The sequence below is a fragment of the Pseudomonas sp. W15Feb34 genome, assembly GCF_023127765.1.
Classification (GTDB): Bacteria; Pseudomonadota; Gammaproteobacteria; order Pseudomonadales; family Pseudomonadaceae; genus Aquipseudomonas; species Aquipseudomonas synxantha_A.
This window is the reverse complement of sequence record NZ_SPKN01000026.1, coordinates 1-57671: the sequence shown is the minus strand read 5'-3', so window position 1 is coordinate 57671 and position 57671 is coordinate 1. Positions and strand designations below refer to the sequence as shown.

At 60.0% G+C, this 57671-nt stretch carries 42 protein-coding genes and 1 pseudogene (1 of these 43 running past the window's edge); 18 read left to right on the top strand and 25 right to left on the bottom strand.

Translation table 11 applies throughout. The features are described 5' to 3' along the window. The 5 genes from E4O97_RS12830 to E4O97_RS12810 form a co-directional block, all read right to left on the bottom strand. Window positions 1–854: the 5' portion of a sugar ABC transporter substrate-binding protein gene (locus E4O97_RS12830; protein ID WP_005788580.1), read on the bottom strand. 469 nt of this gene lie to the left of the window's left edge; the window shows 854 of its 1323 coding nt (coding positions 1–854); the start codon lies at window positions 852–854; its stop codon lies off the left edge, out of view. A 199-nt stretch (window positions 855–1053) separates the two neighbouring features. After that, window positions 1054–1302 carry a DUF6124 family protein gene (locus E4O97_RS12825; protein ID WP_216091514.1) on the bottom strand — a complete coding sequence of 83 codons (249 nt, stop codon included), beginning with the start codon at window positions 1300–1302 and terminating at the stop codon, window positions 1054–1056. Window positions 1303–1750: 448 nt separating this feature from the next. Next, the gene (locus E4O97_RS12820) at window positions 1751–6856 is read right to left on the bottom strand and encodes a hypothetical protein (protein WP_248161453.1); all 5106 of its coding nucleotides are present in this window, start codon (window positions 6854–6856) and stop codon (window positions 1751–1753) included. Window positions 6857–7005: 149 nt separating this feature from the next. Further along, window positions 7006–7911 carry an AraC family transcriptional regulator gene (locus tag E4O97_RS12815; protein ID WP_032875768.1) on the bottom strand — a complete coding sequence of 302 codons (906 nt, stop codon included), beginning with the start codon at window positions 7909–7911 and terminating at the stop codon, window positions 7006–7008. 72 nt (window positions 7912–7983) lie between these two features. After that, the gene (locus E4O97_RS12810) at window positions 7984–9273 is read right to left on the bottom strand and encodes a glycosyltransferase (RefSeq protein ID WP_032875765.1); all 1290 of its coding nucleotides are present in this window, start codon (window positions 9271–9273) and stop codon (window positions 7984–7986) included. A gap of 159 nt (window positions 9274–9432) precedes the next feature. Between E4O97_RS12810 and tpx the strand changes: the two genes are divergently transcribed. From tpx to E4O97_RS12775, 7 genes are all read left to right on the top strand, one after another. Continuing rightward, window positions 9433–9933, top strand: coding sequence for a thiol peroxidase (gene tpx / locus E4O97_RS12805; protein ID WP_032875762.1), 501 nt, complete (start codon window positions 9433–9435; stop codon window positions 9931–9933). A gap of 231 nt (window positions 9934–10164) precedes the next feature. Continuing rightward, window positions 10165–11463, top strand: coding sequence for an MdtA/MuxA family multidrug efflux RND transporter periplasmic adaptor subunit (locus E4O97_RS12800; RefSeq protein WP_078821464.1), 1299 nt, complete (start codon window positions 10165–10167; stop codon window positions 11461–11463). Beyond that, complete coding sequence (locus E4O97_RS12795) at window positions 11460–14561, top strand: MdtB/MuxB family multidrug efflux RND transporter permease subunit (RefSeq protein ID WP_194438387.1); 3102 nt, start codon at window positions 11460–11462, stop codon at window positions 14559–14561. Before E4O97_RS12800 ends, E4O97_RS12795 begins: the two co-directional genes overlap by 4 nt. Continuing rightward, the gene (locus tag E4O97_RS12790; protein WP_078821462.1) at window positions 14558–17665 is read left to right on the top strand and encodes an efflux RND transporter permease subunit; all 3108 of its coding nucleotides are present in this window, start codon (window positions 14558–14560) and stop codon (window positions 17663–17665) included. Before E4O97_RS12795 ends, E4O97_RS12790 begins: the two co-directional genes overlap by 4 nt. Further along, on the top strand, window positions 17662–19149 hold the full coding sequence (locus E4O97_RS12785; RefSeq protein WP_282445330.1) for an efflux transporter outer membrane subunit: 1488 nt from the start codon (window positions 17662–17664) through the stop codon (window positions 19147–19149). Before E4O97_RS12790 ends, E4O97_RS12785 begins: the two co-directional genes overlap by 4 nt. Window positions 19150–19447: 298 nt before the next feature. Further along, window positions 19448–21544, top strand: coding sequence for an EAL domain-containing protein (locus E4O97_RS12780; protein WP_248161450.1), 2097 nt, complete (start codon window positions 19448–19450; stop codon window positions 21542–21544). A 55-nt stretch (window positions 21545–21599) separates the two neighbouring features. Then, complete coding sequence (locus E4O97_RS12775) at window positions 21600–22346, top strand: SDR family oxidoreductase (RefSeq protein ID WP_032875743.1); 747 nt, start codon at window positions 21600–21602, stop codon at window positions 22344–22346. Window positions 22347–22354: 8 nt separating this feature from the next. Here the strand turns inward: E4O97_RS12775 and E4O97_RS12770 are convergent, their stop codons facing one another. The 4 genes from E4O97_RS12770 to E4O97_RS12755 all read right to left on the bottom strand — a co-directional run bounded on the left by E4O97_RS12770 (window position 22355) and on the right by E4O97_RS12755 (window position 26658). Further along, window positions 22355–22810 carry a hypothetical protein gene (locus E4O97_RS12770; RefSeq protein WP_248161449.1) on the bottom strand — a complete coding sequence of 152 codons (456 nt, stop codon included), beginning with the start codon at window positions 22808–22810 and terminating at the stop codon, window positions 22355–22357. Window positions 22811–22887: 77 nt separating this feature from the next. Continuing rightward, entirely contained in the window at window positions 22888–24297 is a 1410-nt protein-coding gene (gene mapR, locus E4O97_RS12765; RefSeq protein ID WP_005788562.1) for a GntR family transcriptional regulator MpaR, read from the bottom strand. Between the two features lie 527 nt (window positions 24298–24824). Next, window positions 24825–26234, bottom strand: coding sequence for a cytochrome c oxidase accessory protein CcoG (ccoG, locus tag E4O97_RS12760; RefSeq protein WP_032875737.1), 1410 nt, complete (start codon window positions 26232–26234; stop codon window positions 24825–24827). A gap of 184 nt (window positions 26235–26418) precedes the next feature. Further along, the gene (locus E4O97_RS12755; protein ID WP_248161448.1) at window positions 26419–26658 is read right to left on the bottom strand and encodes a DUF3203 family protein; all 240 of its coding nucleotides are present in this window, start codon (window positions 26656–26658) and stop codon (window positions 26419–26421) included. A gap of 118 nt (window positions 26659–26776) precedes the next feature. Between E4O97_RS12755 and E4O97_RS12750 the strand changes: the two genes are divergently transcribed. After that, entirely contained in the window at window positions 26777–27268 is a 492-nt protein-coding gene (locus tag E4O97_RS12750; protein ID WP_005788557.1) for an MgtC/SapB family protein, read from the top strand. 10 nt (window positions 27269–27278) lie between these two features. On the opposite strand, the gene E4O97_RS12745 is transcribed toward E4O97_RS12750, so the two are convergent. Together E4O97_RS12745 and E4O97_RS12740 are read right to left on the bottom strand one after the other, a co-directional pair. Further along, a complete protein-coding gene (locus E4O97_RS12745) occupies window positions 27279–28286 on the bottom strand; it encodes a M10 family metallopeptidase C-terminal domain-containing protein (protein ID WP_248161447.1) in 1008 nt (335 codons plus the stop codon). Window positions 28287–28475: 189 nt separating this feature from the next. Beyond that, window positions 28476–28634, bottom strand: coding sequence for a hypothetical protein (locus E4O97_RS12740; protein WP_164699486.1), 159 nt, complete (start codon window positions 28632–28634; stop codon window positions 28476–28478). Between the two features lie 204 nt (window positions 28635–28838). Between E4O97_RS12740 and E4O97_RS12735 the strand changes: the two genes are divergently transcribed. The 4 genes and pseudogenes from E4O97_RS12735 to E4O97_RS12720 form a co-directional block, all read left to right on the top strand. Next, window positions 28839–30833, top strand: a complete 1995-nt coding sequence (locus E4O97_RS12735) for an alpha-1,4-glucan--maltose-1-phosphate maltosyltransferase (RefSeq protein ID WP_248161446.1) — start codon at window positions 28839–28841, stop codon at window positions 30831–30833. Between the two features lie 148 nt (window positions 30834–30981). Then, window positions 30982–34329, top strand: coding sequence for a maltose alpha-D-glucosyltransferase (treS, locus tag E4O97_RS12730; protein ID WP_248161445.1), 3348 nt, complete (start codon window positions 30982–30984; stop codon window positions 34327–34329). Further along, the gene (gene glgB, locus E4O97_RS12725; RefSeq protein ID WP_248161444.1) at window positions 34326–36563 is read left to right on the top strand and encodes a 1,4-alpha-glucan branching protein GlgB; all 2238 of its coding nucleotides are present in this window, start codon (window positions 34326–34328) and stop codon (window positions 36561–36563) included. Before treS ends, glgB begins: the two co-directional genes overlap by 4 nt. A 51-nt stretch (window positions 36564–36614) precedes the next feature. Further along, window positions 36615–37313, top strand: a pseudogene (locus E4O97_RS12720) (GGDEF domain-containing protein); the annotation flags it as partial. A 45-nt stretch (window positions 37314–37358) separates the two neighbouring features. On the opposite strand, the gene E4O97_RS12715 reads toward E4O97_RS12720, so the two are convergent. From E4O97_RS12715 to E4O97_RS12695, 5 genes are all read right to left on the bottom strand, one after another. Continuing rightward, window positions 37359–39563 carry a GAF domain-containing protein gene (locus E4O97_RS12715; RefSeq protein ID WP_216091294.1) on the bottom strand — a complete coding sequence of 735 codons (2205 nt, stop codon included), beginning with the start codon at window positions 39561–39563 and terminating at the stop codon, window positions 37359–37361. A gap of 103 nt (window positions 39564–39666) precedes the next feature. Further along, window positions 39667–40518: a CAP domain-containing protein gene (locus E4O97_RS12710; RefSeq protein ID WP_005788547.1), complete on the bottom strand. Its 852-nt coding sequence runs from the start codon at window positions 40516–40518 to the stop codon at window positions 39667–39669. A gap of 81 nt (window positions 40519–40599) precedes the next feature. Next, window positions 40600–41925, bottom strand: coding sequence for an MFS transporter (locus tag E4O97_RS12705; protein WP_228309825.1), 1326 nt, complete (start codon window positions 41923–41925; stop codon window positions 40600–40602). Window positions 41926–41981: 56 nt separating this feature from the next. Then, window positions 41982–43175 carry an L-2-hydroxyglutarate oxidase gene (gene lhgO / locus E4O97_RS12700; protein WP_216091296.1) on the bottom strand — a complete coding sequence of 398 codons (1194 nt, stop codon included), beginning with the start codon at window positions 43173–43175 and terminating at the stop codon, window positions 41982–41984. 106 nt (window positions 43176–43281) lie between these two features. Next, window positions 43282–43992: a FadR/GntR family transcriptional regulator gene (locus tag E4O97_RS12695; RefSeq protein ID WP_078821451.1), complete on the bottom strand. Its 711-nt coding sequence runs from the start codon at window positions 43990–43992 to the stop codon at window positions 43282–43284. Window positions 43993–44180: 188 nt separating this feature from the next. Between E4O97_RS12695 and E4O97_RS12690 the strand changes: the two genes are divergently transcribed. Further along, window positions 44181–44858 carry a GNAT family N-acetyltransferase gene (locus E4O97_RS12690; protein WP_103734275.1) on the top strand — a complete coding sequence of 226 codons (678 nt, stop codon included), beginning with the start codon at window positions 44181–44183 and terminating at the stop codon, window positions 44856–44858. Here E4O97_RS12690 and E4O97_RS12685 read toward each other — a convergent pair. Continuing rightward, complete coding sequence (locus tag E4O97_RS12685) at window positions 44848–45450, bottom strand: TetR/AcrR family transcriptional regulator (RefSeq protein WP_223018923.1); 603 nt, start codon at window positions 45448–45450, stop codon at window positions 44848–44850. The two genes, E4O97_RS12690 and E4O97_RS12685, sit on opposite strands and share 11 nt — an antisense overlap. A gap of 72 nt (window positions 45451–45522) precedes the next feature. On the opposite strand from E4O97_RS12685, the gene E4O97_RS12680 reads away from it, so the two are divergent. Then, window positions 45523–46122 carry an NAD(P)H-dependent oxidoreductase gene (locus E4O97_RS12680; RefSeq protein ID WP_005788541.1) on the top strand — a complete coding sequence of 200 codons (600 nt, stop codon included), beginning with the start codon at window positions 45523–45525 and terminating at the stop codon, window positions 46120–46122. 1 nt (window position 46123) lies between these two features. Here E4O97_RS12680 and E4O97_RS12675 read toward each other — a convergent pair whose 3' ends face one another. The 3 genes from E4O97_RS12675 to E4O97_RS12665 all read right to left on the bottom strand — a co-directional run bounded on the left by E4O97_RS12675 (window position 46124) and on the right by E4O97_RS12665 (window position 48524). Continuing rightward, on the bottom strand, window positions 46124–46513 hold the full coding sequence (locus E4O97_RS12675; RefSeq protein ID WP_005788540.1) for a hypothetical protein: 390 nt from the start codon (window positions 46511–46513) through the stop codon (window positions 46124–46126). A 33-nt stretch (window positions 46514–46546) separates the two neighbouring features. Continuing rightward, window positions 46547–47803, bottom strand: coding sequence for a 3-phosphoshikimate 1-carboxyvinyltransferase (locus E4O97_RS12670; RefSeq protein WP_228309827.1), 1257 nt, complete (start codon window positions 47801–47803; stop codon window positions 46547–46549). 166 nt (window positions 47804–47969) lie between these two features. Next, window positions 47970–48524: a UPF0149 family protein gene (locus E4O97_RS12665; RefSeq protein ID WP_216091300.1), complete on the bottom strand. Its 555-nt coding sequence runs from the start codon at window positions 48522–48524 to the stop codon at window positions 47970–47972. A 185-nt stretch (window positions 48525–48709) separates the two neighbouring features. Here E4O97_RS12665 and E4O97_RS12660 point away from each other — a divergent pair, with 185 nt between their 5' ends. Further along, complete coding sequence (locus E4O97_RS12660; protein WP_032875698.1) at window positions 48710–49522, top strand: crotonase/enoyl-CoA hydratase family protein; 813 nt, start codon at window positions 48710–48712, stop codon at window positions 49520–49522. A gap of 5 nt (window positions 49523–49527) precedes the next feature. After that, window positions 49528–50361, top strand: coding sequence for an NAD(+) diphosphatase (nudC, locus tag E4O97_RS12655; RefSeq protein WP_248161442.1), 834 nt, complete (start codon window positions 49528–49530; stop codon window positions 50359–50361). Here nudC and E4O97_RS12650 read toward each other — a convergent pair. From E4O97_RS12650 to E4O97_RS12640, 3 genes are all read right to left on the bottom strand, one after another. Continuing rightward, window positions 50329–51108, bottom strand: a complete 780-nt coding sequence (locus E4O97_RS12650) for a TSUP family transporter (RefSeq protein WP_005788530.1) — start codon at window positions 51106–51108, stop codon at window positions 50329–50331. The two genes, nudC and E4O97_RS12650, sit on opposite strands and share 33 nt — an antisense overlap. Window positions 51109–51278: 170 nt before the next feature. Continuing rightward, window positions 51279–51995 (bottom strand): phosphatidylcholine synthase, encoded by a 717-nt coding sequence (gene pcsA / locus E4O97_RS12645; protein WP_248161439.1) that lies wholly within the window; start codon window positions 51993–51995, stop codon window positions 51279–51281. Window positions 51996–52143: 148 nt separating this feature from the next. Further along, complete coding sequence (locus E4O97_RS12640; protein WP_078821446.1) at window positions 52144–53064, bottom strand: class I SAM-dependent methyltransferase; 921 nt, start codon at window positions 53062–53064, stop codon at window positions 52144–52146. A gap of 191 nt (window positions 53065–53255) precedes the next feature. On the opposite strand from E4O97_RS12640, the gene mdeB reads away from it, so the two are divergent. Further along, a complete protein-coding gene (gene mdeB, locus E4O97_RS12635; protein WP_248161438.1) occupies window positions 53256–55934 on the top strand; it encodes an alpha-ketoglutarate dehydrogenase in 2679 nt (892 codons plus the stop codon). A 109-nt stretch (window positions 55935–56043) separates the two neighbouring features. Here mdeB and E4O97_RS12630 read toward each other — a convergent pair whose 3' ends face one another. Continuing rightward, the gene (locus tag E4O97_RS12630) at window positions 56044–56529 is read right to left on the bottom strand and encodes a DUF1289 domain-containing protein (protein WP_078821444.1); all 486 of its coding nucleotides are present in this window, start codon (window positions 56527–56529) and stop codon (window positions 56044–56046) included. Window positions 56530–56714: 185 nt separating this feature from the next. On the opposite strand from E4O97_RS12630, the gene E4O97_RS12625 reads away from it, so the two are divergent. Beyond that, window positions 56715–57014 carry a putative quinol monooxygenase gene (locus tag E4O97_RS12625; RefSeq protein WP_032875681.1) on the top strand — a complete coding sequence of 100 codons (300 nt, stop codon included), beginning with the start codon at window positions 56715–56717 and terminating at the stop codon, window positions 57012–57014. A gap of 46 nt (window positions 57015–57060) precedes the next feature. On the opposite strand, the gene E4O97_RS12620 is transcribed toward E4O97_RS12625, so the two are convergent. After that, the coding region (locus E4O97_RS12620; RefSeq protein WP_248130164.1) for a ribonucleotide-diphosphate reductase subunit beta at window positions 57061–57671 on the bottom strand (611 nt) is incomplete at its 5' end.

The window sequence follows — 57671 nt, the reverse complement described above, 5'->3', positions numbered from 1 at the left end:
ACATGCTCGGCGACCTTGCTCTGGCTCTTGTCGGTGACAAACGAACCGGCGACGCTGGCGTCTACCCAGATCGCGCATTTGCCGCTGTTGAACAGCGCCAGGTTCTCGTTGAAACCGTTGCTGGACGCACCCGGCGGGCCGGATTTCTTCATGTTGTCGACGTAGAAGTTCAGCGCGTCCTTCCACTCGGGGCCATTGAATTGCGGTTGCCACTTCTCATCGAACCAGCGCGCACCGAAGCCGTTGGCCAGGGTGGTGATCAGCGCCATGTTCTCACCCCAACCGGCTTTGCCGCGCAGGCACAGGCCGTATTGCTCTTTGGACTTATCAGTAAGTTTGGCCGCGTATTCGCCGATCTGGCTCCAGGTCGGGTGCTCGGGCATGGTCAGCCCGGCGTCCTTGAACAGGTCGGTGCGGTAATAGGTGATCGAGCTTTCGGCGTAGAACGGCAGGGCGTACAGCGAACCCTTGACGGACAAGCCATCACGTACCGAAGGGAACACATCATCAAGGTCGTAGGAGGCCGGCAGGTCCTTCATCGGCTCCAGCCAACCCTTGGCGCCCCACAGTGCGGCTTCGTACATGCCGATGGTCAGCACGTCGAACTGCCCGCCCTGGGTGGCGATGTCGGTGGTGAGGCGTTGGCGCAGCACGTTTTCTTCGAGCACCACCCAGTTCAACTTGATCTCCGGGTGCTCGGCCTCGAAGGTTTTCGAGAGCTTCTGCATACGGATCATGTCGCTGTTGTTGACGGTGGCAATGGTCAGGGTTTGCGCGCCAAGGCTGACGGCGCTGAGGGTCATGCATGCAGTCATGCAGGAACAGGCAAGCAGAGCTTTTGCTGTGAACTTCATCGCGCACTCCATTTCCGCGCCCAGGGGGCTACAGAAGGACGGTTATTGTTGTTGTGTCTTCCTACAGGTAGCCAGGAAGAGTGTGCGTCGATTACAGCCTTGAAATGGGGTTGTGACAAATCCTTGGGCGCACGCGCACTGATACTTTTTTGCACTCGATGATCGTCCCCGTGGTGCGTGGGGACGATCGATGCCGTATTTAACGCTCGATATCAGCCAGTACCCGCTCAGCCAGCAAGCGAGACACCTCGATCAACTGGGCAATACCCAGGCCACCTTCGCGCCGCGAGCCGTCGAGATCAAAGGCGAAATCGCAGGTGAGGGCGTGGGCAGAAGCGAGTGACTCGCTGAGGTTGACCAGTAGGTCATGCGTGGAGATGCCGTCTTTTACGGTGAACAGCACGCTGGGTGCTGGATCGATTGGGGGATTTGGGGTGGGTTTGATCATGGTGGAACTCCTGATTCAAGTGGAGCTACCACTGATCGCCGCGACGCGATCGGGTGGTAGCTGTACGCAGGTTCGCGGACCGGAATCAGGAAACCGGCATACCCGAAGGTATCCCGCGCACAGCCACCATAAGGGCGCACAGTAGACGATAAAAAGACGTCAACTGAAAGCGGAAATGGCACTTTGCGTCTGATTAAACCGGGCCGCGACGCCCGACCGCTGAGTGTGCAGCGGTGTACAGAGACCAGAGATTGAGTGTCCTAGGGACAACCTCAAAACCTTGTAAGACGTTTCTGCTTTCCCGACACCCAGCCGAACGGTCAACCTTAAGCCAAATTCTGGTCCGTCAACCGCTGCACCGCCAACCGCCGGTAGTGGGAACGATGCGTGATTGATAACAAGGGCGTTGGCACCGCTGCATAACACAGCGGTGCTCGGTCATTAGGCGTTACGCCGGAATGTTTTCTTTCGGGGGGCCGAACCGGATCGGTCGGTAGTCGACAGGAACCGTCATGTATACCGGTTTTTTGAGGGTGCCTATATTGACGTCAATCATAGTGCCCACGTCTTTTCTAAGCGTAAACTTACTATCTGCAGGCTTGTAGGCCTGATTAAACTTGATTTCTGCCAGTTCCAAAATGTTTTCTTCTCGCTCACGTGGGAACCGTTTTTTAAGTGAGGATAATATTTCGTTAAACTTTTCTTTCAGATCAGCTTGTTCCCACTCAGTAATAACTGGGCCTTCAAAGCCTTTTACCGGTTTGCCGGTCAGTTTATGCAGCTCGGCAGCGAATGAGTGCTCGCCGCCGCTTGCGGAGTAGCAAACTATGGTACGGACATTATCGAAATTACGAATATCTACCCCTCGGTCAAGGAGTTTCTGATTTATTTCAGCGGCGGAATATTCTGCCCCATTGTCACCGACGATTTTGGTCGGTCCTCCCGCTATCTCAGGTTCTCCGGCGTGCCCCATGATGTTGAGTCGGGGTTTTCCATTGTAAGTGTCTATAAATGTCTGGATCTCGCCATCGAGCGGCATGACAGATTCCAAAGGCCCGCCCAGCCTTATTCGACCAATCCGGTCGCTGCCCTCGGGTACCACCCACTCCAGAGCAGGGCCCTCAGCCTCAAGGGTCTTGGGGTTGTAAGCGTATCGTTCGCCATTTTTGCTGGCGGTGGTGGCCAGGATCCGTTCTCCGGTGTCAGGTCGAAGCACCGTGCGATCAGCGATTCCCTTGGCCTGCAGCGTTTCGTTACTGGCAGCAGCACCCAACTGACGACCCTGCAGTCGGCTCAATGAGTTGAGCGATTGCGAGGTATTGGCGAGGGTCATGTCCGTGAGCACGCTACTTTCGGCTTCTTTAGCCCCAAATTTCTCGATAAACCCTGCAGAAATCTTGGCTGCCGCCCAAGAAGCGCCGGATTTCGCCAGCGTCCATAGCTTGCCGGCGCCCTCGGTGGCTAACACAATCGCGGCATCAATGGCGAGATCTACACCCGCCTTGAAGAATTCACCGTGATAAAGGTCTTCCAGGCTGCTGGTGCCCGGTAGGGCGTGCCAGATAGCTTTGAAGAAATCACTGGGTTCTGTCGCGGTTTCAAGTGTATTGCTCGACCAATTGCGGTGCAGGTTAAGAAACTGCGTTTTGTTCAGGTAGGTGGAGTCGACCATGACGTTTGCCAGCTTGGATAGTCGCCCTCTGGCGTAGTTAGGGGAAAATCGGTCATTGGCACTATGGGCTGGGAAGGCGACTTCCAAAGGCCATGGCTCATCGTTGTCATCAAGCAGGTGTTGGTCAGTAACCCTCAGTACAACGTCGGATTTAACCCCGGGTTTCGGGAATGTGCCATTTTTGAAGGCCTCGGCGTCGATCTCCAGACTGACTTTTTGCCCCATAGGGGTTGATGGGTCAATGTCGGCAATTCTTACGATCAGACCACTTGCCGGGTACACCGCAAAATCCCTTCTGACGCCGTTATAGACAGACGTCATCACCATACCGCTGCCAGCACCCTCAACGTTCAAAAACTCTACATCGCCATAGAGCAGGCTTTTGTGCTCCTCCACTGGCAACTTTCTGAGCATGTTTTCGAACAGCGTTACGGTGTGGCGTCTGCGCAGGTGGAAGTCTTGTTTGATGGCCTTGTCGAATTGATCATTGATAACCGGGAAATCCGGTTCATTCGCTCTTTTACGCAGGCGTTCGAAGTCCACATGTTTGCCTTCCTGAAGCCAGTTTTCACCCAGTCTGCCTGTTTCATAGATTTCGGCGAGGCTGTAGTGACGGCCGCTGTTTATTCCGAAGCCTTCGTCCTCTATCATGTAGCGGCTTTCATAATCAATGTCGGGGCCGAACTCCTTTCTTAATATTTCAAGCGTCATGGCCCTTCTATTCGGAGGGTCGGACTTGCTCAACCAACTGATACTTTCTGCGGTCTTCTTCGTTTGAGCCTGAAGTTTGACCTCGCTGTCTTTGAGCTGTTCCAGTGTGTAGTTGTCTTTATTGACGTTGTTATTGAGGGCTGCCCAATCAAGCAATGGGTTCATCTGCGCATAGTTCTGGATCTGCGCTTCCAATGCTGAAATGGGTTTGATGTTGTTGTAATTCATGACCTGCTGGTAAGTCATGCCTTGAGTAGCGCCGGGGGCGGTCCACTCAATCCGGTTCACTGCGGTCGTAAAGTTGACCCATTCCGGGGAACCGAGTGTTACATACTGGGGTACCTCTTTTACCAGTAGTTGTGGCGCCATCCCCGACATCATCAACCGCGCGATTGCAGGCGCAAGATTGGCGGGGATGCCTTTTTTAGCGGCCAAGTCTCGGCCGAACTGCTCACGGATAGACTCGACGCTGTGCCCTGAATAAGCAGCCCCCATCACGTCAATACCGGCGACAGTCTTGTGTTGAGCGCCGGCTGTTCGATCAATCTCCAGCACCAGCGCGGTCAACAACCATTGTTTCCGGCTGGTCGCGGTGGGAGCGCCCTTCATCTGGCTTTCCAGCTTGGTGGCGAGTTCAAGCGCTGCGTCGCTGGAGACGAGTTGATCCAACGCTTGTTCGGGGTCGGTACTAAGGTCGGTAACGTTGGCGCTCAGATAACTGAGAAGGCTGTCATGCGCGCCAATGGACGTTTTTACGAATTCGCCCACCGTCCCACGTTGCTCTGCACTCAGCGATAGCTGCGAGGACAGAAACCCCCAGCGATTGCCCAGGGGAGGGGACTGGGGGGCGGGGGTTTGCATGGCAGCGAGCAAGTTATCGTTGTCTGCTTTGGTGACCGTTGGGTTCCAGTCTTTGCGGGCAAGGAATGCTGCAACCGTGGTCACGCCTTTAGGCTGGTGGGAGGAGGCCGGGTCGACAATAAAGCGTCTTGAGCCGCTGTCGGAATTCCAGTTTTTCAACTGATCAATCAACGAGTACCGGTCGTTGCTGTCGCCCAGTTCTGTTTTTTTTTGGTTCAGCCAGGTCACGACTTTTTGTGGATCGGCGGAGGGTCGTGGGAACTGTTGAGTGCGTCCCAGCAGCGAAGTCTGTTGTTCGAACGTCGGGCCGCTGGGGTCGTCATTGATACCATAAAAGTTGGCCACACACTGGTATGGCACGTTGCTATTGCCCACCTGCGCCAGTGAGATCTGTTGTCCATGGGCGGCAAATTCCTGAGCGGCCGTCAACACAGGCTCGAGAACGGCAAAAAAAGCGGGATATTTTTGCGCGAAGTCGGCGGCGGTGTAGCGCTGTTCAACGCCATTGACTTTGGCTATCAGCGCATGGCCTGTGCGGTCATAGCGCAGCGACGCCAGATCAATATTGTGTTGGCTGGCCCATTCAATAAAACCATGTCCCTTGAGCGCTTTGCCCAGGTAATCCCACCATTGGCCAAACAGGCTGTTGGGCGGGATCGGTTGTATGGTTTTTGAGGCGGCCAGGGTCGGGTTGGTTTTTAGCTCAAGCATTGTGCGGTGCATTGTGGTTGCCAGTTCACTGTCGCCTGTTGCCAAGAGGTCTGTGCGCGTCTCTTCGGTTTCCACTGGCGTGTGGATGTTTGTTTTGACGGCGGCGGCCAGGGTTTCAAGCGGTGAGGGCGCAAGTGGTACGTCTGTAAGTTGTTGTATCACTGACTGTTGGCGTTGCTGTACGGCAATGTGTGCGGGGTCGCTGGGGGATGCGTTGGTCAACGCCTTGAAACCTTTGTTTTGGTTTATTTCATCTATGCGGCCCAGCGTGGCTGCAAGCTGGCGCTGCTCCCAGCCTTTTTGTTGAGTGTCCTCTTGGTGAGGAGGCGGTTCGTTGTAAAACGCCATGACGTCGTACAGGCGTGCAGAGTTGTTGGCGGGGTAGACAACGTCATCGTCAGAATTGGTGGCCATCTGTTGCACTGCATCTTTTATCTCGTCCCAGACGTCGGTCCAACCGGAGACATCGTTCAAGGTGAACGTGGTGTTGATACCATTCACTTTGCCCGTGAGGACGCCACTGACTGGGTTGATGCGCACGCTGGCGGGGTCAAGGTTGTTATCTTGGGCAAAGGCGGTAAAAGTGCTGCCGGTCAGGGCGGTCAACAGGTTTTTGCGTACCAGGTTGAAGGTTGAGTACTCCGGGATGTCCTGCAGAGAGATCGAAGTCTCGTAGTCACTCGTTTCTGGTAGCAGTTTCATCATTGCGCGGCTGACCAGCTGCGACAGTGCCTGGTCGGCTTCCTTGACTTTTTGAGCCGCCGTAGGCGGCGAAAACTGTGCAAGTCGTTGGTTGAGCTGATGCGGTGGCAGCTCCTCGATATGCTGACGGGTTTCTTTTTGTCGTTGTTTGATGGCAGCGTAGCGCGGCTCGCTGCTGTCCAGCGTGCTGAACTTTCCCTCGCGCAACAGTTGCCCGATGAGGGACAGTTGGTCGTTACTTGCGCTGTTGCCTGGATGCAGACCGTAGAACCGCGCCACTGTAGTGGGTAATGCGCGATCCGGGCCCAAGTACACAACCGCGGCAGTAATGCTATCCACTTTTTTTGCAGCTGCCAGGACCGCAGCAGACGCGGCGGCCCACTCAGGGTCCTTGTCGAGGTCGAAATCGACCGGTTTGTTATCTTTTATCCCGCTGAGTCTTCCACTGTGGTTGATCACTAGCTTAAGAGGATCAATGTTTTTTGCGTATGCAAATGATCTGAAAGGCTCTGAGTTTATGGCATCGGCCAGCTCGCCCCAGGTCTTGCCGAAGGTCGAGGCCGGTGGCACGTCAATCGTGTCTAGACGGACTGAGCCGTTTTTACTGTCGTCGAGCCGGTCGCGGATCAAACCCATACCGACATTAACAGCTAATTGCCTGTCGCTCTGCTCCACCAAAGCCTCGGCGAACTGGCGGACCGACGGGTTGGATGAGGCTGATGGGTTGGCAGGATTTTGCAAGTCCCGGCGTGAGCGTGACAGGACGGGACGAAAACTCGATTTGTCGTGCGACAAGCTTTCTGGGGGTTGCGCGTCGGTTTTGTGCGACGAGGCTGTGCTTGTCTGCGCGGCTCCCATGAGCGCGGTGTGAATGAGGGATGGCTGAACGTTGATCATGGAGTTGCCCTTTCGCCTGCGTGTAAGAAAAAGCTTCACCCGACGCCTGAAAAAGAGAGGGTGATGCGTACGCTGAGTGACAGAAGGGGCGACGAGGTTCCTTTCGTTTTGGCTGAATGTGTTTTTCACCATGTGTCGCTGCACATCGCTCAAGCCAGGTTTTGCTCAGTAAGGCGTTGTACGGCCAGGCGCCGATAGTGGGACGGCGTCATCCCCTTAAGCTGCTGAAACCGCCGGTTGAAGTTGGAAATATTATTGAACCCCGACTCAAAGCACACATCCGTCACCGCCTTGTCGCCATCGGCCAGCAACTCGCAGGACTTGCTGATGCGCAGTCGATTGACGAATTCAATAAAAGTCCGCCCGGTGGCCTGCTTGAATACTCGAGAAAAATACGTCGGTTTCATCCCCAGGTACTCCGCGACTTCTTCCAGCGGCAGCTCGCGGGCGTAGTGGGCAAAGATGTAGTCCACCGCACGGTTGGTGCGGTCGATGCTGTGTTCGTCGGCTTGCTGCGGGGTGGTCACGCCGGACAGCAGCTGGTAGTCCTCACAGGCGCTCAATACCTCCAGCAGGATAAAGAAATGCCCCAGGCGCGCCATGCCGTGGGCGTCTTCAATGTGCTGCATGAGGGTCATGGCGTGGGCAATGGTCTTTTTGCAGCGGAATTCGATGCCGTACTGCGCGCGTTCGAGCAGCGGCGCCAGGCGTTTGAGTTCGGTGAAGATGTGGCTGCCGTGTTCGAACAACTCGTCGGTGAAGTTCACCAGCATGTCGCGCTTGGGGACCACTTCGCCTTCTTCCACCTGGCTGATCCAGTTGTGGGGCAGGTTGGGGCCGGTGAGGAACAGGCTTTGCGGGTAGAAGTTGCCGATGTAGTCACCGATAAACACCTTGCCGGAGCTGGCGACGATCAGGTGCAGCTCGTATTCCTTGTGGAAGTGCCAGCGCACCAGCGGGCAGGGGAAGCCGTGCTGGCGATAGATGATGGACAGACCGTTGTGATCGTCCATCAGCTCGTAGGAGGGATCGGTGATGCGCGTTGCTCGGGTCATGCTGCCGTCGCTTTATTGTGGTCGCTGCGTAGGATAATGCCCCGTCGCGCACGACCTCGCCAGCAGCAGTGTTTACAGGTTGCGGTTTTTTGCCTCGATCCACTGGGACATGTACTGGGTACTCTTGTGCGCGTGATGGCGCAGCATACTGCCGGTGAAGTTGTCCCGGCGATGGGCGGCGAGGTTGCGGCGGCATTGCTCCAGGCAGTCCACCAAGGCTGGCCCGTGCAGAGTCTGGTCATAGCGCCGGGCCAGCAGTTGGCGCCCGTGTTCCTGGGCCTGGGTCCAGCGCTCGTGGTCCTGGTAGAGGGCCACAGCAGCGGCGGCCAGGGCCGGGGCGTCGTGTTCGATCACGCCGGGCCAGGGTTGATCATCGCCCATGGCCTCGGCGCCGATCGGGGTGGTGACATTGGGGGTGCCGCAGAGCATGGCGTCGATCAACTTGCCCTTGATGCCCGCGCCAAAGCGCAACGGTGCCAGGCAGATGCGTGCGGCGGTCATGACTTGCAGCGCGTCTTCGGCCCAGTTCATCACATGAAAACCCTGTGCCGGGTTGTGCAGGGCGGTGGCCTTGGGTGGGGTGTAGGCGCCATAGATATGCAGCTGCGCGCCCGGCAACTGTTGGCGAATCAGCGGCCACAGACTTTGCTTCATCCACAGCACCGCATCCCAGTTGGGCGCGTGGCGGAAGTTGCCGATGCTGAGAAAGTGCGCACGGTCTTCAAACGGCGCAAACGCGGCGGTGGGCGGTTGCAACATCAACGGGCACCAATGGAGCAGAGCGGCGGGCACCTTGAACTGCTCGGTGAGCAGGCGGATTTCCACGTCGGAGATCATCAAGCTGATGTCACAGCGGTAAATCGCGGCGATTTCGCGCTTGGCCAGGTCGGTATCGGCCATGCGCTGGAACTCGTCTTGAAGCGCAGGCGCGAACAGGGCGCTGAAGTCGTCGCTGTCGGGGTTGGCTTTCACCTGCTCCTTGAAACGCTGGTGGCGGGCATCGCGCAGGCTTTGCAGGTCGGAGGTTTCCAGCACGCGCAGGGCGTTGGGGCAGCATTGCTCCACGCGCCAGCCGAATTGCTCCTCCATCATGAAACGGTCGAACAGTACGATATCCGGGGCCAGTTCGCGGATAAAGTCATCGAAACTGCTGTTATTCAGTTCGATGGCGCATTCGGCGATGCCAAGTGCCGGCAAGTCGGCCTTGTGTTCGCCGATGGTCGCAGGGCTGCTGAAGGTAATGTCCCAACCTTGCGTAAGAAAACTCTCAAGGATCTGCATCATATGCCCCCCCGCAGCCGAGGAGCGGGGCTCTGGCCAGACGTAACCAATGACCAGAACTTTGGTGGCAGGCTGATTCATCGACGACGGTTTCCTTGAAGGGCAGGCGAAAAGCGCGCAATTAAACCACAACCTGGCGACATGACAATTTGTGTCTGGCGGTAGGTAGCATCGGCACTTTGTGGTTAACTTCGGCCTCTCGAATTCGTTTAACCAAAAACCAGCATAAGGATTCCGTTCATGGCTCAAGTCACCCTCAAAGGCAACACGGTCCAGGTTGAAGGCGAACTGCCGAAAGTCGGCGCCAAAGCCGCAGATTTCACCCTGACCGCCGGCGACCTGTCCGACGCCACCCTGGCCACCTTTGCCGGCAAGCGCAAAGTGCTGAACATCTTCCCAAGCGTTGATACCCCAACCTGCGCCACTTCCGTGCGCAAGTTCAATGCCCAGGCCAACGATGTGGCCAACACCGTGGTGCTGTGCATCTCCACCGACCTGCCATTCGCCCAAGCGCGCTTCTGTGGTTCCGAAGGCCTGGAAAACGTTAAGAACCTGTCGGACTTCCGTGATTCGGATTTCGCCGTTGATTATGGTGTGGCGATTGCCGACGGCCCGCTCAAAGGCCTGACCGCTCGCGCTGTCGTGGTACTGGACGAAAACGACAATGTGCTGCACAGCGAGTTGGTCAAGGAAATCGCTGAAGAGCCAAACTACGATGCGGCCCTGGCTGTATTGAAGTAACTGTTTCTGCGCGTAACTGTCGTTTGGCAGTAACACGTATGATGCATGATTGCGGCCTGGCCTAGTCCAGGCCGTTTTTATTTGAGTGTCAGCGGTTTAGCGAAATAGCTGGCGGACTAAGATCAGACGTTAAAAGTTGTAAGCCCAAGGTAAATAGCCGGTAAAGGTGCTTTTCTAAACGCCCCCCAGTGCTTATCTTTCAGCCTCCCGAAGAAGAAGCTCTCATCCCCAATGGTTGATCACTCCATGCAATCCTCCTCCCGCAACTCCCGCCGCTGGCTGTTTGGCCTGCTTGTGCTGCTGGTTATCGCCGGCCTGTGCTGGAAATTCTGGCCCGGCGGCGCGGCTCACAAGGACGCTCCTGCGGGGCACACCGGCAAGACCGGCATGGCGCGCCCGGGCTTCGGCGGTTCCACCGGCCCGGTGCCGGTGCGCGTGGCGCCGGTGGTGCAGGGGGAGTTTGCGGTGTACTACAAGGCGCTGGGCACGGTCACCGCGCTCAACACCATTAATGTGCGCAGCCGGGTGGGCGGTGAGCTGGTGAAGATCGCCTTTGAAGAAGGCCAGATGGTCAAGGCCGGCGACCTGCTGGCAGAAATCGACCCGCGCAGCTACCAGAACGCCTTGCTCCAGGCCCAGGGCACATTGCTGCAGAACCAGGCGCAGTTGAAAAACGCCCAGGTCGATGTGGAGCGTTATCGCGGCCTGTACGCCCAGGACAGTATCGCCAAGCAGACCCTGGACACCGCCGAAGCGCTGGTCCTGCAATACCAGGGCACGGTCAAGACCAACCAGGGCGCGGTCGACGATGCCAAGCTCAACCTTGAATTCACCAGGATCCGTGCGCCGATCAGCGGCCGCGTTGGCCTGCGCCAGCTCGATGTCGGCAACCTGGTCGCAGCCAATGACACCACCGCCCTGGCGGTCATCACCCAGACCCAGCCGATCAGCGTGGCGTTCACCCTGCCGGAAAATACCCTGGAAACCGTACTCGCCCGGTATCACGCCGGCAACAAACTGCCCGTGGAAGCCTGGGACCGTAGCGACGTGAAAAAACAGGCGGTCGGCGTGTTGCAGAGCCTGGACAACCAGATCGACGTCACCACCGGTACTTTGAAGTTCAAGGCGCGCTTTGATAACAAGGACCAGGCGTTGTTTCCCAACCAGTTCGTCAATGTGCACTTGCTTGCCGACACCTTGCATAACGTGGTGTTGGCGCCGTCGGCGGCGGTCCAGTTCGGCAACACCGGCACCTTTGTCTACAAGCTTGACGGTGACAACAAGGTCAAGGTCCAGCCCCTGGTGCTGGGTGACACAGACGGTGAGAACACCGTGGTCAAGGAGGGCCTGGTCGCAGGCGATCGCGTGGTGCTGGAAGGCACTGACCGTCTCAAGGACGGCAGCGAAATCGAAGTGGTCAACGAAAGCAAGGAAGTGCCGACCACGCCGACCGAACACCTGCAAGGCAAGCCCGCGGCAAAAGGGGAGACCGGCGCTGACGCCGGCAAGGCGCAAAAGGTCGGTTCATGAACCTGTCACGCCTGTTTATCCTGCGCCCGGTCGCCACCACGCTGAGTATGCTGGCGATTGTATTGGCCGGGATCATTTCGTACCGCTTGTTGCCGGTATCGGCCTTGCCCCAGGTGGACTACCCGACGATCCGGGTGATGACCCTGTACCCCGGCGCCAGCCCAGACGTGATGACCAGTGCGGTCACTGCGCCGCTGGAGCGTCAGTTCGGGCAGATGCCCGGGCTGACCCAAATGGCGTCCACCAGCTCGGGCGGTGCGTCGGTGCTGACCCTGCGTTTCAACCTCGACGTCAATATGGATGTCGCCGAGCAACAGGTGCAGGCCGCAATCAACGCCGCCACCAACCTGTTGCCCAAGGATTTGCCGGCGCCGCCGGTGTACAACAAGGTCAACCCGGCCGACACCCCGGTGCTGACCCTGGCGATTACTTCCAAGACCATGCTGCTGCCCAAGCTCAATGACCTGGTCGATACGCGCATGGCGCAGAAAATCGCCCAGATCAGCGGCGTCGGCATGGTCAGCATCGCCGGTGGCCAGCGCCAGGCCGTGCGCATCAAGGTCAACCCGCAAGCCCTGGCGGCCAATGGTTTGAACCTGTCGGACGTGCGTGCGCTGATCGCCGCCTCCAACGTCAACCAGCCCAAGGGCAACTTCGACGGCCCCACCCGCGTGTCGATGCTCGATGCCAACGACCAGTTGGTCTCACCCCAGCAATATGCCGAGCTGATCCTGGCCTACAACAATGGCGCACCGTTGCGCCTCAAGGATGTAGCGCAAATCGTCGACGGCGCCGAAAACGAGCGCCTCGCGGCCTGGGCCAACGAGAACCAGGCGGTACTGCTCAACATCCAGCGCCAGCCGGGCGCCAACGTGATCGAGGTAGTCGACCGTATCAAGGCGCTGCTGCCGAGCATCACCGACAACCTGCCGGCCGGCCTGGACGTGACGGTGCTTACCGACCGTACCCAGACCATCCGCGCCTCGGTGAAAGACGTACAACACGAGCTTCTGATTGCCATCGCCCTGGTGGTGATGGTGACGTTCCTGTTCCTGCGTCGGGTCAGCGCCACGATCATTCCGTCCATCGCCGTGCCGCTGTCTCTGGTGGGTACCTTTGGCGTGATGTACCTGGCGGGGTTCTCCATCAATAACCTGACGCTGATGGCCCTGACCATCGCCACGGGGTTCGTGGTGGATGACGCCATCGTTATGCTGGAGAACATTTCTCGCTATATCGAGGAGGGCGAGACGCCGATGGCGGCGGCGCTCAAGGGCGCCAAGCAGATCGGCTTCACCCTGATTTCCCTGACCTTGTCGCTGATTGCGGTACTGATCCCACTGCTGTTCATGGCTGACGTGGTCGGGCGGCTGTTCCGCGAGTTCGCCATCACCCTGGCGGTGGCGATCCTGATTTCGCTGGTTGTGTCCCTGACCCTTACGCCGATGATGTGCGCGCGCTTGCTCAAGCGCGAACCGAAGGAAGAAGAGCAGGGACGTTTCTACAAGGCCAGCGGCGCCTGGATCGATTGGCTGATCCAGGCCTATGGCCGCAAGTTGCAGTGGGTGCTCAAGCACCAGCCGCTGACCCTGCTGGTGGCCATCGCTACCCTGGGGCTTACGGTGGTGCTGTACCTGGTGGTGCCCAAGGGCTTTTTTCCGGTGCAGGACACCGGGGTGATCCAGGGTATTTCCGAAGCGCCGCAGTCGATTTCCTTTGCGGCGATGAGCCAGCGTCAGCAGGAACTGGCGAAGATCATCCTTGCTGATCCCGCGGTCCAGAGCCTGTCGTCCTACATCGGTGTGGACGGCGATAACGCCACCCTCAATAGTGGCCGCTTGCTGATCAACCTCAAGGCCCACGGCCAGCGCGACTTGAGCGCAGCCGAGGTGATCACCCGCTTGCAACCGCAAATCGACAAGCTGGTGGGCATCCGCCTGTTCATGCAGCCGGTGCAGGACCTCACCATCGAGGACCGCGTCAGCCGTACCCAGTACCAGTTCAGCATGTCGTCGCCGGACGCCGAGTTGCTGGCACTGTGGAGTGGCAAGCTGGTGCACGCCCTCAGTCAACAGCCGGAACTCACCGACGTTGCCAGCGACTTGCAGGACAAAGGCTTGCAGGTGTACCTGGTGATCGACCGCGACGCGGCCTCGCGCCTGGGTGTGAGTGTCTCGACCATTACCGACGCGTTGTATGACGCCTTTGGCCAACGGCAGATCTCTACCATCTATACCCAGGCCAGCCAATATCGCGTGGTGCTGCAGGCTCAGTCCGGCGAAACCCTCGGCCCGGCCGCGCTCAACCAGATCCATGTGAAGACCACCGACGGCGGCCAGGTGCGGCTGTCGAGCCTGGCCCATGTCGAGCAGCGCCAGGCGCAGTTGGCGATTGCCCATATCGGCCAGTTCCCGGCGGTGATGATGTCGTTCAACCTGGCCCCCGGCGTCGCCCTGGGCAAGGGTGTGGAGCTGATCAACCAGACCCAGAAGGACATTGGCATGCCGGTGGGCGTGCAAACCCAGTTCCAGGGTGCCGCCCAGGCGTTCGAGGCGTCCCTGTCGAGCACCTTGCTGCTGATCCTGGCCGCGGTGGTCACCATGTACATCGTGCTGGGCGTGCTTTACGAGAGCTATATCCACCCGATCACTATCCTTTCGACCTTGCCGTCGGCGGCGGTGGGGGCCTTGCTGGCCCTGCTGCTCAGTGGCAATGACCTGGGCATGATCGCGATCATCGGCATCATCCTGCTGATCGGTATCGTGAAGAAGAACGCGATCATGATGATCGACTTCGCCCTCGACGCCGAGCGTAATCAGGGCCTGGACCCACAGACGGCGATTTACCAGGCGGCGCTGTTGCGTTTCCGGCCGATCCTGATGACTACCCTGGCCGCGTTGTTCGGTGCGGTACCGCTGATGCTTGCCAGCGGTTCCGGCGCGGAGTTGCGCCAACCGCTGGGTTTGGTGATGGTCGGTGGCTTGCTGGTGAGCCAGGTGTTGACGCTGTTCACCACGCCGGTGATCTACCTGTACTTCGATCGCCTTGGCCGGCGCTGGCGCAAAGAGCCGCAACGCCTGGAGCCGGTTGAGCCATGAACCTGTCCGGACCTTTCATTCGCCGGCCGGTAGCGACCATGCTGCTGAGCCTGGCGATCATGCTGCTCGGTGGCGTCAGCTTCAACCTGTTGCCGGTGTCGCCGCTGCCGCAGATCGACTTTCCGGTGATCGTGGTGTCGGCCAGCCTGCCCGGCGCCAGCCCCGAGGTGATGGCGTCCAGCGTGGCGACGCCATTGGAGCGTTCATTCGGTTCGATTGCCGGTATCACCACCATGAGCAGTTCGTCGAGCCAGGGCTCGACTCGGGTGATCCTGGCCTTTGATTCCGACCGCGATATCAACGGTGCGGCGCGGGAAGTGCAGGCGGCGATCAATGCCTCGCGCAACCTGTTGCCCAGCGGTATGCGCAGCATGCCCACCTACAAGAAGATCAACCCGTCCCAGGCACCGATCATGGTGTTGTCGCTGACCTCCGACGTGCTGCAGAAGGGCCAGCTGTATGACCTGGCGTCGACCATCCTGTCCCAGAGCCTGTCCCAGGTGCCAGGCGTGGGTGAAGTGCAGATCGGCGGCAGCTCCCTGCCGGCAGTGCGCATCGAGTTGGAACCCAAGGCCCTCGACCAGTACGGCGTGGCCCTGGACGATGTGCGCAATACCATCGCCAATGCCAACCAGCGCCGGCCCAAGGGCTCCCTGGAAGACGCTGAGCGCAATTGGCAGATCCAGGCCAACGACCAGCTGGAAAAAGCCAAGGACTACGCGCCGCTATTGATCCGCTACCAGGACGGTGCGGCCCTGCGCCTGGGGGATGTGGCGAAGATCACCGATGGTGTGGAAGACCGCTACAACAGTGGCTTCTTCAATAATGATTCGGCGGTGCTGCTGGTGATCAACCGCCAGTCCGGCGCCAACATCATTGAAACGGTCAGGCAGATCAAGGCCCAGTTGCCGGCGTTGCAGGCAGTGCTGCCGTCCAGCGTCAAGCTCAGCCTGGCCATGGACCGCTCGCCAGTGATCACTGCCACCCTGCATGAAGCGGAAATGACCCTGCTGATTGCCGTGGGCCTGGTGATCCTGGTGGTGTACCTGTTCCTGGGCAACTTCCGCGCTTCGCTGATCCCGACCCTGGCGGTGCCGGTGTCGCTGGTGGGCACCTTTGCGGTGATGTACCTGTACGGGTTTTCGCTGAACAACTTTTCGTTGATGGCGCTGATCCTGGCCACCGGGCTGGTGGTGGACGATGCCATCGTGGTGCTGGAGAACATTTCCCGGCACATCGACGAGGGTGTGCCGCCGATGAAGGCGGCGTACCTGGGTGCCGAAGAAGTCGGCTTTACCTTGTTGTCGATGAACGTGTCGCTGGTGGCGGTGTTCCTGTCGATCCTGTTCATGGGCGGGATTGTCACCAACCTGTTTCGCGAGTTTTCCATCACCTTGTCGGCGGCGATCATCGTCTCGCTGATTGTCTCGCTGACCTTGACGCCGATGCTCTGCGCCCGCTGGCTCAAGCCTCATGACAAGACCCGGCAGACCGGTTTGCAGCGCTGGAGCCAGAAGGTCAACGACCGCATGGTCGCCGGCTACGCCACCAGCCTGGACTGGGTGTTGCGCCACCGGCGCCTGACCCTGCTCAGCCTGTTGATTACCGTGGGGGTGAATGTCGCGCTGTATGTGGTGGTGCCAAAAACCTTCATGCCTCAGCAGGACACCGGCCAATTGATCGGGTTTGTGCGCGGTGACGATGGCCTGTCGTTCAGCGTGATGCAGCCGAAGATGGAAGTCTTCCGCCAAGCGGTGCTCAAGGACCCGGCGGTGCTCAGCGTGGCCGGCTTTATCGGTGGCAACCAAGGCACTAACAACGCAGTGATGCTGGTGCGCCTCAAACCCATCAGTGAACGCAAGATCTCTGCCCAGGCGGTGATCGAGCGTCTGCGCAAAGAGGTGCCGTTGGTACCGGGCGGGCGCCTGTTCCTGATGGCCGACCAGGACCTGCAGTTCGGCGGCGGCCGCGACCAGACCAGCGCGCAATATTCCTACATCCTGCAAAGCGGCGACCTGGCCGCGTTGCGCCTGTGGTACCCGAAAGTGGTCGCGGCGATGCGTGAGTTGCCCGAGCTGACTGCCATCGACGCTCGCGAAGGCCGGGGCGCGGCGCAGGTCACGCTGATCGTCGATCGGGACCAGGCCAAGCGTCTGGGCATCGACATGGACATGGTCACGTCGGTACTCAACAACGCCTACAGCCAGCGGCAGATTTCCACCATCTACGACAGCCTCAACCAGTATCAGGTGGTGATGGAGGTCAACCCCAAGTATGCCCAGGACCCGATCACCCTGAACCAGGTCCAGGTGATTACTGCCGATGGTGCGCGGGTGCCGTTGTCGACCATTGCCCATTACGAGAACAGCCTGGCCGACGATCGCGTCAGCCATGAAGGCCAGTTCGCTTCCGAAAACATCGCCTTCGATATGGCGCCCGGGGTGACGGTAGAGCAGGGCACCGCGGCCATCGAGCGAGCGATTGCCAAGGTTGGCCTGCCCGAAGATGTGATCGCCAAGATGGCCGGCACCGCCGACGCCTTTGCGGCCACGCAGAAGGGCCAGCCGTTCATGATTCTCGGTGCGCTGGTGGCGGTGTACCTGGTGCTGGGCATTCTGTATGAAAGCTATATCCATCCGCTGACCATTCTGTCGACCCTGCCGTCGGCGGGTGTTGGCGCGTTGCTGGCGATCTACCTGCTGGGCGGCGAGTTCAGTCTGATTTCGTTGCTGGGCTTGTTCCTGCTGATCGGTGTGGTGAAGAAAAACGCGATCCTGATGATCGACCTGGCGCTGCAACTGGAGCGCAACGACGGCATGAGCCCGCTGGAATCGATCCGCAGCGCCTGTCTGCTGCGCCTGCGACCCATTTTGATGACCACCCTGGCCGCCATCCTCGGCGCCTTGCCGTTGCTGCTCGGCACCGGCGATGGCGCGGAAATGCGCCATCCGTTGGGCCTGACCATTATTGGTGGCCTGGTCTTCAGCCAGATCCTGACCCTTTACACCACCCCGGTGGTCTACCTCTATCTCGACCGCGCGCGCCACCGCTTCAATGCCTGGCGCGGCGTGCGTACCGATGCTGCCCTGGACACTGCGCTATGACCGATTCAACCAAATTATTGTGGCGAGGGAGCAAGCTCTCTCGCCACAACAACACAATGAAGTTATTGGCCGTGATGATGTGTGGGGTGTTGCTCAGCGCCTGCGCCATTGGCCCTGACTACAAGCGCCCGGAGGTCATCGAACCGGTGCAGTTCAAAGAAGCCCAGGGCTGGCGCCAGGCCAACCCCAGCGATTCCCTGGCCCGTGGCGCCTGGTGGGAGCTGTATGGCGACCGCCAACTCAATGAGCTGGTAGAGCGCCTCAACACGTCCAACCAGACCGTTGCCCAGGCCGAAGCGCGCTTTCGCCAGGCCCAGGCGCTGGTGCGCAGTTCCCGCGGGGCGTTTTACCCCAGCGTCGACCTGAGCGTGGGTAAAACCCGCGCCAGCCAGGGTACCGGCAGCAGCAGCGCCAGCCTCAGCAGTTCCAGCAGTGGTATCCGCGACACCCTCAATGCGCAGTTGGGCGTGAGTTGGGAAGCCGATATCTGGGGCAAGTTGCGCCGTGGACTAGAGGCCAATGAAGCCAGCGCCGAGGCCAGCTCGGCAGACCTGGCCGCGATGCGCCTGAGCCAACAGTCGGAACTGGTGCAGAGCTACCTGCAACTGCGGGTCATGGATGAACAGACGCGCCTGTTGCAAGCCACCCTGGACACCTACCAGCGTTCATTGAAAATGACCGAAAACCAGTACCGCGCCGGGGTGGCCGGCAAGGATGCCATCGCCCAGGCGCAAACTCAGCTCAAGACCACCCAGGCCAGCCTGATCGACCTGATCTGGCAGCGGGCCCAGCTGGAAAACGCCATTGCCGTGCTGATCGGCGAAGCCCCGGCCAACTTCAACCTGGCGGTGAGCAAAGACATTCCGGCGCTGCCGCAAATACCGGTGAGCCTGCCGTCCCAGTTGCTGGAACGTCGCCCCGATATTGCCTCGGCCGAACGCTCGGTGATCGCCGCCAACGCCAACATCGGCGTGGCCAAGGCGGCCTATTACCCGGATCTCAGCCTGAGCTTGCAGGGCGGCTACTCCAGCAGCACCTATGAAGATTGGATCAGCCTGCCGAACCGCTTCTGGTCGGTGGGGCCGAAACTGGCGATGACCCTGTTCGATGGCGGCCAGCGCTCGGCGGAAGTCGACCGCACCGTGGCCAGCTATGACGAGACCGTGGCCAAGTACCGCCAGACCGTACTGGATGGGTTCCGTGAAGTGGAAAACTACATGGTGCAACTCAAGGTGCTGGCGGACGAAGCTGTGGTCAGCAATGAAGCGCTGGAATCGGCGCGTGAGTCGTTGCGCTTGACCGAGAACCAGTACAAGGCGGGTCTGATCGCTTACCTGGATGTGGTGACTGTGCAGGCGACGGCCTTGAGCAACGAGCGAACCGTGTTGACCTTGTTGCAGTCGCGGCTGGTGGCGAGTGTGCAGTTGATTGCGGCGTTGGGTGGTGGCTGGGACGGCCAGACGTCTCTGGCCGAGAAAGAGTGAGCGAATACCTGCGCATCCTGCAGGCGCGAGCTTGCTCGCGAAAAACGTCAACGATAACGCGTGTTTCATGAATACACGCGGCGCCTATGATTTTTCGCAAGCAAACTCGCTCCTACAGTGGGGAGGCCCCCTCCCATAGGTATTGAAAAATACCCGCATGAAGCCAGCAGATTGACGCCAAAAAATGACTAATGGCTATCTGCTTAATTAATCACCTGCCCCAGAATCATTCTCGCTACAATCGCCCGCTTTGCCACCCGGCATGGGCTTTTACGCCCTGTTGCCTGCGAGAAGCCCCATGTTGATCGGTAGCTATTCAACCTCCCTGGTCGTGATTTCCCTGTGCGTTGCAATGCTGGCGTCCTACACCGCGTTGGACCTGGCCGGGCGTATCGCTACGACGAAGGGGCGTGCCGTTTACTTATGGATTACCGGCGGCGCAGCAGCCATGGGCGTGGGCATCTGGTCCATGCACTTTATCGGCATGTTGGCCCTGCGCCTGCCGTTTGCCCTCGGGTTTGACCTGGGCATCACTGCGCTGTCGCTGTTGATCGCTGTGTTATCCAGTGGCTTCGCCTTATGGCTGGTCAGCCAGCCACGTCTGCCGGCCTGGCAACTGGCGTTCGGTGCGCTGGTGATGGGTGCCGGTATCGCCAGCATGCACTACACCGGCATGGCAGCGATGCGCATGACCCCGGGTATCGACTACGACCCGACCTTGTTCGGCGCTTCGTTGTTGATCGCGGTAATGGCCTCCGGCGCCGCGCTGTGGATCGCCTTCAACCTGCGTCGCAATACGCCTTACGTGCGCCTGGCGCGGGGTGCGGCGGCGGTGGTGATGGGCGTGGCCATTGTCGGCATGCACTACACCGGGATGGCCGCGGCGCAGTTTGCCGATGATAGTTTCTGCGGTGCCGCGCTAACGGGCTTGAGCGGCAAGGGCCTGGATAACCTGGTCTTGGTGACCTCCCTTGCGGTGTTGGTCATAGCGTTGTTGACCTCCTTGCTGGATGCCCGCCTGGAGGCGCGCACCGCTGTACTCGCCGATTCCTTGACCCTGGCCAACCAGGAACTGACCCACCTGGCACTGCACGACATGCTCACCGGCTTGCCCAATCGCACACTGCTGGCGGATCGCATTCAACAAGGCATTCAGGCGGTGTACGAGCAGGGCGGTTGCTTTGCGCTGATGTTTATCGACCTGGACGGCTTCAAGCCGGTCAACGATGCCTTCGGTCATCACATGGGCGATCAACTGCTGCGCGAGGTTGGCCTGCGTCTGCGCGAGGACTTGCGCAGCCAGGACACCCTGGCCCGTATTGGCGGTGACGAGTTCGTGTTGCTGGTGCAATTGACCCAACCGGACGATGCCATGGGCCTGGCCGAGCGTCAGGTCGGTCTGATCAACCGCGCTTTCACGGTGGCCGAGCATGAGCTGAAAATCTCCGCGAGTATCGGTATCGCCATGTTCCCGGGCAACGGTAATAACCCCCAGGAGCTGTTGATGAACGCCGACGCGGCGATGTATCACGCCAAGGGCATGGGCAAGAACGGCTACAGCTTCTTCGATGTGTCAATGAACACCAATGCGCGCAAGCAACTGCAATTGTTGCAGGACCTGCGCAATGCCCTTGAACACGGCGAGTTTCGCTTGTATTACCAACCCAAGTTCGATGCGGTGAGCGGTATTGCCGTGGGGGCCGAGGCGTTGTTGCGCTGGGAGCATCCGCAACAGGGCTTGTTGCTGCCGGCAGCTTTTATCGCGCTGGCGGAGAAAACCGGGCTGATCATTGCCATCGGTGAATGGGTACTCGACGAAGCCTGCCGCCAGATGAGCCTGTGGTACGCACAGGGTTATCAGCGCTGGCGCATCGCCGTGAATCTTTCGGCGCTGCAGTTCTGTCATGCCGGGTTGGTCAACAGTGTTGCGGCTGCTCTGGAGCGCCACCAATTACCCGCCAACAGCCTCACGCTGGAGATCACCGAGACCACTGCCATGAGCGATGCCGATGCGAGCATGACGGTATTGCAGCAGCTCTCGGACATGGGTGTGGACCTGTCCATCGATGACTTTGGCACCGGTTACTCCAGCCTGATGTACCTCAAGCGCCTGCCGGCCAACGAGTTGAAGATCGACCGCGGCTTTGTACGCGACCTGGAGCACGACAGCGACGACGCCGCCATCGTCTCGGCCATTGTCGCCCTCGGCCAGGCCCTGGACTTGCGGATCGTTGCCGAAGGCGTGGAAACCGATGCGCAGCAAAATTTCCTTACCCGCCTGGGGTGTGATTCCTTGCAAGGCTATTTGTTGGGGCATCCATTGCCGGCCGACAATTTCATGGCAAACATCCTCGCCGGCGAAGATGCGCCAGCGCCTGACAAAAGCCATCAGTGACGGGTATTCTTGGATCCAACCCTAACCATCAAGGTTGAATCAGGAGACCGTAGCCATGGACAAAGTCGTCATCATCACCGGAGGCAGCCGCGGGATTGGCGCCGAGACGGCCTTGCTGGCTGCTCGCGAAGGTTATCGCATCTGCATTAACTATCAGTCGGACGAGAAGGCTGCCCATGCCGTGCTTGAACAAGTGCGCGGCCTCGGCGCCCAGGCCATTGCGGTGCGCGCTGATGTCAGCATCGAAGATGAAGTGATAGCGCTGTTCAATCGCGTGGATGCCGAATTGGGGCGTGTCACGGCGCTGGTCAACAACGCCGGTACTGTGGGGCAAAAGTCGCGGGTCGACGAGATGTCCGAGTTTCGTATCCTGAAGATCATGAAGACCAACGTGCTGGGCCCGATCCTGTGCGCCAAGCACGCGGTGCTGCGTATGTCGCCTCGGCATGGCGGGCAGGGTGGCAGTATCGTCAACGTGTCCTCGGTGGCGGCGCGGCTGGGGTCGCCAGGTGAGTATGTGGACTACGCTGCGTCCAAGGGCGCTCTGGATACCTTCACCCTCGGTCTGTCCAAAGAAGTCGCAGGTGAAGGCATTCGAGTCAACGCGGTACGCCCTGGTTATATCTTTACCGATTTCCACGCCCTGAGCGGCGACCCGGACCGCGTCAGCAAGTTGGAGTCCGGTATCCCCATGGCGCGTGGCGGGCGTCCGGATGAAGTGGCTGAGGCGATTATCTGGTTGCTGTCGGACAAGGCTTCATACGCCACCGGCACCTTTTTAGACCTAGGGGGCGGACGCTGAAAAGCAGCTTACTGCCCGAGGTTTTGCAGCACGTCGTAGCCGTTTTCCGCGAATGCTACAAGTAGACGGGCTTCTGAGTTCTTTCGGGTGGAATAGCCGGCGTTGTGAAAGCCATTGATCTTGCCGTCGTGTCGTTCGCTGTTACCGACGCGGCGATCATTCACATTGTCGAGGACGTTAATCACCCTCGCCAGGTTATAGGCCGCGTGGGCCCTGGCCTTGGCATCAGGGTTGGCGAATGTCCAGTCCCCCAGTCGGCGCTTGAGCAAGTCTGTCACCGGGTAGCTATCGCGGCGCTTGAACAGGTGCTTGAGCGCAGGATTGGCGTTGATGATCTGCCGGGTGGTACGACGGTCACCGACGGGAGGTTCTTCGAGCGCAGTCGGCGCAATAAGCCAGTTATTTTCAGGGCGACCTTCGCCAAGCCGATAGGCGGTCGATGCCGCAAGAGGGTTGATGCGCATGACGATCTCGACATGAGGATAGGCATAGCTAGGTGGTTCCTGATGGCACACGGTTCCACGGGCTGTGTTTCGCGCCGTTAAAAAGACCGCACTATCCGCCCCAGCGTCTCCATGGCCTTTTCCGAGGCTTCGTTCCATGGGCTGCCATAGTTCAAGCGTATGCAGTTTCTGAAGCGCTGGGTCGCTGAAAAAATCGGCCCCGGTGCGATGCTGATGCCTTGGGCCAGGGCCATCTGGAACAATTTCAGCGAGTCGGTTTGCTCCGGCAATTCCAACCACAGAAAATAACCGCCCGCCGGCTGGCTGACCCGTGTCTGGGCCGGGAAGTAGCGGGCGATGGCCGCCAGCATGGCGCTTTGCTGTTCTTCCAGGGCATAGCGCAATTTGCGCAGATGCCGGTCATAGCCGCCGTGTTGCAGGTAGTCGGCAATCGCCGCCTGGGCCGGCATCGACGGGCACAGCGAGGTCATCAGTTTCAGGCGCTCGACCTTCTGCGCAAAGCGCCCGGCCGCGACCCAGCCGACGCGGTAGCCCGGTGCCAGGCTCTTGGCAAAGGAACCGCAGTGCATCACCAGCCCTTCGGTATCAAACGCCTTGGCCGGTTTTGGCGCGTGTTGCCCGTAGTACAACTCGGCATAGACATCATCTTCGATCAACGGCACCTGATGGCTGCGCAACAGCTCTACCAGCGCCTGTTTTTTTGCTTCGGGCAGGGTGGCGCCCATGGGGTTCTGGAAGCTGGTCATGGTCCAGCAGGCCTTGATTGGGTAGCGCTCAAGACTTTGTGCCAAGGCGTTCAGGTCAATACCATCGCGCGGGTGCACCGGGATTTCCACGGCCTTGAGTTTCAGGCGCTCCAGCACTTGCAGGCAGGCGTAGAACGCTGGTGCCTCGATCGCAACCAGGTCGCCCGGTTCAGTCACGGCTTGCAGGCACAGGTTCAGCGCTTCGAGGGCACCGTTGGTAATCAGCAGCTCCTCCATGGGCAGCATCAGGCCGCCGACCATGTAGCGCAGGGCAATCTGCCGGCGCAGTTGCGGGTTGCCCGGCGACATGTCGGTGACCACCAGGCGCGGGTCCATTTCGCGGCTGGCGCTGGCCAGGGAGCGGGCCAGGCGCGGCAACGGGAACAGCATCGGGCTGGGGAAGGCCGAGCCGAAGGGCACTGTATTGGGGTCTTTGATGGAATCGAGTACCGAAAACACCAATTCACTGACGTCCACATGGGTGGACTCATGCACCTGCTCGCTCACCACTGGCTCGGAAAACGGGCTCGGCGCATGGGTGTTGACGAAGTAGCCCGAACGCGGCCGCGCGCGAATCAGGCCACGGCGTTCCAGCAAGTAATACGCTTGGAACACGGTAGACGGGCTGACGCCGTAGGTCTGGCTGGCATAGCGCACCGACGGTACGCGCTGACCTGGGCCAAGGACGCCGGAGCGGATCAGTTCTGCGATGTCATCGGCGAATTTTTCGTAGCGTTTCATGGCAGCCTTAAACAGTTTTCAATCTGTACGCCGGGTAAGTGTGTGTGGGAGCTTGCCCACGATTAGCATAGGTATCTACACATTTTTGGTACGGCGCTGTACCTGTGGCGAGGGAGCTTGCTCCCGTGACGACCAGTCAGCCAGCGCATATCTATCTGATGCTCGGAGATCCAAATGTGGGAGCGGGCTTGCTCGCGAAGGCGGCCAGGCAGCCGACACAGTTATACCGAGTACATATCCATTGCTGCGGTAACGGCCACTTATGGTTCCGCTCTTACAGCGGGTCACTTTCGAAAAGCCGGAATGCCGGCCCAGAATCCCTGTCGAATTCCGGCCAGCGTGGTTTGACGGGGCGCTTAAGATCAAAAACAGATCAAGAGCGGCTCGCTTCGCATCGTAGTTACCGTCGGCTTCTACAACCTAAAAAATTGTGTAGATACCTATGTCCCGATGAGGGGGTGTCAGTAACCAAAACTGTTCTGACCCACCGCTATCGGGAGCAAGCCCCCTCCCACATTGGCGGATTGTCAGCGGTTCAACGGCGCGACGAAGCGACTGTCTGCGGCGCTGTAGATCCAGGGCTCATCCACATCTGTCACCTTGAAGCGCAGGCTCTGCGAGCTGCTCGCCGGCTTCTCGGCCAGCAGTGCCACTGACACCGGCATATCGACGATTTCTCCGGGCGCCAGGCTGATCCGGGTCTTGCCTTGCAACTGGAACCCGTCGGCATCCACCAGTTCCACCCGGTAGTCCTGGCGTTGCTGGGTCTTGTTGATGACCTTGAGGCTGTAGATGTTCTCGATCAAACCCTGGCTGTTTTCGCGAAACATGCCGCGGTCCTTGGTGACATCCAGCGACACCATCGGCCGTTCAATCAAGGCCACCACCAACGCGGCAATCATTACCAGCAGTACGGCACTGTAGCCGATCAGGCGTGGCCTGAGCAGATGAGTCTTGCCACCCTGCAGTTGGTGTTCACTGGTGTAGCTCACCAAACCCCGGGCATAGCCCATTTTGTCCATGATCGAGTCGCAGGCATCAATGCAGGCCGCGCAGCCGATACATTCCATTTGCAGGCCGTCGCGGATATCGATGCCGGTAGGGCAAACCTGCACGCACAGCTGGCAATCAATGCAATCACCAAGCCCTGCATCGGCTGGCTGCACTTCGCGTTTGCGCGGGCCACGGCGTTCGCCGCGGGCGGTATCGTAGGAAATGGTCAGGGTGTCTTTATCAAACATTACGCTTTGGAATCGCGCATACGGGCACATATGCATGCACACCGCTTCGCGTAACCAGCCGGCATTGATGTAGGTAGCGCCCGTGAAAAACAGCACCCAGAACAAGCTCACCCCGCCGATTTGCCAGGTCAGCAGTTCGACGGCGAGAGGGCGGATGGGCGTGAAGTAGCCGACAAAGGTCAGCCCGGTCAGCACGCTGATGCCCAGCCACAGCGTATGTTTGGCTGAGCGTCGCGCGAGTTTGTTCAGGCTCCACGGGGCCGCCTGCAGCTTGATACGCTGGTTGCGCTCGCCCTCGGTGATCTTTTCACACCACATGAACAGCCACGTGAACGAGCTTTGCGGGCAGGTATAACCGCACCAGACGCGGCCGGCAAACACCGTGATCGCAAACAGGCCGAAGGCACAGATGATCAGCAGCGCCGAGAGCAGGATAAAGTCCTGCGGCCAGAAGGTGGCGCCGAAAATGTGGAACTTGCTGTGCGCCAGGTCCCACAGCACGGCCTGGCGCCCACCCCAGTTCAGCCATACGGTGCCGAAAAAGGCCAGGAACAGCAAAGCCGCTCCACTGACACGCAAGGTGCGGAACAGGCCGGTAAAGCTGCGGGTATGGATCAGGTTATCGCTGGATTTGGCCTTCACCTTCTTTGGGTGTATGGGCTCAAAGGTTTCCACGGTTGGGATTCGTTCGCTCATGGTCGTTCGCTCATCAGCCTCCATCAGGCCAATGCACTATGGGCGACAGGCTGTTTGCATAACAGACTCAGGTATGGCGATATAAAGCGGATCAGATGGGCTGGATGTACCCATCTGCGTCAATGTGCTGCACCCCAGCGTCAATAAGGTGCAGCGATCGATCGAAGGGGCTGACGCAGATCAATTAAATCACCGAACCCGGTTCGTCGGCCCTCACATGCTGACGGCCATCGGTGGCGCCTTCAACCGTCAGGGCGTCCGCCTCGGCTTCGGTGATGTAGATGCGAGAACCCGCCAATTCCAGATAAGACATGGCTTTGTCGTGATCGGTAAGGATGGTCACCCGGGTGGCGGGCAGGCTTTGTTCCTGGCCGTTTTCGTCGAGCGTGAAGTAGCACAGATGATTTTCGATGCGTACGGTCATGACGATCTCCGTTTTGTGAACTGTGCAGCGTTAGGCGACTGCCATGCGCACGGGTTCCGGGCAACTGACTGGCGGTCTGTGCGGTCTATTCTTTACTCATAATAAAAGGAGCGCATCCGTGGACGTCTGGTGGCAACAAGTGTGGCAAACCCTGCAAGCCGAGTTCGCCGACATCGCCGATGCCCGGCAACTCACTCAAGTGACTGTGCGCCTGCTGATCGCTGCGATCCTGGGTGGCATCCTGGGTTTTGAGCGTGAACACAAGGGCAAGGCGGCGGGCGTGCGCACTCATATGCTGGTGGCGCTTGGCGCGGCGCTGTTCGTGCTGGTGCCGCAGATGTCCGGCAACCAGGCAGACGCCATGAGCCGGGTGGTTCAAGGGGTGATTGCGGGCATCGGCTTCCTTGGCGCCGGCACTATCCTCAAGGGCAAGGAAGATGAAGAGGGCCAGCATGTGAAGGGCCTGACCACGGCTGCCGGGTTGTGGATGACCGCCGCCATCGGGGTGGCGGCGGGCATGGGGCGTGAATCGACGGCGGTACTCAGTACGTTGCTGGCCCTGGCGGTGTTCAGCATCATGCCGAGAATCGTCAAGTTAGTGGAAAAGTGATACCCAGCCATCAGGTCACGATGTTGCTTTGGCGCACCTCACCAAACACCTTCAGTACAAAGGGTGGCTTGCCTGGAGCATCAGCAATGACTACCACGCTGACATTTTTATTGGGCGAATATTGAATCTGTATCTCCCCGATCGACTCTGGGGTGCGCTCAACCCATCGCAGCGGGGTGTTCAACTGTTTCTGAATGCCGGTCAGGTTCAGTTTGTCTTGGGATTTGAAATTCCGGATCTCTTGAGGAGATTCGAGTGTGGATTCACTGGCAGAGCGGAAGCTGTAGGTTGCAGAGCTGTCGTGGCCAGTGTCGGAGGCCGATGGCGGTGGCGTGGCATCTGCTTGTGACGCGTCGAGCTTTTCCTTGGCCAGCGAATCGCAGGTATTGCTTAAGGTTTTATAGGTCGAGTCCATCCTGGAATAGTGTTGTTTGATTTTGGCTAACTCTGCGAGTGAGTTATCGAGACGGCCAAAAGAGCTCGAGGCGTCGCCGTCAAATGCCCCGAGCAGGGTCTCGATATTTTTAAAGGCGAATTTATTCATTACCTCTTCTGTTGTTTTGTGCTTGGCTGAGTTCAGGTTCCTGGCACCGGCATTGAGCACGACGCTCATCTCTTCAAATTTTTTGCGGTTCGCTTTGGCGTCGGGCCCACGTAACGCTGCGCGCCTGTTTTCTGGCTGAAAAATCCATTCGAGTTCGGACTTGATTGCACGAGATTGGGCAGAGTCCGGATTACCCTGTAGCGCGTTGATTGTTTCCGGGGTCAATAGTGTATGAGTATCGCTCACGCGTTTCGTCGCGTCTGCGTGTTGCTCAGGAGAGGTCTGATTGGAACGCGTGTCAGGCGATTGCTGTGCACGGTCCGGTGCCTTGGGCGTAACGGACCAGTTCGGGCCAGCGTTGAGCAACGCATCCACCTGCTGCTGTGTTGGCCGGCCCTGAGCGTGGGCGCCGCTGGAGTGTCCAGGTGGCGATGGCTGCGTGCGGGAAAAGTGCTGAGGGTTGATAGTCGACATGGTGTCCTCGCGATAGGATCAGAACTTCCCATCGGAAGATGGGTTGAGTGCGAGGTAAATATATAAACCTGCAGTCACGCGAGCATTCAGGCTTGTTCCCAGTGTCTGTAGGAGAGTTCGATTTTTTTGCGGCTCGCTCGAGCTGAAGAACAGCCTGGCCCGTCCCGAGCGAACCTCCATCATTGTGACTCAGACGATGACCGGCGGCGTGGTCGTGGGCGGTTCTTGCGCTGCGGGTGGCTCATCTTCAGGGGGTTCCTGCTTTGGCGCCGGCGTCGGCTCCGAAGGCGGCAAGGGCGGGGCATCGATATTCGGATCTTCGGGCTCAGGGGGTATTGGGATATTCATCAGTGTGGCCTCCTTTGTGCTTGGCTCTATGGGTGGACCATTGCCTTGGGGAATTGATTCCCCGCCCGGCGGCCACATATCCACCTGAACTTTTGCCGCGCGCCCAGGCTCGGACTTTAAACGGCTCTGCTCAGGGAGAGCGTCGCCGTACTTGAATTCGGATCAAGCAAAGAGCGTCCACGGGGCGTAAGGGGAAGATGCTCGATGACTGCTGAAACACTGGCTCCAGAGGGCTGCGCACTGCCGTTGTCGCAAGCGCTGTTGTTACCCAGGATCGCTATCGAAAGCACCATGCCGGTGATCGACAAGGGGGAATTTGCCGTCAAGGCCGTGGTCAGCCAGCGCGTCAATGTCACCAGTAAAGTGTTCGCCGATGGCCACGACAAACTGGCGGTGCTGATCCGCTGGCACGCGCTGGAGGATGAAAGCTGGCACAGCGTCGTCATGACCGATGTCGGTAACAATGGCTGGGAGGGCGCGTTCACCGTCGCGCACCTCGGCCCGCATGAATACTGCATCGAGGCATGGATCGATACCTTCGCCAGCTTCTGCTATGAACTGCGCAAGAAACACGAGGCCGGGGTGCCGGTCAGCCTTGAATTGCAGGAGGGTCGTAGCCTGCTGTTGCAGGCCGCCGAGCGCAGTGACAACGAATTGCGCGACCGCTTGATGTTGCTGCACCACGAATTGTCGGGCCTGCTGGAAACCGAGCAGGTGGCGTTGTTCCTGCACGAAGACAGTGCACACCTGATGACCCAGGCCGATCATCGCGCTTATCTGAGCATCAGCCCCGCCTACCCGATTGACGTAGAGCGTGAGGCGGCGCAGTTCGCCAGTTGGTATGAGCTGTTTCCCCGCTCGATCACCGACGATCCGGCCCGCCACGGCACATTCAATGACGTGCACTCGCGCTTGTCGATGATCCACGACATGGGCTTTGACGTGCTGTATTTCCCGCCGATCCATCCCATCGGCCGCAGCCATCGCAAGGGTAAGAACAACTCACTCACCGCCGGCCCCGATGATCCGGGCAGCCCCTATGCCATCGGCAGCGAGGAGGGCGGGCACGAGGCGATTCACCCGCAACTGGGCAGTCGTGAGGATTTCCGTCGCCTGGTCAAAGCCGCTGCCGACCACGGCCTGGAAATTGCGCTGGACTTTGCCATCCAATGCTCCCAGGACCATCCGTGGCTTGAACAGCACCCTGGCTGGTTCAACTGGCGCCCCGATGGCACGATTAAATACGCAGAGAACCCGCCGAAAAAGTACCAGGACATCGTTAACGTCGATTTTTATGCGGCGGATGCGATTCCGGGCTTATGGACAGAGCTGCGCGATATTGTGGTGGGTTGGGTGGACGAGGGCGTGAAGACCTTTCGCGTCGATAATCCCCACACCAAGCCGCTGCCATTCTGGCAATGGCTGATCAGTGATGTCAGGTCCAGATACCCTGAGGTGATCTTCCTCGCCGAGGCCTTTACGACTCCGGCGATGATGGCGCGCCTGGGCAAGGTCGGCTATTCCCAGAGCTACACCTACTTCACCTGGCGCAATACCAAGGCCGAGTTGAGCGAGTACCTGACGCAATTGAACCAGTCGCCGTGGCGCGAATGCTACCGGCCGAACTTCTTCGTCAATACACCGGATATCAACCCAGGCTTTTTGCACCAGTCCGGGCGCGCCGGCTTCTTGATTCGTGCCGCGCTGGCGGCCATGGGCTCGGGCCTGTGGGGCATGTATTCAGGCTTTGAACTGTGCGAAGCCGCGCCAGTGCCGGGCAAGGAGGAATACCTGGATTCGGAGAAGTACGAAATCCGCCCGCGGGACTTCACCGCCCCCGGCAACATCATTGCCGAGATCGCCCAACTCAACCGTATCCGTCGGCAGAACCCGGCCCTGCACACACACCTGGGGCTCAAGCTCTACAACGCCTGGAACGACAACATCCTGTATTTCGGCAAGCGCAGCGAAGATGGCAGCAACTTCATTCTGGTGGCAGTCAACCTCGATCCCTTTAACGCTCAGGAAGCCCATTTTGAACTACCGCTGTGGGAGCTGGGCCTGCCGGATGACGCCCAGACCCAGGGTGAAGACTTGATGAACGGCCACCGTTGGACCTGGTACGGCAAGACCCAATGGACACGGCTTGAACCGCAGATGCCCTTTGGAATCTGGCGCATCACCCATTCCCCAGGCTGATGGAGTTCCCCTGTGGGAGCTGGCTTGCCTGCGATCGCGATTTGTCAGCCACCATTTCAGGTACTGACAGACCGTTATCGCAGGCAAGCCAGCTCCCACACTGGATCGCATTCCGTCTGCAGAACTTTAGTGTTTTCAGGAGTTCCCGATGGCGAAGAAACCCAAGACAGCCACCTTCATCAAAGACCCGCTCTGGTACAAGGACGCGGTGATTTACCAGGTTCACGTCAAATCCTACTTTGACTCCAACAATGATGGCATCGGTGACTTCCCCGGGCTGATTGCCAAGCTCGACTATATTGCCGACCTTGGCGTGAACACCATCTGGCTATTGCCGTTCTACCCCTCGCCACGTCGCGATGACGGCTACGATATTGCCGAATACCGTGGCGTGCACAGCGACTACGGGACCATGGCCGATGCCAAACGCTTCATCGCCGAGGCGCATAAACGCGGGCTGCGGGTAATTACCGAGCTGGTGATCAACCACACCTCCGACCAGCACCCCTGGTTCCAGCGTGCGCGCAAGGCCAAGCCGGGTTCGGCCGCGCGGGACTTCTACGTGTGGTCGGACGATGACCAGAAGTACGACGGCACGCGCATCATTTTTCTCGATACCGAAAAATCCAACTGGACCTGGGACCCGGTCGCCGGCCAGTACTTCTGGCACCGCTTCTACTCCCACCAGCCCGACCTCAACTTCGATAACCCGCAAGTCATGAAGGCCGTACTGTCGGTGATGCGCTATTGGCTGGACCTGGGCATTGACGGCCTGCGTCTGGACGCCATCCCCTACCTGATCGAACGCGACGGCACCAACAACGAAAACCTGGCTGAAACCCACGACGTCCTCAAGCAGATTCGCGCCGAAATAGATGCCCATTATCCCGACCGAATGCTGCTGGCTGAAGCTAACCAATGGCCCGAAGACACGCAGCTGTATTTCGGTGAGCGCAAAGGCGATGACGGCGATGAATGCCATATGGCCTTCCACTTCCCGCTGATGCCGCGCATGTATATGGCGCTGGCCCAGGAAGACCGCTTTCCCATCACCGATATTCTGCGCCAGACCCCGGAGATTCCCGCCAATTGCCAATGGGCGATCTTCCTGCGCAACCATGATGAGCTGACCCTGGAGATGGTCACCGACAAAGAACGAGACTACCTGTGGAACTACTACGCCGCAGACCGCCGCGCCCGAATCAACCTGGGTATTCGTCGACGCCTGGCGCCGCTGATGGAGCGTGATCGTCGCCGTGTCGAGTTGCTCAACAGCCTGTTGTTGTCGATGCCGGGCACACCGACTTTGTATTACGGCGATGAGATCGGCATGGGTGACAACATCTACTTGGGCGACCGCGACGGTGTGCGTACGCCGATGCAGTGGTCTATCGACCGCAATGGCGGCTTCTCCCGTGCCAACCCGGCCAGCCTTGTATTGCCGCCGATCATGGACCCGCAATACGGTTATCAATCGGTCAACGTCGAGACCCAGGCCCAGGACCCGCATTCGTTGCTGAACTGGACCCGGCGCATGCTCGCGGTGCGCAAGCAGTCCAAGGCCTTTGGCCGTGGCAGCCTGAAAATGCTCTCGCCGACCAATCGGCGCATCCTGGCTTACACCCGTGAATACACGGGGGAAGACGGCCACACCGAAATCATCCTGTGCGTGGCCAATGTGTCGCGCAGCGCCCAGGCGGCGGAGCTGGACTTGTCTGCCTTCGCCGGCATGGTGCCGGTGGAGATGCTCGGCGGTAATGCCTTTCCACCGATTGGCCAGCTGAATTTCCTGCTGACCCTGGCGCCCTATGGCTTTTATTGGTTTGTGCTGGCGACGGAAAACCAGATGCCAAGCTGGCATGTGGAACCGGCGCAGAGCATGCCCGACTTCACCACTCTGGTACTGAAAAAACGCATGGAAGAATTACTCGAAGAGCCTTGCCGCACCAGCCTGGAACAAACCTCATTGCCAGCCTGGTTGCCCAAACGTCGCTGGTTTGCCGGCAAAGACACGGCGATCGACAGCGTGCGCATCGCTTACGGCGTACGTTTTGGCGACCCACAGCACCCGGTATTGCTCAGTGAAGTCGAGGTCAGCAGCGGCGGTCAGGTCAGCCGTTATCAACTGCCGTTGGGCTTTCTCGGCGAAGATCAGGTGAGCAGCGCCTTGCCCCAGCAATTGGCCCTGGCCCGGGTGCGACGTACTCGCCAGGTAGGGTTGGTGACCGATGCCTTCAGCCTTGAGCCTTTCATCCGTGAAGTCATCCAGGCCATGCAGGCAGGGACCGTGCTCAACTCCAGTGAGGGCGATCTGCGGTTTGAGGCGACCGGACACCTGGCCGGGCTGCAACTGACTCACGAATCGCCGGTGCGTTACTTGTCTGCCGAGCAGTCCAACAGTTCGGTGGTGGTGGGCGAAAGCCTGGTGCTCAAGCTGATTCGCAAAGTCAGCGCCGGGGTACACCCGGAGCTGGAAATGAGCGCCTACCTGACCGCCGCCGGCTACCCGAATATCTCGCCTTTGCTGGGCTTTATGAGCCGCCGCGACGGGCAGGGGCAGGACAACCTGCTGATGATTGCCCAGGGCTACCTGAGCAACCAGGGCGATGCCTGGAGCTGGACCCAGAACAACCTGGAACGGGCGATCCGCGACGAGTTGGCCGAGGCCATTTCTGAACAGGAGCAGCACTACAACGCCCTTGGCGAACTGGCGGATTTCGCCGCGGCGCTCGGCCAGCGCCTGGGGGAAATGCATCGGGTGCTGGGTGCGCCAACGGATGACAAGGACTTCCAACCGCAAGTCACCACCGCCAAGGATACTCAGGCCTGGGCCAAGGATGTCGGCGCGCAGATCGAGCGTGCGCTGCAATTGCTCAAGCTTCATCAAAGCCAGTTGAACCCCGCTGACCAGGCGTTGGTCAGTGAGTTACTGGTACACAAAAAAGCCATCGCCGGGCATGTCCAGGCGTTGGCGAAGGCCACGGTCGGCGGGCTGCGGATTCGTGTCCACGGTGACTTGCACCTGGGCCAGGTGCTGGTGGTCAAGGGCGACGCGTACCTGATCGACTTTGAAGGGGAACCTGCGCGGCCGTTGCATGAGCGGCGCGGCAAGCACAGCCCCTATAAAGATGTGAGCGGAGTGCTGCGCTCCTTTGACTACGCGGCGGCCATGGCCCTGAATGTGCAAGCAGTGGATCAGACACCGCAAGCCAACACTGCGCGCAAGCGCGTCACCGATCGCTATCTGAGTGAAGCCCGCCAGGCATTTACTCAGGCTTATCAGACGGCGACGTCTACACTGGCGCATGATTGGCAGGATGCCAACGGCCAGGACGCAGCGCTGACGTTGTTCAGCCTGGAAAAGGCCGCGTACGAAGTGGCCTACGAAGCGGAAAATCGCCCGACCTGGTTGCCGGTGCCCTTGCAAGGGCTGCATGGCTTGCTGAGCGGGCTTACACCTAAATCGAAACCTGTACGCGGTGGGGAGACGTCATGAGTTTTACACATAAAGAACCGCTGCAGCCCAAGTTGACTGCATTGCCGGCGTCCAAGGACGTCGAAGCGCTGGTACGCGCCGAACACCCGGATCCGTTCTCGATCCTGGGCCCGCATGACGACGAGCAGGGCGGGCAGTTTATTCGCGCCTTTCTGCCCGAGGCGCTCAGCGTTCAGGTACTCAGCCGGGATGGCGGTGAAGTGCTGGGCGGCCTCGATGCAACCCAGGTGCCAGGCTTGTTTGTCGGGCAGTTCAGCACGCGCCAGCCGTACCTGCTGAAAATCCAGTGGGCGGGCGGTGAACAGATTACCGAAGACCCCTACAGCTTCAGTCAATTGCTGTTGGGGGAAATGGACCTTTACCTGTTTGCCGAAGGCAATCACCGCGACCTGGGCAGTTGCCTGGGGGCCCAGGAGACCAGTGTCGATGGCGTGCAAGGTGTGCGCTTTGCGGTGTGGGCACCGAATGCGCGGCGGGTTTCGGTAGTTGGCGATTTCAATATCTGGGACGGTCGCCGCCATCCGATGCGCCTGCGTCACCCCTCCGGTGTGTGGGAGATTTTTATCCCGCGTTTGCAGCCGGGCGCTGCCTACAAATACGAAATCCTCGGGGCCCATGGGATCCTGCCGCTCAAGGCCGACCCGGTGGCGCTGGCCACCCAACTGCCGCCCGACACGGCCTCCAAGGTCGCCGCACCGTTGCAGGTGGACTGGCAAGACCATGAGTGGATGCAAGCCCGGGGTGACAAGCAGAAATCCACGGCGCCGTTGTCGATCTACGAGCTGCACGTGGGCTCCTGGCAGTGCGAGCTGGACGAGACCGGCGAGGTCGCCCGTCAATACGGCTGGCGTGAACTGGCGGAGCGCTTGATCCCCTACGTGCAGCAACTGGGCTTCACCCATATCGAGCTGATGCCGATCATGGAGCACCCCTTTGGTGGTTCCTGGGGCTATCAGGCTTTGTCGCAATTCGCCCCGAGTGCACGCTTTGGATCGCCCGAGGATTTCGCCTGGTTCGTCAATGCCTGTCACCAGGCGGATATCGGCGTGATTCTCGATTGGGTGCCGGCGCATTTCCCCACCGATACCCACGGCCTGGCGCAGTTCGACGGCACAGCGCTGTACGAGTATGCCAACCCGCTGGAGGGCTTTCACCAGGACTGGGACACGCTGATCTACAACCTGGGCCGTACGGAAGTGCACGGCTTCATGCTGGCCTCGGCCCTGCACTGGCTCAAGCATTTTCATGTGGATGGGCTACGGGTGGATGCGGTGGCTTCGATGTTGTACCGCGATTATTCGCGCAAGGCCGGCGAGTGGGTGCCCAACCGCCATGGCGGGCGCGAGAACCTGGAAGCCATCGATTTTCTGCGGCATTTGAACGACGTGGTCGCCCTTGAAGCGCCCGGCGCGCTGGTGATCGCCGAGGAATCGACGGCGTGGCCGGGGGTCAGCCAGCCTACCCAACAAGGTGGCCTGGGGTTCAATTACAAGTGGAACATGGGCTGGATGCATGACTCGCTGCACTACATCCAGCAAGACCCGGTGTACCGCGCCCATCATCACAACGAGCTGAGCTTCGGCCTGGTATATGCCTGGTCCGAGCGGTTTATCTTGCCGATCTCACACGATGAAGTGGTGCACGGCAAGCACTCGCTGATCGACAAGATGCCGGGAGATCGCTGGCAGAAGTTTGCCAACCTGCGCGCCTATCTGAGTTTCATGTGGATGCACCCGGGCAAGAAGCTGTTGTTCATGGGCTGCGAATTTGGCCAGTGGCGCGAATGGAACCACGACCAGCAACTGGACTGGTATCTGCTGCAATACCCTGAGCACCGTGGTGTGCAAAAGCTGGTGGGCGATTTGAACCGCCTGTACCGCGAGGAGCCGGCGCTGCATGAACAGGATGATGCGCCCCAAGGCTTCCAGTGGCTGATTGGCGATGATGCGATCAACAGTGTTTACGCCTGGCTGCGCTGGAGCAAGGATGGCCGGCCGGTGCTGGTGGTTGCTAACTTCACCCCGGTGCCGCGTGAAGGCTACGCGGTTGGGGTGCCGTTCGGCGGGCGTTGGAGTGAGGTGATCAACAGTGATGCGGACACTTACGCCGGTTCCAACTTTGGCAATGGGGGAGAGGTGTTCACCCAGGATGAGCCGCGTCATGGGCAACCGATGTCGCTGTCGTTGAACCTGCCGCCGCTGGGCGTGTTGATTCTGCGTCCGCAGGAGCTGTAAGTGCACTGGATTGGCGGATGCAGTTGTTCCCGATACTGGCAGGGTGCCACAATGGCGCCTTTGCCGTCGCAATCGACACAGGCGCATTGCATGAACAGCCTTGGGCATGGGCAAGATCAGGACCCCATCATCGAGCAGCAAGTGCGAACCGACCGGTTGCACCAACTGTTTCGCCAGTCGTTCTCGGCCGTCTTCGGTAGTTATCTGGGCGCCGCCATGCTCTGCTGGCTGTGCTGGGATCGCTTCGATCATCGAATCATTCTGGTATGGCTGGTGCTGCTGGGTTGCTCGTCACTGCTGCGCCTGCACATGTTCGTGCAGTGGTTTCGCTGCCCTGACAGCGAGCGCACCCCAAAGCGTTGGGAGCGGCGTTACTGGATCACGCTGATGTTGTCGGCTGGCATCTGGGGAGGTGGAGCGCTGGCGGTGATGCCGGTCGATGACCGTGTGTCCCAGGTACTGGTGATGCTCTTTACCGTAGGGATGTCAGTCAGTGCGGTGTCCTGCTACTCGGCCTTTCGCTACATGACCTTGAGTTCGATGGCGTTGGTGCTGTTGCCCTGTACGCTGTGGCTGTTGTTCCAGCCGGCGCCGATGCAAGTGGGTGTGGCCCTGGCGGTGCTGGTGTTTTCATCTTTTGTGGTGACGGCCACCTGCAAACTGTCCGATGCGCTGGAAAAAGCCTTCCGCCTGACTCGGCAAATGGAGCGTACACACCGTCTTTCAACCCGCGCGGCCCAAACCGATGAGCGCGACGGGTTTGAAGACCTGCACCGCTAAGGCTCAAGGTCTTGATCAGGTGGCCGTAGCGGTCTGATCCTTGGACATCGCCCTCACCAACGCCCTGGCGACCTGTTCGGCGGAGTAGGGTTTGGCGAGGAACTCAAACCCCTCATAACCGCTGTCCGCCAGCTCTTCGCTGTAGCCTGAGACAAGTACCACCGGCAGGTCCAGACGCCGCTCACGCAGCAGTCTGGCCATCGCAACGCCGGTCATCCCCGGCATGACCACATCCGAAAAAATCGCGTCGAAGGCTCGGGCGTCGTTGCCAGCGAGGGCCAGTGCCTGCTCGGCATTGGTCGCCCAAGTGGTCTTGTAGCCCAGGTCCTTGAGGATCTGGCTGGCGAAACGTCCCACTTCCAGGTTGTCTTCTACGATCAGAACATGCCGTTGGGCAGCCTCCTGCGGCGGTACAAGTTGCTCCTGCTCGTCCTGCTGCGGGGCGGGTTCGCCTTCCACTTGGGGCAAATACAAGGTGAACACAGTGCCCTGGCCGAGGGTACTTGCCACATCGATGTTGCCGCCCGACTGTTTGGCAAAGCCGAAGACTTGCGACAGGCCCAGCCCGGTGCCTTTGCCAACGGCCTTGGTGGTGAAGAACGGCTCGAAGATACGGTCGATGGTGTCGCCGGCAATACCGGTGCCGGTGTCGGTCAGAGAGATGCTGATGTACGGCAGGCGCGACTCGGCGTCACCGCGGATGCGCGGCAGCGCTTGCTGTGTGGCGACCTTGAGGGTCAGGGTGCCCTGGCCGTCCATTGCGTCGCGAGCATTGAGTGCGATGTTGAGCAGCGCGGTTTCGAGTTGGCTGGGGTCAATGCGTGCGTAGCACGGCTGATCGGGCAACTGCACCTGTACATGAATGCGGGCGCCGGTGACACTTTCAAGCATCTCGCCGATGTTGCGTACCCGCTGGCTGACATCCAATACCTGCGGGTTCAACGGCTGGCGACGGGCGAAGGCAAGCAATTGGCTGGTGAGTTTACTGGCCCGCTCCACGGTGTCGGAGACGACGCTCATGTAGCGCTGGCGACGCTCTTGCGACAAGTTCGGTTGGCGCAGGAAGTCCACTGACGAGCGAATGATGGTCAGCAGGTTGTTGAAGTCATGGGCGACGCCGCCGGTCAGTTGGCCGATGGCTTCAAGCTTCTGTGACTGGCGCAGCGCGGCCTCGGCCTGGGCCAGCGCGAGGGTGCGTTCTTCCACGCGCTGCTCCAGCGTGGCGTTGAGTTCGGTGTAGGCCGCCAGGCCTTCGCGTACGGCGGCAGCGGCGCGCACGCGTTCGATGTGCGCCCAGGACCGTTCGGTCACTTCACCCAACAACGCCAGATCGTAGGGCGACCAGTAGCGGGGCTGTTTGTCATGCACGGCCATCAACGCCGTGAGGCGTCCATCCTTGATCAGCGGCACGCAGATGGTAGCCGTGACGCCCAGCGCCTGGAAGGTTGCCGACTCATCGGCGGGCAGTTCGATCAGGTTATCGCGGATCACCAGGGGCTGACCGGCACGCAGAGCACTCACCGCGCGTTCGCCGAACGCCGCCAGGCTGTAGTGGCCGATGATGCTGGGTGAGCCCTGTGCCGCCCAGTCGCCACGGATAGTGAAGCCATCTTCATCCTCATCCATATCGGCGTAGGCGCAAATCGACACTTGCAGGTGTTGCGCCAGCAGCTGGGTGGTCGATGTCATGATGGCTTCGGCGTCGGTGGCGCTGGCCACGGCGTTGCCGATGGCATCCAGCACCGCCAGGCGACGGGCGAGGAATACGGTGGAGGTGGTCTCGGTCACCGTATCGAGCATGCCCACTAGGTTGCCTCGGGAGTCGCGGATAGGGCTGTAGCAAAAAGTGAAATACGCCTGTTCCGGCGCACCATTGCGCTTGAGCATCAGCGGGAAGTTTTCAATATAGGTGGCATGACCGTCGAACGCCGCGCTGGCGATGGGGCTTATCTCGCTCCAGGCCTCGTGCCACACCTCGCTGAAAGGGCGGCCCAGTGCCTCCGGCTTGTTGCCCAGGATCGGCCGGAATGCATCGTTGTAGAGCGTAATCAACTCAGGCCCCCAAACAATGGCCTGGGGAAACCTGGAAGCGAAGCACAGCGCGACGGTGGTCTTCAATACATCGGACCACTGCTCCAGCGGGCCGAGGGGCGTACTGGCCCAATCATGCTGGCGGACCCGCTCGGCCATGTCGCTGCTGCCTTGCAGCCAATTCATCATGGGGTCAACACCTTATCTACCGCGGTTCGACTATTGCCTGAAACCTCAGGTTCTCAAGCAACAGACCTGAATGACTGCTCCCAGTTCAGCACGAATATCCAGGTTATTGAGCGGCGAATACACCTGTCCAATAGATACCCGCATCGCTCTTGGGGTCCATCGCGTAGGCCGCGCCCAATTCGCGAAATTGCGGGTTCATCAGGTTGGCGCAATGGCCGGGGCTGGCGAGCCAACCGTCCACGACCTTGCGAGGGGTATCGAGGCCGGCAGCGATGTTTTCGCCGATGTTCTTCGCGATATACCCGGCCAGTTCGGCGCGGTCACCGGGAGTACGACCGTCGTGGTCCAGGTGGTCGAAGAAGTTGCCGTTGGCCATGTTGCGCGTGTGGCTGTTGGCCGCGCTGGCCAGGGTGTCGTTCCACGACAGCGGCGTGGTCGCGCTGAACGCCTGGGTGCCGCATTGATGTGGTTCGGCGCGCGCAGCGTTGACCAGGTTCAGCAGTTGCTTGCCTTCGGTCTGCCAGTCGCCCAGGCCACTGGTCAGCAGCGGGCGGGCCAGCACGATGCGCCAATCCTGGCCGCTGTTGCTGACGCCGATGTCGACATATTGCGGGTCCAGTACGACCCGACAGAAGCTTTCGCGCACTGCTTTCATGGCGGCGTCGGCATCCTTGGGCCCGGACAGGCTGATGGCCTGCACGTTGACCATAGGGTACGCAGCCCGCGCCAGCGACTGCTGCAAATCGCCGACATTGGAGGCCGGCAGCACCAGCCGTGTGTCGCTGGTCAGCGGTGGCAGTTCCTGGGAACCCTGGTCACCGCAGCGTTGCACCTGGCTGCGGTATTGGTTGATCTGTTGGACTAACTGACTTTCTTCATTCGCCATCGCGCTGGCGCAGAACACCGTAGTGGCGGCCAGCGTCGTAAGACCCATCATCAATGACAGAACGCGCATGGACGTTACCCTTGAGCTTGAAAGTGCCCATGATGCGCGATCCAGGTGCATCCATGCACCCGTTGGTCCGAACTTTTTTCTTCAGTTCTTGAATGTCGAGTGTTTTGCACCCTGATCGCAGAGGGCGAACACCACCACCAGCAGGGCGGAAATCGCGAGGATAACCACCACGCCATCGGTGGAGTGAGTGGCCGAGGCCGCCACCATCGACAGCGCGCCCAGCGGTGCCAGGCCACCGGCAATCGCGGTGCCGATTTCGCGCCCGGTGCCGAAACCCGATGAGCGCGTCTGGGTCGGGAATTGCCGGCTCAGGAACGAGCCCTGGGGCGCAAACATCATCGGCGCAAGGATACCGGTGCCCACGCCGATGGCCAGATAGATCATCAGGCTTTCACCACTGTTGAGCAGGGCCAGGAACGGGTAGGCGAACAGCAGCGAGCACAGACCGCCGAGCATCAACACGGTCTTGCTACTCCACTTGTCGCACAGCCAGCCAAAGCAAGGCACGGCCACGATGGCCACCAGGCTGGCGATGGTCACCGACAGGGAGGTGACGTGTACATCCACACCTTTGAATTGGGTCAGGTAAGCCAGGGAGAAGGTCTTGAAGATATAGCTCAGGGCGTTGTAGCCAATCGCGACAAAGAACACCACGGCGAGGCCCTTGAGGTCGTTCTTGAACAACGCTTTAAGGGGCGACGGCTTGGCCTTGGCTTTTTCCTTGCTCAGTTCCTCGAACTGCGGGGTTTCCGGAATGCTGTTACGCACCCACAGACCCACGCCCACCAGCACGATGCTGCAGATAAACGGGATGCGCCAACCGCCGGCCAGCAAGAACTCGTTACCGTTGATAGTCAGCAGGTAAATGGTCAGTGAGGACAGCAACAGGCCCAGGTTCAGCCCCAGTGCCGGCCAGGCACCTTGGCTGCCGCGCTTGCCATGGGAGGCGTGTTCGTAGGAAGTTACCGCGGCGCCCGACAGTTCAGCACCCGCGCCCAGCCCCTGGATGATGCGGATGAACACCAGCAGGATCGGCGCCCAGATACCGATGGAGGCATAGCTGGGGATCAGGCCGATCAGCGTGGTGCACACGCCCATCAGGCAGAAGGTCAGCACCAGCACCTGCTTGCGTCCGAACTTGTCACCCAGGTAGCCGAACAGAATACCGCCGAAAGGGCGGGCGATAAAGCCGATGGCAAAGGTGGAAAAGGCCATCAGCGTGGCCGTTTTCGGGTCGCTGTTATCGAAGAAGATCTTCGAAAACACAATGGCCGCCATGGTGGCGTACAGGTAAAAGTCGTACCACTCCAGCATCGAGCCAAAGATGGTGGCGGCGGCCACTTTGCGCAGGCGCTTGCGGGTTTGTTCGGGCGTTTCGGTGCCGGGGATGGAGGCGGATGCCGACATGCTGGATTTCCTTCTGGTCTTTGTAGTTATTTTTGGGTGAACGGGCAGTACGGGTATTACTGAGGCTGGAACAGACGGTCGGCGATCATCGCGCCGATGGGCATGGCCGAGGTGGCGGCCGGTGAAGGTGCGTTGCACACGTGGAGCATTCGCGGGGTTTGGGCGAATAGGAAATCGTGTACCAGGCTGCCGTCGCGCATGACTGCCTGGGCACGGATACCGGCCTCGTAGGGCAGCAAGTCGTCGAGGGTCAGAGAAGGGCAGTACTTGCGGCACTGCTCCAGGTAGCCGGACTTGAACAAAGAGTTTTTCATCTCGGTGGTGCCGGAGCCGAGGTTCTGCCAGAGGGTTTTCCAGAAACCCGGGAAGCTGGCGTATTGCGCCACATCGCGCCAGTTCACCGAGAACTTGCGGTAGTTCTCGCGGCCCAGGCCCAGCACGGCATTCGGGCCGACGGTGACACTGCCGTCGATCATGCGTGTCAGGTGCACGCCGAGAAACGGCAACTGCGGGTCGGGGATCGGGTAGATCAGGTGGTTGACGATGTTGTTCTTTGCCGCCGGCAAGCGGAAGTATTCGCCACGAAACGGGATGATCTGATGGTCGATACTGATCCCTGCCAGGCGCGCCAGGCGGTCCGATTGCAAACCGGCGCACACCACCAGGTGCCGCGCCTGCCAGGTTTCGCCCTGGGTATGGACCGTGACTTTATCGGTGTCTTCGTGGATCGCAGTGACCGTGCGTTCCAGGCAGATCTGCCCGTCGTTGCGGCGAATCACCTGGGCCATGGTCTCGCACACCTGGCGGTAATCGACAATGCCGGTGGCATCGAGAAACAAGCCGCCCAGGCCGACGATGTTTGGTTCACGCTCGCGCAGTTGCTCGGCATCCAGGCGCTCGACCTGCATACCGTTGAGCTGGGCGCGGGCGTGCAGGGCTTCCATGCGTTGCATTTCCAGGGGGCTGGAGGCCACCAGCAGCTTGCCGCACACCTCGAACTTGATCCCGTGTTCGCGGCAGAACTGCTTGGTGGCTTCGGCACCGCGCCTGCACAGGTCGGCCTTGAGGCTGCCGGGGGCGTAGTAAATGCCGGCGTGGATCACGCCGCTGTTGTGGCCGGTCTGGTGCTTGGCCAGCACCGGCTCCTTTTCCAGGATCACCAGTGATGCGCCGGGTTGGCGCTTGAGCAGTTCCATGGCAGTGGCGAGGCCGACGATGCCGCCGCCGATAATGCAAAAGTCGTGAATCATTGCTGGGAGTACCTAAGGTTAGACATTTTGGTCTGCTTATCAGGTTGTCAGACTAATGTTTTTGTTAAAAAAATGGCGTGTCCGGGGACACGCTTTAAAAAGTCGATCAGTTGATGGGAGGCAGTTCCAGTTGCAAGCGCCGTGCGGATGCACGCAGATGGGCCTCTGCACTGGCAGCGGCGCGTTGGGCATCACCGTCGGCGATGGCCTGATAGAGCTGCTGGTGTTCCTGGGTCGCATCGGCCGAGCCGGTGGCGAAGCGCGAGGCAGAGTTTTCCCAGGCGGTCTTGCGTGCGCTCGCCAGCTGGCTTCTGAGGAAGTCATGGAAGGCCACGAAGTAGTCATTCTTGCTGGCGTCGGCAATGGCGCGGTGGAATTCCACATCGGCCAGGGCTGCGGCTTCAAAGTCGTCGCGATGGTCCTGCATGGCCTGCAAGGCGCTTTCCATGCGTTGCAGGTCGGCGGCGTCACGGCGCTGGGCGGCAATCGAGGCGGCTTGGGTTTCGATCCACAGGCGCACTTCGAACATCTGCGCCAGGTCAGGCCGTCGCCCATTTTGCTGCGGGAAACGGAACACAGTGCCGGCCGGGGTCTGCGAAATGAACGACCCCAACCCCCGGCGGGCGGTGAGAACACCGTCGGCCTTGAGCTGGGCAATGGCCTCGCGCACCACAGAGCGGCTGACGTTGAGCTGTTCAGCCAATTGCTGTTCGGTAGGCAGGCGCGACTCCGGAGCCAGTTGGCCGGATTCGATTTCTGCGCGAATGGCGCTGACAACCCGTACGACAAGCGAGTCGGGGCGCTGGAGCTCAAGCATGATGAAACCTTGGTAATCAGGTTGTCAGACAATAGTCGTTACGAATTTAGCTTGTCAATATGTGTCCAACACGATCAGTGCAGCAAGATAGGCGGCAAGGCCCGTTACCTGCGTTCACTGTGCGGGCCATGAGCTGCCTGCAACAGGTACAATCGCCGCTGCCTTGACGCGAAACTCCAGGAATTTGCATGTTCAGCCTTACCCGTTACACCACGCCGTGCCCCGAATCGGTCAATAGCCAGATCCTGCAGATGGTGGTGGACAACCTCACCGACATCAGCAGTGTCGCGCTGGCGCCAAGTAACTTGCTCTACAACATCTACCAGTACGCCATCGGGTTTGAGGTGCACTTGTACCTTGAGGCGTTGAATGGCGAGAAGGGCATCGCCGTCGAGCTGGTCGTGGCGATGCAGGACGAAACCGTTGTCGGTTTTTGCCTGTATCTGCCGGTCAAGAACGACCCTCAAGCCTGCGGCATTGCCTTTATGGCGGTGCAGGCCGGCTTTCGTCGCCAGGGCGTGGCCAAGCTAATGCTAGGCGATGTGCTGGCGCGCTATCCCCACGCCGAACTGGCCTGTGCGGTGGAGAAGGTCCCGGCATTCGAGGCCATGGGTTTTCAAGTGCGCGGCGCACGTGGCACCCAAGTGCTGATGAACACCCGGGACTACGGCACCGATGGCTTGATGGGGGTGTTGGATGTGGCAGCGATCTATCGTTCGCTGGAAGTGCGCCAGATTCATACCTACCTGCTGCAAAAGCACGGCAAGCGCGCCATGGTCGACGCTGAAAAACAGCGTGACCGGCATCTGGATCAGTTGACGCGCAAGGTGCAGCTGTACATCCAGCAGCGGTTTCCTACGATTTGACCCGCTGGACCATCCCCAGGATGGTCGCCAGCAATTCCTGCTGGGCCTCCTCACGGCTGATCTCGCCATTGGCTGCCGCATGAGACAGGGCTTCCGCCGCACCGAGCATAGCGCGCAAGCCGGCCCTGGAAACACCGCCGCCCGAGGCGAACGGTGACAGTGCGTTGGAGCACTTTTCCAGGAAGATCGCCTCATATTCGCGCTTGAGTACCGCCAGCTCCGGCGAGCCGCTCAGCGCGGCTATCACTCCGGGGATTTCCCGGCCCTGCAACAGCACGCAATCGACATACGCCGACGCGATCACCCATGCCCGGTCCTCTAGCGTCGCCTTACTGGTGTCGATGGCCTCGGTAAAGACCTGGTCCTGGCGCGCATCGAAATCGGCATACAACGCCGCCAGCAATCCCGCACGCGTGGTGAAGTGGTCGTAGACCACCGGCTTGGTCACACCTGCCAGCTCCGCCAGGCGGCCCAGGGTCAGGGCGTCGGTGCCTTCCTCGCGCACCAATTGCCACGCCACATCGAGTAATTGGCGCTGGCGATCTTCACGGGACAAGCGCCGACGTGGGGCAGGGGATTCACTGCTTGACATGCTTATATACCAAAAGTAACTTAAGGGGCGTAACTTACTAAACGTAGCTTAATCCTGTCAGGAGTTAAAGTCATGCACGCCTTGATCGTAGTTGCTCATCACGACCGGAAATCGCTCACCCATAGCGTAGCGGCTCAGGTAGGCGCCGGTTTGACCGCCGCCGGCCACACCTTCGAAATCGCCGACCTTGCCGCCGAAGGGTTCGATCCACGCTACACCGCCGCCGACCATCAGGTGCACCGCGCTCATGCAACTCCGCCGGCCGATGTGCTGGCCGAACAGGCGCGTATCGAGCGCGCCGACGCGCTGGTGGTGGCTTTCCCGATCTACTGGTGGTCGATGCCGGCGTTGCTCAAAGGCTGGGTCGACCGCGTGTTCGTCAACGGCTGGGCGATTGATTATGGCCCCGACACACCCGTCGTGAAAAAACTGCGCCACTTGCAGGTGCACCTGCTGGCCCTCGGGGGCGCGGATGACAGCGCTTTCGATCGGCACGGCTATGCCAAGGCCATGCACACCCAGATCGATTACGGCATCTTTGATTACTGCGGGGCGCAGGTGCTGACGTCCAAGCTGCTGCTGGATTCGGAGAGCGGGGGCGCCCAGGCGCATTTGCACACGGCCAAAGCTGTGGGGCAGGGGATGTTCCAGCGCGAGACAGTCGCGGGGTGATTCAGGTGTCGCGAAACAGGTCGTGGGCATCGAGCAAGCGGTAGGCAATCTCGGGGCGTTTTTCCAGGCCGCGGCGGATCGACGCCGGGATCGATTGACGAGTCTTGCGGCACATGCCCGGCAACTCGTCGATAACGATCTGGATCCCGCGCATACTCTTGACCTCGGTATGCCCAGGCGCAATGTGCACGCGGATGCCCAGTTGCTCGTACATCCGCTGCTGCATGTGTTCAAGGTCTTGCAGACTCTTGAGGTTTTCAAGGCGTTCGAGCAGGATTTTTTCCTGCTGTCGCGTCAACTGGAGGATGCGCAGGTCCGCGCCGGGCGCCTCCAGCAGTTGTTCACGCTCGCACACACAGGCGCCGGGAGGGCAGGGTTGGCGAATGGTCATTGACGCTCCCGGCGAAGTTTCACGATCGGCGTGTCAGTAGGTCAATTGAACGCCCAGGCTGCCCAAGGCTTTCCAGTACTCAGGGTAGGTCTTGGCCACGCAGTCCGGGTCCTGGATGCGAATCCCCGAAACTTTCAGCCCGGCCAGGGCAAAGCACATAGCGATGCGGTGGTCGGCGTGGGTGTCGATCAGCGCCGTGCACGCGGTGCCGGCCAGGGCTGGGTCGCTCGCCACCAGCAGGTCGTCGCCCTCAATGCTCGCCAGGCCTGGGCGGATCTCATTGAGGCCGTCGTGCAGTGCCTGTACACGGTCACATTCCTTGACGCGCAGGTTCGCCAGTTCAGTAAAACGCACCGGGGTGTTGTTGAAAGCGGCGAGCACGGCCAGGGTCGGGATTGCGTCCTGCATTTGCGAACCGACCACCGTGGCTTGCATGTTCGGGAACTGGGCGATCACCGCCTGGGCCTGGGCGTCCGGCTGGGTGAAATCCTGGGCCGCGACACCGATGTCGATACGGCCAGCGGTCAGCACTTCGGCGGCCCACAGGTAGGTAGCGGCCGAGGCGTCGGGTTCGATCAGGTAATCCCGGGCGGTGTAGCCGGTCGGGGCGACGCGCCAGGTGGTATCGTCCACGGCTTCAACCTGGGCGCCAAAGGCGCGCATGCAATCCAGGGTCAGGTCCACGTAGCCACGGGCGCCGATGTCTTTGCCGGTCAACGCCACTTCAATCGGCGCCTCACCACAGGCCGCGAGCATCAGCAGGGCCGATACATACTGGCTGGACAAGCCGCCATCGATCTCAAAGCGCCTGGCTTGTACCTTGCCTGTGCCATGCACGGTCACGGGCGGGCAGCCAGTGGGGCTGTCGACCTGAATTCCGTTTTGGCCGAGGGCGGTCAGCAGCGGGCCAATCGGGCGCTTTTGCATGTATTCATCGCCGTCCAGCACCACGCTGCCTTGCACGGTGGCCACGGCGGCGGTGAGAAAGCGCATGGCAGTCCCGGCGTTACCGAGGAACAGTGGTTGGGGAGGCAATTGCAGCGAGCCTTGGCTGGTGACGACAAACGTGGTGTCGTCTGGCTCATCGATACTCACCCCCATCTGACGCAGGGCGACTGACATATGGCGAGTGTCATCGCTTTTCAACGCACCGCTCAAACGGCTGGTGCCCTTGGCCAATGCCGCCAGCAACAGGGCGCGGTTGGTGATGGATTTGGAGCCGGGGGGCGCGACCTTGCCATTGAGAGGAAAGTTGGGCGGTGTAACGGTCACGGTTTTTTGCGAACTCAAGGTACAAGGCTCCTGGTCAAGGCGAGGTGGCGTGGAGTGGAGTGGCCGACGTGCGGACCCGAATAATCAGGCAAACACGCCATGCTTGTCGAGTGAGCAAGTGATCTGCGTGAATTTTCTGGAATGTGCTCCGATTCAAATGTGGGACGGGGCCAGCAAGCCCGGCTTAACGCTGGCTCAACCAGTAGTCATGCAGCACCCGCGCAGCCGGTTCGATTTCGCTGACCTGCTGTTGATGGACGTTTATATCCAGGTCCGCCGGCAGTTCGAAATTATCCTGCTCGGCGCACCCGGTGATTTTTTCCAGTTGCCCGGCTTGTTCGGCGGGCAATGGCGGCCAGTTGCCGATCGTCACACCCCGCACATAACCAAAACACCATTCTTCAGCCAGCGTCACCGCCTGGTCTTGATGTTCGGTTTCATCGAAACGGGCTTTGAATGCCTGGGAATCAGTGGCCAATTGAGCGGCCAGGGTATTCATATGGCGTACACACAGTTCGAGAAAATCCTGGGCCTCGTCCATGTTGTCCCATTCAGGGTTTTGCCCACCCCAGATCGCCGGGAACCACTCGGCCACGTCCACCTTGGCCGGGCTGGAAACCAGGGCGGTGAAATAACCGTCGAGTTCGGCCATGTTCAGCACCGAGTGGTCTTCACCGTATTTGAGCAAGGTGGCGTCAATGAAGTCGAAATCGGCGGGAGCGAGGGGTTGGGCGTGCATGGCATATCCTTAAAACGTCGAGCGCCGCTGACAGGGGCGGCTTAAAGCGCAAAGGATGGCGTGTGCACCGGGTTTTATCCAGCGTCTTTTCCCTCACCGTGGCCAGTCCCGCTTTTGGCCGATGCGCCGTGGCGCACCCTTGATATAGTCTGGCCTTTCTCAATCGCCAGTCAGGGATCACTGCCATGTCCGAATACCAAGCCTTCGTCGTCGAACTGAGCGGCAACGTTGCCCATGTGCAGATCAATCGCCCGGAAAAGATCAACGCCATGAATGCGGCGTTCTGGACCGAAATCATCGACATCTTCCAATGGATCGACGACACCGATGCCGTGCGCGCCGTGGTGCTCAGTGGTGCGGGCAAGCATTTCTCTTCGGGTATCGACCTGATGATGCTGGCCTCGATAGCCAATGAGTTCAGCAAGGACGTGGGGCGTAATGCGCGCCTGTTACGGCGCAAGATCCTCGAGCTGCAAGCCTCGTTCAATGCGGTCGACCATTGCCGCAAGCCGGTACTCGCCGCGATCCAGGGCTACTGCATTGGCGGGGCCATTGACCTGATCAGCGCCTGCGACATGCGCTACGCGGCTGAGGGCGCGCAGTTCTCGATCAAGGAAATCGACATCGGCATGGCCGCTGACGTAGGCACTTTGCAACGCCTGCCGCGCATCATCGGCGACGGCATGTTGCGTGAGTTGGCTTACACCGGTCGCCAGTTCGGTGCTGAAGAAGCGCGCAGCATCGGCCTGGTCAATCGCGTGTATGCCGATCAGGACAGCCTGCTGGCCGGCGTTATGGAAATCGCCCATGAAATCGCCGCCAAGTCGCCAATCGCCGTGACCGGCACCAAAGCCATGATCAGCTACATGCGTGACCACACAGTCAATGACGGCCTGGAATACGTTGCCACCTGGAACTCGGCTATGTTGCAATCCAACGACTTGCGCGTGGCCATTGCGGCCCATATGAGCAAGCAGAAACCCGAATTCGTGGATTGACTGATATGACCCCAGGCTGGATTACCACAACGCTGCTGGATAACGACGCCGTCGGCGGCTGGGCCGTCGCCCGCAGCCGTGAGGGCTTTTTGCATGACGCCAATGGCCCTCTGTTCCCTCGGGAGTGGCTTAAGCGTCAGGACCTGCCGGTGTTCGCTGAACACGGCATCGGCCACCTCGATGGTGAACCGGTGTACTTGCTGGAACTCGACAGTGCTGCCGATGTGCCAGGGTGCAGTTGGCAGGGGCTGCGCGGTTTCATGCTACAGGGCGATCACACTCTCTACAGAGTGCTGGGCTACGCCGCCCAGATCGGCACCTGGGCGCGGGAGCATCGTTTCTGCGGCAGTTGCGGCCAGGCCATGGTTCAGGTCCCGCGGGAGCGGGCGATGTACTGCGCGCCTTGCGACCTGCGCAGCTACCCACGGATTTCGCCGAGCATGATCGTGCTGGTGACCCGTGGTGACGAGATTCTGCTGGCGCGCTCGCCACGGTTCGTCACAGGGGTCTACAGCACCTTGGCCGGCTTTGCCGAACCCGGCGAATCGGCCGAAGACTGCCTGATCCGCGAAGTGCGCGAGGAAGTGCAGATAGAAGTGAAGAATATCCAGTACATGGGCAGCCAGTGCTGGCCGTTCCCCCATTCGATGATGCTGGGTTTCCACGCCGAGTACGCCGGTGGCGACATCGTGCCCCAGGCCGACGAGATCGAGGATGCGCAGTGGTTCAACATCCACGAACTGCCGCCGTTGCCGGCGTCACGTTCGATTGCACGTTACCTGATCGACCTCTACGTGGCCCGCCGCTTAGGCCACGCTGAACCAGTGCTGCCAAGCTAGGCGTACGGTCAGGCCCAGCACCACGGTGATAAACACCGGGCGAATGAATTTGGCGCCGCCGCTGATTGCGCTGCGTGCGCCAAAGAACGCGCCACACATCACTGACACGCCCATCGCCAGCCCGACGATCCAGTCTACCGAGCCATTGATGATAAACACCGTCAGCGCCGCCGCGTTGCTGACGAAGTTCATGCTGCGCGCGACGCCGCTGGCCTTCACCAGGTCGATGGGGTGCAGCAGCATCGTGCTGACGGTCCAGAATGCACCGGTGCCAGGCCCGGCCACGCCGTCGTAGAAGCCCAGGCCAAAGCCCTGGGTGGCCTGCCATTTCTTCTTGATCGGTGCTTCGGCATCCACCGGCGCCTTTGGCGTACCGCCGAACAACAGGTACACCCCGCAGGCAAAGACGATCACCGGCAGCATCTTGTTCAGGGTTTCGGCGGGCAGGTAGTGGGCGACCACCGCACCGGTCAGCGCGCCGATCAATGTACCGACGATGGCGTGCACCCATTGGCGCGGGTGGAACAGCTTGCGCCGGTAAAAGGTGAAACTGGCGGTGGCCGAGCCGAAGGTGGAGCTGAGTTTGTTGGTGCCCAGTACCAGGTGAGGCGGCATACCGGCTGTGAGCAGGGCCGGTGTGGTCAGCAGCCCGCCGCCGCCGGCGATGGCGTCGATAAAACCGGCGATAAAGGCAACGACGGCCAGGATGGCCAGGGTGGTGAGGTCAACGCTGAGTTCGAAGGGCATGGGCAGGGCTTATTGTTGGAGGGCCGCAGAAAGCCAGCATCTTACTGCGATGTGACTCAAATGTGGGAGGGGGCTTGCCCCCGATGGCGGTGGGTCAGTCAGCTTATTGGTCACTGACCCACTGCTATCGGGGGCAAGCCCCCTCCCACATTTTTACCGAGCGTGCTCGGTCATTTGTGCGCGCCCAGCCATTCCAGCGCCGTACGCCAGATGCAAATCCCCAGGAAATACGCCGACATCAGCGACCACAAGCCAAACGTCCACGGGTTGGTGTTGGGGTAGTCCACCACCATCAAGAAGCTGCACAGCAACCAGATCGTAGTCACTGCAATATTGATCGGCATGAAGCGCTTGACCCGGAATGGGTGCAAAAACTTCATCGGTGTCACGGTCAGCAGGGCCAGGCCGATAACGGTCAGCAAGGTGACCCAGGCGTCAGGCTGGATGATGTACACGCACAGGGCGACCACGTTCCAGGCGGCGGGGAAGCCGACGAAGTAGTTGTCCCTGCTCTTCATGTTCACATTGCAAAAGCAGAACAGCGAAGACACCAGAATCACCGACACCGTAAACAGGTGGGTAAATTCCGGCAGGTCGATATAGCGGTAGATAAACAGTGCGGGGATGAACACATAGGTGAGGTAATCGATCACCAGGTCCAGGACCGAGCCGTCAAAGCTGGGCAATACCGTGCTGACATTCACCCGTCGTGCCAGCGAGCCATCGACGCCATCCACCACCAGCGCCAGGCCCAGCCATAGCAGGCACGCCTTGGGGGAGTTTTCCAGCAGCGCCAGGGTGGCCAGGAAGGCCAGTACCACTCCGGTGGCAGTAAAGCCGTGGGCGCCCCAGGCTTTGAGTCTGGCTACATGCAGGGTCGATATCACGGGCGGTTCTCCAAAAGGTCAAACGGGGCAGCCGACAACGTAGCGCCGTCGAGTCTGGCCGGGGAATGCAGGTATCGACCGGGAAGAGGGGGATAAGGTTCACCGCCCGGTGTCCGCGTAAGCGTAGCAAGCGTAGGACGATTCGGCATCAACCCTGACGGAACACCAGGGCCTTCAGCCCACTTTGCGGATCGACGTCGGGGAATTCCGGCGGGTTGTCCAGGCGCTGCACGAAGCGCAGGCCCGGTGCCTCGCGGGTTACACCGTCGATCAGGAAATCTTCGCCGAAGGCTGGGTCATTCATACACGCCAGCACCGTACCTTGGGCGGTGAGCAAGTCCGGCAGGCGGCGCAGCACGCGCTGGTAGTCCTTGGTCAGCAGGAAACTGCCTTTCTGGAACGACGGCGGGTCGATGATCACCAGATCGTAAGGGCCGCTGCGGGTGACCTTGGCCCAGGACTTGAACAAGTCGTGGCCCAGGAAGGTGACTTTGCCCAGGTCATGCCCGTTCAGGCGATGGTTGTCGCGGCCACGACTGAGGGCGCCACGGGCCATGTCCAGGTTCACCACATGGTCGGCGCCGCCTTCGATGGCGGCCACCGAAAAACCGCAGGTATAGGCAAACAAATTCAGCACGCGCTGGCCTTGGGCCTGTTCGCGCACCCAGTTGCGCCCGTAGCGCATGTCGAGAAATAGCCCGCTGTTCTGCTTTTTACCCAGGTCGATCAGGTACCGCAGGCCGCCCTCGGTGATGGTCAGCTCATCGATGGCCTCACCCACTAACCACTCGGTGGTGCTTTGCGGCAGGTAGCGGTGTTGCAGCGCCACTGTGTGCGCGCCAAAGCTCGCCCAGTCGATGTTCAGCAGCGTCTGCTTGAGGGCTTGCAGGTGCTCGGTTTCCTTGAACAGCGCCACCAGCACCACCCCTTGCAGCCAGTCCACCGTCAGTTGTTCCAGGCCCGGCCAGCAACGGCCACGGCCATGGAACAGGCGCCGGGTTTCCACCGGTGCGTCAGCCAGGGCGGTCAGCAAGTGGGCGTGAAGGGTAGCGAGTGCGTCTGGGTTCATCGTTGTGCGTCAGTCATCGGGCGGGCGGCATTTTAAACACAATTGCCGGGTTTGCGGGTGCATGAGCACAACGTGCTGGAATAAAGCCGATCTACAGTGATTCATGCTCAAAATTCTGTTGGGTGAGCCTGATAACAGGCAAAAAATCCTTCAGCACCGACATAAACTGGAAAAAAAGTCCGGAGGTGCCCATGAACGGTTTCGCCCACGCAGTCAATCACACGGCGCAGGATCAGCAGGAGCTGGATGAGTGGCGTGATGCCCTGGCCTCGCTGGTGGCCAATGCCGGCCCCGCCCGGGCCCGCGAGATTCTCGACCTGCTGGCCCGCGAAGGCGGTGCGCCGGGCATCGACTGGAAACCCCGCCACGGCACACCGTATATCAACAGCATCAGCGTCGAGCAGCAGCCGGCTTTTCCCGGCGACCTGGCGACCGAAGAGCGCCTCGCCTCGCTGGTGCGCTGGAATGCCCTGGCCATGGTGGTGCGCGCCAATCAGGCGTATGGCGAACTGGGCGGGCATATCGCCAGTTACGCCAGCGCCGCGGATTTGTTCGAAGTGGGCTTCAACCACTTTTTCCGCGCCCGCAGCGAGCAATCCGGCGGTGACCTGGTGTTCTACCAGCCCCATTCGGCGCCCGGTATTTATGCCCGTGCCTACCTTGAAGGGCGCCTGACAGAACAGGATCTGGCCCACTACCGCCAAGAAATCGGTGGGCCGAAGGAGGGCGCTCGCGGGCTGTCCAGCTATCCCCATCCATGGTTGATGCCCGACTTCTGGCAGTTCCCCACCGGTTCCATGGGCATTGGCCCCATCAGCTCGATTTTCCAGGCGCGCTTTATGCGTTACCTGCAGCACCGCAGCTTGCAGGACACCTCGGACCGCCATGTATGGGGCGTGTTCGGCGACGGCGAAATGGACGAACCGGAAAGCATGTCAGCCCTGACCCTGGCCGCCCGCGAGGGCCTGGACAACCTGACCTGGGTCGTCAACTGCAACCTGCAACGCCTCGACGGCCCGGTACGCGGTAATGGACGCATCATCGACGAGTTGGAGGCATTGTTCAGCGGCGCCGGTTGGAATGTGATCAAACTGGTGTGGGGCTCGGACTGGGATGCGTTGCTCGCCAAGGATGTCGACGGCTCATTGGTCCGAACCCTTTCGCAGACCGTGGATGGCCAGTTCCAAACCTTCGCCGCCAAGGATGGCGCCTATAATCGCGAGCATTTTTTTGGCCAGAGTGAATCCCTGGCCAAGCTGGTCGAGAGCCTGAGCGATGAGCAGATCGACCGCCTCAAGCGTGGCGGCCATGACATGGTCAAGATCCACGCCGCTTACCACGCTGCCCGCCGGACCAAGGGCAAACCCACGGTGATCCTGGCCCAGACCAAAAAGGGCTTTGGCATGGGCGAAGCCGGGCAGGGCAAGATGACCACTCACCAACAGAAGAAGCTTGATCGCCAGGCGCTGATTGCCTTTCGCAATCGCTTCCAATTGCCGCTGTCGGATGAGCAGGTCGAGTCCTTGAGTTTTTTCAAGCCGGCCGATGACAGCCTGGAGTTACGCTATCTGCACCAGCGCCGCAACACCCTGGGCGGTTACGTGCCCAGCCGCAGCCAGCTCGCAGCGCGTGTCAGCGTGCCGTCCATGAGCGGTTATGCGGGTTTCGCCACGGCCGCTGAAGGCAAGGAAATGTCTACCACCATGGCCTTCGTCCGTATGCTCACCCACTTGCTCAAAGACGGACAATTGGGGCCGCGCATCGTACCCATCGTTGCCGACGAGGCGCGTACGTTCGGCATGGCCAACCTGTTCAAGCAGATTGGCATCTACTCCAGTGTCGGCCAGCACTATGAGCCGGAAGACATCGGCTCGATCCTCAGTTACCGCGAAGCCACCGACGGGCAGATCCTGGAAGAAGGCATCAGCGAAGCCAGCGCCATCAGTTCCTGGGTGGCCGCCGCGACCAGTTACTCGGTGCATGGCCTGCGCATGTTGCCCTTCTATATCTATTACTCGATGTTCGGTTTTCAGCGCGTGGGCGACCTTATCTGGGCAGCTGCCGACCAGCGTGCCCGGGGCTTCCTGCTCGGCGCCACGGCCGGGCGCACCACCCTGGGCGGCGAAGGTTTGCAGCATCAGGACGGCAGCAGCCACCTTGCTGCCGCCGCCGTGCCCAATTGCCGCGCCTATGATCCGGCGTTCGCCGGTGAGTTTGCGGTGATCCTCGACCACGGTATGCGTCGGATGCTGGAGCAGGATGTCGACGAGTTCTACTACGTGACGCTGATGAACGAAAACTACGCGCAACCCAGCCTGCCGGAAGGCGTGGAAGGCGCGATCATCAAGGGCATGTATCGCTTGCAGGGTACGCAGGACGCGCAGGTGCGCCTGCTCGGCTCCGGCACGCTGGTGCGTGAGGCCCTGGCGGCGGCGCAGTTGCTGATGGACGACTGGCAGGTGCAAAGCGCGGTGTACAGCGTCACCAGCTTCAGTGAACTGGCGCGGGAAGCGAGAGAGGTGGAGCGCTGGAATCGCCTGCATCCGCAGGGCATCAAGCGTGTCAGTCATTTGCATGACTGTTTGCCCAAAGGCGCGTCGGTGATTGCCGTGTCCGACTATGTGCGGGGAGTGCCGCAGATGATTGGCTCGTACGTGGATTCGGGCTACACCGTGCTCGGCACCGATGGGTTCGGGCGCAGCGATACACGGGCGGCGTTGCGTGATTTCTTTGAGGTGGATCGGCACCATATTGTGCTGGCAGCGTTGACGGCATTGGTGGAGCAGGGGAGTTTGGCGCCGGCGGTGTGTCAGCGCGCGATTCATCTCTACGGGTTGCAGCCAGAACGGGATGCGCCCTGGACCTGCTGATTGTGGGAGGGGGCTTGCTCCCGATGGCGGCGTGTCAGTAGCTGATTGAGCTGACTGATACACCGCCATCGGGAGCAAGCCCCCTCCCACAGTTGATTGCTGGTGTTGCTTAGAGTGTGGCGATCAGGGCTGGCCCGAAGGCATCCTTGAGGAATCCAGGGGCGATATAGCGCTCGTAATGCGCCTCTGAAAGCAGAAAGAATTCCCGATCTATCGCATCGCGCAAATCCGCCAGGTGGCGCTCGCGAAACTCCGGCAGCAATGCCAACCCATAGGCATCCAGCCTGGAAATCACCCGTGCACCCCGCGCGATCAGCTGGTATGCCCAGCAATACGGCGACTGGTGCGGCATGAAGCGAATCTTGCGGGCCTCCAACTGCTGTCGCAGGCAGTGTGGGTCGAAAACCTCTAGCTTGCTGGCCATCACCTGCACCAGTAGCTGTTCCAGACGCAGCCACACCGCCTGTTTTTCCTCGGGGTTATAGCCATTCCACTGGATCACCTCGTGGTGATAGCGCTTGCAGCCCCGACAGACCAGATCACCGTAGACGGTGGAGCACAGGCCGACGCAAGGGGTCTTGATGGAGTGCGGCATTTTCAAGCCTTTGAAGAAAGTGTAAGCGTGTTTAGTCGGTGTTTCTGCGTCGCCAAATGGGCAACGATGGCTTCAATCCATTGCGAGCGACACCCATGAGAGCATCGATCAAACCCTGGCTGTATGCCGTGATGTTCACCGCTGTTGCCGGCTGTTCCAACCCACCCACTCAAAGAGACATCGCCATGCCCAAACCCCTGGTATCCCTCGCCGTACTCAAGGCCAAACCTGGCCAAGAACACGCGCTCAAGACTGGTTTGCTGAGCCTGATCGAACCGACGCGGGCCGAACCTGGCAATCTGGATTACGTGTTGTTCGAGCGACGCGATGAACCCGGCACGTTCTATATGCGCGAGGCGTTCAAGAGCCAGGCAGCACTGGATGAGCATTTTGCCACGCCGTACTTCCAGCACTTTGCCGCCACGGCGGATGCTTTGCTCAGCGAGCCGTTGCAGTTGATTTTCCTGGAGCAGGTGTCGAACTGAAGCCGTTGACTGCAGGAGCGAGCTTGCTCGCTCCTGCAGGGTTACGTCAGTCCCAGCTCAGCGCGCCACCTGTTTGATACTCGATCACACGGGTTTCGAAGAAGTTTTTCTCTTTCTTCAAGTCCATGATCTCGCTCATCCAAGGGAACGGATTGGTGGTGCCTGGGTACTCTTCCTTCAAGCCAATCTGCGACAGGCGACGGTTGGCGATGAACTTGAGGTAATCCTCCATCATCGCCGCGTTCATGCCCAGCACGCCGCGAGGCATGGTGTCGCGAGCGTACTCGATCTCCAACTGAGTCCCTTGCAGAATCATCTGGGTCGCTTCTTCCTTCATCTCGGCATCCCACAAGTGCGGGTTTTCGATTTTGATCTGGTTGATCACATCGATACCGAAGTTCAGGTGCATCGACTCGTCGCGCAGGATGTACTGGAACTGTTCGGCCACGCCGGTCATCTTGTTGCGGCGACCCATGGACAAAATCTGGGTGAAACCGCAGTAGAAGAAGATGCCTTCCAGTACGCAGTAGTAGGCGACCAGGTTACGCAGCAGCTCCTTGTCGGTCTCGACGGTGCCGGTTTCGAACTTCGGATCGGAGATCGAGCGGGTGTACTTGAGGCCCCAGGCTGCCTTTTTGGCGACCGATGGAATCTCGT

Coding starts and splice junctions, on each gene's coding strand:
- E4O97_RS12640 (WP_078821446.1), bottom strand. CDS start 53,064: ATGAACCCAGACGCACTCGCTACCCTTCACGCCCACTTGCTGACCGCC.
- E4O97_RS12660 (WP_032875698.1), top strand. CDS start 48,710: ATGTCCGAATACCAAGCCTTCGTCGTCGAACTGAGCGGCAACGTTGCC.
- tpx (WP_032875762.1), top strand. CDS start 9,433: ATGGCTCAAGTCACCCTCAAAGGCAACACGGTCCAGGTTGAAGGCGAA.
- E4O97_RS12625 (WP_032875681.1), top strand. CDS start 56,715: ATGCCCAAACCCCTGGTATCCCTCGCCGTACTCAAGGCCAAACCTGGC.
- ccoG (WP_032875737.1), bottom strand. CDS start 26,234: ATGAGCGAACGAATCCCAACCGTGGAAACCTTTGAGCCCATACACCCA.
- E4O97_RS12770 (WP_248161449.1), bottom strand. CDS start 22,810: ATGCGCATCAACCCTCTTGCGGCATCGACCGCCTATCGGCTTGGCGAA.
- E4O97_RS12630 (WP_078821444.1), bottom strand. CDS start 56,529: ATGCCGCACTCCATCAAGACCCCTTGCGTCGGCCTGTGCTCCACCGTC.
- E4O97_RS12665 (WP_216091300.1), bottom strand. CDS start 48,524: ATGCACGCCCAACCCCTCGCTCCCGCCGATTTCGACTTCATTGACGCC.
- mdeB (WP_248161438.1), top strand. CDS start 53,256: ATGAACGGTTTCGCCCACGCAGTCAATCACACGGCGCAGGATCAGCAG.
- E4O97_RS12825 (WP_216091514.1), bottom strand. CDS start 1,302: ATGATCAAACCCACCCCAAATCCCCCAATCGATCCAGCACCCAGCGTG.
- E4O97_RS12810 (WP_032875765.1), bottom strand. CDS start 9,273: ATGAATCAGCCTGCCACCAAAGTTCTGGTCATTGGTTACGTCTGGCCA.
- lhgO (WP_216091296.1), bottom strand. CDS start 43,175: ATGATTCACGACTTTTGCATTATCGGCGGCGGCATCGTCGGCCTCGCC.
- E4O97_RS12775 (WP_032875743.1), top strand. CDS start 21,600: ATGGACAAAGTCGTCATCATCACCGGAGGCAGCCGCGGGATTGGCGCC.
- E4O97_RS12710 (WP_005788547.1), bottom strand. CDS start 40,518: ATGCGCGTTCTGTCATTGATGATGGGTCTTACGACGCTGGCCGCCACT.
- E4O97_RS12705 (WP_228309825.1), bottom strand. CDS start 41,925: ATGTCGGCATCCGCCTCCATCCCCGGCACCGAAACGCCCGAACAAACC.
- E4O97_RS12815 (WP_032875768.1), bottom strand. CDS start 7,911: ATGACCCGAGCAACGCGCATCACCGATCCCTCCTACGAGCTGATGGAC.
- E4O97_RS12785 (WP_282445330.1), top strand. CDS start 17,662: ATGACCGATTCAACCAAATTATTGTGGCGAGGGAGCAAGCTCTCTCGC.
- E4O97_RS12650 (WP_005788530.1), bottom strand. CDS start 51,108: ATGCCCTTCGAACTCAGCGTTGACCTCACCACCCTGGCCATCCTGGCC.
- E4O97_RS12800 (WP_078821464.1), top strand. CDS start 10,165: ATGGTTGATCACTCCATGCAATCCTCCTCCCGCAACTCCCGCCGCTGG.
- E4O97_RS12675 (WP_005788540.1), bottom strand. CDS start 46,513: ATGACCATTCGCCAACCCTGCCCTCCCGGCGCCTGTGTGTGCGAGCGT.
- E4O97_RS12745 (WP_248161447.1), bottom strand. CDS start 28,286: ATGTCGACTATCAACCCTCAGCACTTTTCCCGCACGCAGCCATCGCCA.
- E4O97_RS12695 (WP_078821451.1), bottom strand. CDS start 43,992: ATGCTTGAGCTCCAGCGCCCCGACTCGCTTGTCGTACGGGTTGTCAGC.
- E4O97_RS12685 (WP_223018923.1), bottom strand. CDS start 45,450: ATGTCAAGCAGTGAATCCCCTGCCCCACGTCGGCGCTTGTCCCGTGAA.
- mapR (WP_005788562.1), bottom strand. CDS start 24,297: ATGAAACGCTACGAAAAATTCGCCGATGACATCGCAGAACTGATCCGC.
- nudC (WP_248161442.1), top strand. CDS start 49,528: ATGACCCCAGGCTGGATTACCACAACGCTGCTGGATAACGACGCCGTC.
- E4O97_RS12715 (WP_216091294.1), bottom strand. CDS start 39,563: ATGATGAATTGGCTGCAAGGCAGCAGCGACATGGCCGAGCGGGTCCGC.
- E4O97_RS12755 (WP_248161448.1), bottom strand. CDS start 26,658: ATGACCGTACGCATCGAAAATCATCTGTGCTACTTCACGCTCGACGAA.
- E4O97_RS12680 (WP_005788541.1), top strand. CDS start 45,523: ATGCACGCCTTGATCGTAGTTGCTCATCACGACCGGAAATCGCTCACC.
- E4O97_RS12740 (WP_164699486.1), bottom strand. CDS start 28,634: ATGAATATCCCAATACCCCCTGAGCCCGAAGATCCGAATATCGATGCC.
- E4O97_RS12795 (WP_194438387.1), top strand. CDS start 11,460: ATGAACCTGTCACGCCTGTTTATCCTGCGCCCGGTCGCCACCACGCTG.
- E4O97_RS12690 (WP_103734275.1), top strand. CDS start 44,181: ATGTTCAGCCTTACCCGTTACACCACGCCGTGCCCCGAATCGGTCAAT.
- E4O97_RS12820 (WP_248161453.1), bottom strand. CDS start 6,856: ATGATCAACGTTCAGCCATCCCTCATTCACACCGCGCTCATGGGAGCC.
- E4O97_RS12735 (WP_248161446.1), top strand. CDS start 28,839: ATGACTGCTGAAACACTGGCTCCAGAGGGCTGCGCACTGCCGTTGTCG.
- E4O97_RS12780 (WP_248161450.1), top strand. CDS start 19,448: ATGTTGATCGGTAGCTATTCAACCTCCCTGGTCGTGATTTCCCTGTGC.
- E4O97_RS12790 (WP_078821462.1), top strand. CDS start 14,558: ATGAACCTGTCCGGACCTTTCATTCGCCGGCCGGTAGCGACCATGCTG.
- treS (WP_248161445.1), top strand. CDS start 30,982: ATGGCGAAGAAACCCAAGACAGCCACCTTCATCAAAGACCCGCTCTGG.
- glgB (WP_248161444.1), top strand. CDS start 34,326: ATGAGTTTTACACATAAAGAACCGCTGCAGCCCAAGTTGACTGCATTG.